Origin of the sequence: Leclercia adecarboxylata (assembly GCF_006171285.1) — a bacterium.
Taxonomy (GTDB): domain Bacteria; phylum Pseudomonadota; class Gammaproteobacteria; order Enterobacterales; family Enterobacteriaceae; genus Enterobacter; species Enterobacter barmai.
In genome coordinates, this window is record NZ_CP040888.1 from 115,344 (window position 1) to 173,014 (window position 57,671).

Here is a 57,671-nt window from a genome sequence, read left to right on the forward strand (position 1 = left end):
TGGCGGCATACGTGAAAGAAAACGATCTTCATTTAACTGAGTTTTACTTCTATGACGCTAACTGGTCATTTTGTGGTGAAGATGAAATTCAAGAAATAAAAGACATGGATGAATATAAGCATAGCGACAGCATAAAGCAGGAAGCGATGCTGCGGGAAGTAATGCCATCAGCACGTACGGAATGCCCGGTTATTAGGGTGATGAAAGATTCATTTCAGCTTTCAGCTCTACCACGCCATTGTGGTGATGACATGACTCTTAACACTCCTTTTATTCCGCTGTCTGAGTTGAAAACAAATAATACGGCATTTATTACGCCGCCAACCTATAACTAATAGCTGTGCCGGGTGATTAAATTACAATGGATTATTTTTATATATATTGACATTAAATCCGCGTGATTTTGATTTAATATAATTTCGCTAAATGGTTGCGCTGTAGTTATTTTAAAGTTCTAATAATATCAGTGATGCAGCATATACCGTGGTTCAGGAAAATATATGTTTATTGAAAAAAGCGACTCATTCCTTGAATTATCCTCAGAAGTTATTTTTCCTGAGGCGGCTAATGCTGCCATTTTGAAACATGATAAATGGGCGGATGTTTGGGAGACCCTGACAACCGATGCCGATCTGAACTATACCGATGAAAAGGAGACTGTGAGTCTTTCTTCTCTGGTCATGTCAGCCACATCTGCTATTTATCAGGCTATTACGGACGGCTGGACAATGTGCGTGGGATACAGTGGCGGCAAAGACTCCCATTCTCTTCTGCACCTGTTTCTGATGGCATTGATCAGGGCAGTACGTAACGGCACAAATATCAGCGAACATCATTTCATTCAGATGTCCGATACGCTGATCGAAAACCCTGAGATGCACTATCAGGCTTCACAGGTTCTCAACCAGCTCAGAATGTTCATTGCTGAACACCAGCTACCGGTCACAGTCCTTGTCGCCCGACCGTCTCTTACGCAGAGCTGGGTCGGCCGCATTCTGACTGGGCGCGGACTTCCGACCTGGACTAATTCTTCTACCCGACAGTGCTCAACCGACTACAAAATCGCGCCCCTGCGCCAGGCCAAAGCTCGTTACCTGAAAAACGCCCCGGCATCCGTTCGAAGCAGGGTATGCCTGATGCTGGGCTCCAGGGATGATGAAAGTGCCCGAAGGGCCGGAAATATCCTCAAAATGGGAGGGCAGGCGAGGAAAGTAACCCTGACTGAGCACGGTGGTGAACTCTATCCGGTAAAGGAGTGGCGCACTCAGGACATCTGGTCTTTTCTGATGGCCTGTGGTTCCGAATCACGCTTCCCTTTACCAAGCTTTATGCCGGATAACTTCAGCCTGGCAACGCTTTATAAAGACGCCACCGGGGAGTGTATCTGGTCGCCGGAGAAACCCACTCGAACATCAGCTTGTGGGGCTCGATATGGGTGCTCGCTTACTCTTGTTTTTATGTATTTAGAGTTAAACTCTACTTTTCTATTTTTAGAATTCAAGCTATTCATCGTAATTGAGAGATATCCTTTTAATGTTCAGCAAGCCTGTTAAAAGCACTTTATCTGAACCGCGTTTTGCCTAAATCCTGCTCAATATATACTCTCCCTGAGTTCTGAAATCCTCAAATTCCCCAATCTTAAAGCATTGATACATAGATGATGTCAGATAATGCGCAATCATCTCACCGCCAATATGGATCCGTTCCGGGTGTGGGTATGTCGCCTGTATAGCCCTTTGTTCATTCATCATTACAGGAATTGTCTGCAACAAATCCCCATCCAAGATTTGGCACTCAGGTTTTACTCCTGTTCCGTATTGTAATTGCTCTGATTCGAAATCATGGACTGAGCGATAGGCGAACGAAACGATATTTCCTGTTTCCTCGCAAATTGCGAACTGATAAACACTGGTTGTCACCGTTGAAGAAGAGGGAATTGCATGGTCATGCTTGTATTGTTTCCACAGCCTCCTTAGACAGGCCGATGTATGATAATTGAGATTTTGTATACCTGATACGACCATTCTGGTTGATGCTTCAAGCAACCAGGTGTTAGAAAATCCACCTGCCCCCGTTCCTGCTATGATGGTTCTTAGCTGGGGGATGTAACCTGCTTTGGAAACAAAAGATAACGGCTCCCCATTATCGGTGACGGCAAGGGTATCTGTTACAATCAGTGCTTGTGCTTCGTCTGTATAAAATATCAGTGATGACATATTTTCCTCATCCAGAAAAGACATTACATGAATCACAGAACAGGTCACTACAACCACGTGAAAGGGAGTCAGACCATTTTCCAGAGGTAAATATATTCTTGTGTTTGGACGCGTTGCGGTTCTCTGTAAAAAATATATAGCACAAACAAAAGTCCCCGCAGGGATAAATATAGTTATATGCGCTTTTTCTGCTGGCTTTTACAATTGAAAGTGACAGGTAAACGAAATGTGTTACAGGTTTCTTTTGCTTTTCGTTGGGTTCTGTATATGCGAATTTACCCTGTGTGTTATTTTTGCAATGGACTCAGGCTGTATTCAATCAATTAAGGTTTACTTCTGGCATTAAGATGTATCCGTTGCCTGTTTTTTAAGGGCACGGTTTGTGCCGGGAAATGAAAATCACATCTTAAGTTCTTCACTCAAAGGATTTGTGATGTTTATCACGTATGGTCCGGGTAACGTGTTGAGGTCAATGTATTGCATCGTGATGGTGTCGTTACATCTTTTACTTTCCTCCTGATTTGCATATTCACTCCCGGCAACCTGGTTGTTTGTTTTTTCTTCTTCCGGATTTATAGTGTAGGCATGAGGTGGCGTTTCAGGGCGACAGACTGTGAGGATAATCACTAACATTCATGCGCGTTATGGGCGTGTCAGCAAACTGGATGCAACAGAGCCGAAACTGAAATTTGAACCCGGATTTCTGTATGCTGAAATACCTTATATTAGCGGCATCCAGAATCGAAAACTGAGCCGATATGTACACTTTTATCTTATGGATAAAGCTATCCTGCAGGCCAGGGATTTAAAGCCTTTAGCCCGGGCATTTTTACGCTGGATAAGGTGGCTGGAGGATAACGGACTTGACCCTTTCACCCCGGGAACGTTGAAATACCAAAGCCCTACATATGGCTTCAGGGAGTATCTTCTGGGGGCCGTAAGGCAGGGGCGCATCGCCTCATCCACCGCGGCGGTGTACATCAGCGTTATCCGACGGTTTTACGTATTTCTGGGCAAGTGTGGTGAGCTGGCTGCCAGCTCATTTTTTACGTTGGTCGAAAAAGTCGTTGACGGGCGACGCAAGGTGATAAGTTCGGATCTTGCCATCAGGATAACCAGCACAACAAAAAGGACAATCAACCCACTGAATGATGCAGAGGTTCATATCCTGGGTGAGGCACTGAAATCTGAGTCCGGGTTGTTCAGTTTAATGATTGTGCTGATGAAAAATTGTGGGCTACGGCTGGATGAAATGCTGACCCTGCCGTCGTCACTCTTTACTGAAGAGTACCTTGCCAGTGTCCCTGTATCTGAGTTGACCATCAGGGGGCTTCATATTGGTCCGAGATGCGGAGTTCATACGAAGTTTGGGATGACGCGAGAACTCTTCATCACCAGACGATTGTACGAGCAGGTTCTGGATTATCTGGCGGATGAGGAGTATGAAAAGAAGATCCAAAAATGGCGTGCACGACAGGGTGGGGAAGGGCGGCACGAGCCTTTATTTTTAATGGCAAACGGGAAACGGATGTCTGAAAAAGCCTTTTACTCCCGCTGGTACAGTTTTCGCCATCGCCTGGCCCGGTCTGCTCCGGGAAATGTGTTCAGACATAAACCCCATGATTTGCGGGCAACGTTTGCGACCCATTTTTTACGCTCGGCACTGAGTTGCTATCCCGATCAGGCCGCAAATGCGCTGGGTACAGTAAAATACTGGATGGGCCATAAAAGCGAAAATACGACGATGAAATACATCGTCTTTCTTCAGCAAAACCAGATTTCTGATGCAGTCGCCGGGGTCATGGACGCATTGATTGACGGTGCTGCAGGTCGCGATGGAGCCATATATGAGCCGGAGTGAAACGCAGATAACGTGGATGGCCGAAAATGTGCTGTCATGGGAGACGGTCAGCGGACACATCACTCAGCGGGATCTGAACCGATATTATTTACTTGACGTTTATCTTCAGGCTCATTTTTCAGATTATGTGTTGCTCCCCGGATGGTTTAGTGAACATTCACATCTTGCCCGCCCTGAAAAACGCGATTTTATTGCCTCTCTGAAACGATTTCTTCTGTCTTACCGTCCCGCCGGAAGGTTAACCATTTTCCGTTATCTCAATATGTTTTTTATATGGCAGTCAGTCAATCAGTATGACTATGGCACGGCTGAAGGCGTTGAAATGTATATTAAACATCTCATGAACGATATTCGTCGGCGAAAAATTTCAGTCAGGATGGCAAGACACTACTTGTCCGTGGTCAACCGGTTTTTGCTTACGGGCGGGCAGATTCAGAGGCGGTATGAATATGAATTCTTACCGAAAGGAACGTATCAGCAGCAGGGAAGGGATAGCTATACCAGGAATGAACTTTCCGAGATCCTGAGGCAGTTGTCATCCATGAATGAGTTCCTTGCGGGATGTATCCGGGAGCATATCGCTAAATCGGAAAAAGGGGTGCGGCATTTCTCACCGTCTTTGCTGGCACCTGTTTATGAAGCGTATTTCCGGTATCCGGGAGAGAACGGGGTCAGCAGGGCAGAGATCATCATCAGGGACGTTCTGGAAAATTACTTTCTTACTTCTTTTTTTCTGTTCTGTTACCACACATGGGGAAACACCTCTCAGGTTCTGGGTCTGACGCGGGATGATATACATCTGGATGAAAAGGGTATCAGCACTGATTATGTTTATAAGGGGAGAGCGAATAAGTATATACGTCTGACGATAGGTAAATCGGAGTATGTGACCAAACGTGCGGGCTATTACTGGTTTCTGTCTTTTATCAGGCTCAGGGACGACATCGTTAACTATCTGGTTTCCGCAGATAACTTCCCTCCGGTACAGGCGCTGTTTCTGAGTGAGCCGCAGGTGAAATTCCGTAAGCTTTATTCTCTTAATCCCAGTCATCTGACTAAATTTTCTAACTCTGAGGGGGCGTGGGCCACGATGCGGCAGCTTAATCCCTCGCTTCCATCAATTACCGTTTCTGGCTTGCGCAAAACGTCTGAGCAGTATACGGACAGAACATTAAAGAATGGTCTGATTACGGCGGAAAAAGCACAGCATAACTGGGGCACTTACAGGCGGAATTATGCTGCAGGTAACCCACAGGGGGCGAAGGAAAACTTCAGTGCTGCACTTGATACGCTTATGAATCAGGGGATTGCGACACGTGCGTTATCCGAGCGGGTAAAAGTTGCTGATGAGCTGGGGATCGATCTGCGTGGAAGCGATGAGGGTGTGGATCTTTTATTGAATGGCCTGGGATGTCGATCGCAGGAGCCGCCTACAGATATTGAATTGCGCTTTATAAAAAAGCAAAAACGATTTGGCCGGACACCAAAGGCTTGTGCGGATTTTTCTCATTGTGTCGAATGTTCAAAAAGTTGCGTTGTGGAAACGCTGGAGTCTGTATGGCTCCTGCTGTCATTCAGGCATGCTATCGAGTATGGAAAACCGTTGTACATCGGTTCGGTCAATGCTGTGGAGCGTTATGAAACGTTACTCCTGAAGATTGATTTACGGCTTGGGCTGGTAGATGAGGCGACCCTGAAAAAAGCGCGCGTTAAACTTCAGCGAGAAGGTGTGGCTCCGGTATGGCAGATTTGAAGAAAAAAGAGGTAAGCCGTAGTCGAATGGCGGAGTTTCCTGCCGGAACGCCGCTTCGTTCAGGGGATGAGTTTCCGACTGAGGATATCATCTGTGAGGCACTAGAAAACAAAAGCTTTGAACGTCTGAATAACTGCCTGGTTATCGCCAGCTCAGATGAACATGATATGCGTTTTATCAATGAGGAGACGCTGAATATTTATTTCAGGGATGATGTCTGGACCAATCGCTATGTCAGAACCCATATTGGTGAAACGTTAAGAACCGTTAATTTTTCAGGCATACGGGATCCTGAACTGCGTCTTGAAGCCAAAATCATCTCAGCCAGCCTGCTCTGGATTGTCGGCAGGACCGCGAAGACGCAGTCACTGATCCGGAAATGTGCAAACATTGTGGCGGGAGCCCGTATTATTGAGTCTATGGGGTATCGCAGTCTGTTTCAGCTTCGTTTTCCGCTTGTCCGGAATGCTTTCATTGTAAAGATGAAGGAGGAGGATGAGCACGGCAGGAAGCGTTCTGAAAGAACATTACGTAATTACTTTATGGACCTGGCGGATATCTCGCTGACAGGTCATACCCGTCTTCGAAAATACGGTTACTTTCCTGATATTAGCTTCGACAGTTACAACAGTGTGGATGATTCAAACCAGACATATTGTATGCCTTTCAGTCTTATGATGTCTGTCTGGGAAGGGCTGATTACTGAACTGGATGCTGAAATCAGTGATTTCGATTTTGACGGGTTTTCCCGGCTGTGCGCTATCATAAACGGTTTTTATGATTCGCCTTACTATACGTCGATGCTGGAAGCCCGTAAAAGAGGGACAGCAAAAAGCATACCGGATTACCGGGCCGCGTATTACTACAATATTGTTGCCGGGGAAATTCGGGCGCTTTTCGCGACACTTGGCCCCGGGATGCAGGGCTGGTTCTCGGTACATAAAAATAAGCGCTGGAGATCTGATTTTATTGGCGTTGATCACATAAAGCTGAACACCTGGCATTTTGAGCTGACGTTAAAAGTCATGAATGTGATACAGGCCATGTCGGGGATGAGACACAGCGAAGTGCTTGGCGTGATGCACGGTTCACTGATTTATGATGGTGATATCCTGGGACTTCGTTCGGTGTTGCATAAGTTCGCCCCGGAAGGTGGAAGTCACGAAGACTGGGTTGTTTGTCGCTATGTGGAAAAGCCTTTTCAGCATTTACGCAGAATTAATCAAATCATGACAGGCCTGGACGGGAAGACGCTGGACAATGTTCCATTGTCTTTAAATATCAGGTCGTGGTTCTCGGAGCAAAAACTCTCTTTTATGGGGACGCAGCGCCAGACTGAGTGGGCAAAGAAATTTGTGAAAAGACACCATCTGTTCATCCGACGTGACCATATTGATGAGTTCAGGCTTTTAAATCCAAACATACGTGATGATGAACGCGTTGCGATGGAGATTCGGGAGGGGGCTTTCTGGCCATTGCGAACCCATCAGTTTCGCCGTTCACTTGCTGTACACCTCAGGCGTCTTGATCTGATTTCTACTAATGATCTTATCCGGCAGTTTAAGCACTTAATCAGAGGCATGACGGAGTGGTATATGTCCGGTGCACTCAACGCTTCGCATTTTAGCCGGGCGATCCCTCAGGCATTCGCTGCCGAGATTGAAAGGGTTGATACCGAACTCTCAGCTTCCAGGGCTGTTTCTTATCAGCATGAAGGCCTGCTTTATGGCGAAGGCGGGAAGTTACTGATGTCCCAGAGAGGTGGGCACTTACATCAGATGACGTTTCCTACACTGAAAAAAGCGATGAGCATGGCTAAACGAGGCGGGCAAAAACTGGTATCTCTTGGAAACGGTTTTTATTGCATGAATGGCCATGACTGCGAGTTTAAGGCGGTTGTTCAGTCAGCGTCCTGCAATCCGGGATGTGAGAACATGCTGGCCGGAGCTGATTCTGTTCCCGTGTGGAAACGCAGGATGGCTCATTATGACAACCTTCTGGAGATTGCCGTGCGAAATAATGCTCCTCAGGCTGACAGGGATTTTCTGATGCTTGAGAGAGATTTTTATGCAGATGCTGTCCGCTTTTTTGAAAAGGATGAATAGAGCATGACGAACGAACAGTCGGGGGTTAAAAAAACACAGGCAAGAGCAGAGCAGGCCCTGAGGGAACTGATGTTATCAGGGGAGCGTATCAGCCAGTATGCTGTGGAAAAACGAGCGGGGCTGGCAAACGGCACCCTGAATTATAACTGTCCTGAGTACAGGCAGGTCAGGGAGGCTATCCGCAGTCTGAAAAAAACGTGCCAGGGCACCGCGCCGGTTGATGAGCAGGGCATTGAGCAGCAGATCAAGCTGAAAGAAAAGTATCGCCGTCAGAGAAATGAGCTGAGGGAAGAAATCAAAAAGATGATGGCTGAAAATGTAGAGCTGTTACATAACCTTATACTTTTACAGCAGTATGTCAGGGAGCTTGAACGCAACACCGGGAGGGAGAAAGGGGACGTCATTCCGTTCTCGGGTGGTGTCAGGGACTGAGGCTATACTGAACGGAAGGACGCGAGGTGAATCGCCACGCGTTTAACAGACACCTCAGAGTCATTTAAGATGACTTAAAGAGAGGTGCCCATGAGCGGTAAGCGTTATCCTGAAGAGTTTAAAACTGAAGCAGTCAAACAGGTTGTTGATCGCGGTTATTCTGTTGCCAGCGTTGCAACACGTCTCGATATCACCACCCACAGCCTTTATGCCTGGATAAAGAAGTACGGTCCGGATTCTTCCACTAATAAAGAACAGTCAGATGCTCAGGCCGAGATCCGCCGTCTCCAGAAAGAGCTGAAACGGGTTACCGACGAACGGGACATATTAAAAAAAGCCGCGGCGTACTTCGCAAAGCTGTCCGACTGAGGTACGCCTTTATCCGTGACAACTCCTGTTGCTGGCCTGTTCGCCTGCTCTGTCGGGTGCTGGATGTTCATCCCAGTGGTTTTTACGCCTGGCTTCAGCAGCCGCATTCACAACGCCATCAGGCAGACCTGAGACTGACAGGACAGATTAAACAGTTCTGGCTGGAATCGGGATGCGTCTATGGTTATCGCAAAATCCATCTGGATCTGCGTGACAGCGGGCAACAGTGCGGAGTAAACAGAGTCTGGAGACTGATGAAACGTGTCGGAATAAAGGCTCAGGTCGGATACCGAAGCCCGCGGGCACGTAAAGGCGAGGCCAGTATCGTGTCACCCAACAGGCTCCAGCGACAGTTCAATCCGGATGCTCCTGATGAGCGTTGGGTAACGGACATAACCTACATCAGGACCCACGAAGGCTGGCTGTATCTTGCCGTTGTTGTTGATCTGTTCTCACGCAAAATTATCGGCTGGTCCATGCAATCCCGGATGACAAAGGACATTGTCCTGAACGCACTGCTGATGGCTGTATGGCGGCGTAATCCCGAAAAACAGGTGCTGGTTCATTCGGATCAGGGCAGTCAGTACACAAGCCATGAGTGGCAGTCGTTCCTGAAATCACACGGCCTGGAGGGTAGCATGAGCCGTCGCGGTAACTGCCATGATAATGCGGTTGCAGAAAGTTTTTTCCAGTTGTTGAAACGTGAACGGATAAAGAAAAAGATCTACGGAACGCGGGAAGAAGCCCGCAGTGATATTTTTGATTACTTCGAAATGTTTTATAACAGTAAGCGTCGGCATGGTTCTAGCGAACAGATGTCACCGACAGAATATGAAAACCAGTATTATCAACGGCTCGGAAGTGTCTAGATTATCCGTGGCGATTCACCCTGGCCAACCTGTTTCGGGTGGACCAAATGATACGTCAGTGGGAGAGATCTCAGTAAAAACCGGAAATAACGCCAGAAATGGTGGAAAAAATAGCCTAAATAGGCTGATTCGATGTGTTTGCGGGAAAAAAATCGGCCCAGATCCGCGAAATTTTAATCAGCGAGTCAGCTTGGGAAGAAATGACCTGCTTATTCGCACCTTCCTTAGTTAAGAAACATCCTAATCGTCCTTTCGCCGATCGCGAGATCTGTTATGGCAGCTAAACTCGATTGATACCCCAATCCGCCGGGCAGCATTTCCTTTCCGCACGCAAGAAGGAGAAGATCATGAAAGCAGTAATTTACAACGGTCCTTATGATGTAAAAGTAAAAGACGTACCGGATGCGAAAATTGTCCGCCCCACGGATGTACTCGTCCGCATCACCACCACCAACATTTGTGGGTCGGACTTGCACATGTATGAGGGCCGGACCAGCTTTGAACAGGGACGGATTCTGGGTCACGAAAACCTGGGTGAAGTGGTCGAAATTGGCTCAGGCGTTGAACGTATTAAGGTGGGCGACTATGTTTGTCTGCCGTTTAACGTGGGATGTGGTTTTTGCGAAAACTGTGAAAAAGGTCTGACCGGCTTTTGTCTCACTACCAATCCGGGTTCGGCAGGCGCAGCTTATGGTTTTGCTGAAATGGGTCCCTGGGAGGGGGGGCAGGCGGAACTGCTTCGGGTGCCATTTGCCGACTTTAACTGCCTTGTTCTTCCCCCTGATGCGGCAGAAAAAGAAGATGATTATGTGATGCTCTCTGACATTTTTCCTACCGGCTGGCATGCAACAGAACTTGCCGGATTGAAGCCTGGTGAAAGCGTGGCCATTTATGGCGCGGGGCCGGTCGGTTTGATGGCAGCTCATTCGGCGATCATTAAAGGTGCTTCACAGGTGTTTGTGGTTGATACGCACACAGACCGGTTGGCTCTGGCTGAAAAAATGGGGGCGACGGGCATCAATGCTACTGGCGATGAAGCTGTACAAAAAATTCTCGACCTGACGGATGGACGCGGTACGGATTGTGGCTGCGAATGTGTTGGCTATCAGTGCTGTAACAAACATGGCCATGAAGATAACTCTGTCACCATGAACAGTCTTGTTGCGTCGACGAAAGCAACCGGGGGAATTGGTGTGGTTGGCGTCTTTATTCCTCAGGATCCGGGGGCTGAATCGGAGCTTGCCAGAGAGGGTAAGATGCCATTTGATTTTGGGAGTTTCTGGTTTAAAGGACAGGCAATCCGTACCGGCCAGGCGAACGTTAAGGCCTATAACCGTCAGCTGTCTCGCCTCATCCATCACGATAAAGCCAGTCCGGGCAAAATAATTTCTCATCGTCTTTCGCTTGAAGAGGCTCCTGCCGGATATAAGCACTTCGATGAGCGGGATGAAGGATGGACGAAGGTTATCCTTAAGCCTTAAATAGAGTTATCCGGTATGAGAAAGCAAAAACCGGGAAAGAATGTATGACTTTTGACAGGGTGCAATAAAATATCCTGTCAGGGCGTTATTATTCATACTTTCAGCTGCCAGGTGATGCTGCCAACTTACTGATTTAGTGTATGATGGTGTTTTTGAGGTGCTCCAGTGGCTTCTGTTTCTATCAGCTGTCCCTCCTGTTCAGCTACTGACGGGGTGGTGCGTAACGGCAAAAGCACCGCCGGACATCAGCGCTATCTCTGCTCTCACTGCCGTAAAACATGGCAACTGCAGTTCACTTACACCGCTTCTCAACCCGGTACGCACCAGAAAATCATTGATATGGCCATGAATGGCGTTGGATGCCGGGCAACCGCCCGCATTATGGGCGTTGGCCTCAACACGATTTTACGTCACTTAAAAAACTCAGGCCGCAGTCGGTAACCTCGCGCATACAGCCGGGCAGTGACGTCATCGTCTGCGCGGAAATGGACGAACAGTGGGGATACGTCGGGGCTAAATCGCGCCAGCGCTGGCTGTTTTACGCGTATGACAGGCTCCGGAAGACGGTTTGCGCACGTATTCGGTGAACGCACTATGGCGACGCTGGGGCGTCTTATGAGCCTGCTGTCACCCTTTGACGTGGTGATATGGATGACGGATGGCTGGCCGCTGTATGAATCCCGCCTGAAGGGAAAGCTGCACGTAATCAGCAAGCGATATACGCAGCGAATTGAGCGGCATAACCTGAATCTGAGGCAGCACCTGGCACGGCTGGGACGGAAGTCGCTGTCGCTCACAAAATCGGTGGAGCTGCATGACAAAGTCATCGGGCATTATCTGAACATAAAACACTATCAATAAGTTGGAGTCATTACCCTTTTTTCAACTTCTGATGGATGCGAGTGATTGAACTCATACATTAATGTTTTCCCACGAAGTCTTTTTTCAGGTAAGCCTTCGCACATATCGGTAAATAGCTTGCCTGCTTTTATTTTTTCTGTCATCGACATGTTCATTTTTAACATTCCGTCCTGATAAGTTGGTCGGATAAGGCGCTCGCGCCGTATCCGACATTAATTTCTTAAGCGACTTCATTCACCTGGCGACGCAGCAGAGAAAGTGGGCCGGGGCCGCTAAGCGTGAACACGGAAATTAAGGTGAAGCCCAGCGCCACCAGACCCAGCACCAGGTAAGCGCCCTGGAAACCGATGCTTTCATACATATTGCCCGCCAGAATAGACATAAAAATCATCGCCAGTTGCTTAAAGAAGCAGAAACAGACCAGATAAATCGTCGCTGAAAAACGCACTTCAAACTGGCTGGTAATATATTTAAAGCAGCCCACCAGCAGGAACGGTACTTCAAACATATGCAGCGTTTTCAGAATAACCACTTCCAGTGCTGAGGTAGCGAACGATGAGCCAATAATACGTACTGACATAATAGTGCCAGCCAGCAGCAGGGCGTTTTTCCCACCGATGCGATTAATGATCAGTGGCGCAAAAAACATAATCGAGGCGTTAAGTAATTCGCCCATTGTCGTTACGTAGCCAAATACCCGCGTACCCTGTTCACCGGTAGCAAAGAACGAAGTAAAGAAATTAGCAAACTGTTGGTCAAAAACATCGTAGGTGCAGGAAACGCCAATAACATACAGTGACAAAAACCACAGTTTTGGCTGTCTGAACAGTTCCAGCGCCAGCTTAAGGCTAAATGCCGAATGGTTGGCACCTACCGCATTGGCAACCGTGGCAGAAGAGGGCGCATCCGTTTTGGCGAAAAAGAGTAAAACGGCGAGGATGAATGCACAGCCAGAACCCAGCCAGAAAACAAACTGATTATTGATGGTGAACATGATGCCGACAATCGAGGCACACAGCGCCCAGCCAACACAGCCAAACATCCGCGCGCGACCATATTCGAAATTACTGCGACGGCTGACTTTCTCGATAAATGCCTCTACTGCTGGCGCACCGGCGTTAAAACAAAAGCCTAGATAAATACCACCAACAATCGATCCTACTAAAATGTTGTATTGTAACAGTGGCCCGAAGATAAAAATAAAGAACGGCGCAAACATCACTAACATGCCGGTAATAATCCACAGCAGGTATTTGCGCAGCCCGAGTTTGTCAGAAAGCAGACCAAACAGCGGTTGGAATAATAGCGAGAACAGAGAAATAGCGGCAAAAATAATACCCGTATCACTTTTGCTGATATGGTTGATGTCATGTAGCCAAATCGGGAAAAACGGGAAGTAGGCTCCCATGATAAAAAAGTAAAAGAAAAAGAATAAACCGAACATCCAAAAGTTTGTGTTTTTTAAATAGTACATAATGGATTTCCTTACGCGAAATACGGGCAGACATGGCCTGCCCGGTTATTATTATTTTTGACACCAGAGCAACTGGTAATGGTAGCTACCGGCGCTAAGGTGGAATTCCGCCGACACTGACGGGCTCCAGGAGTCGTCGCCACCAATCCCCATATGGAAACCGTCGATATTCAGCCATGTGCCTTCTTCCGCGTGCAGCAGATGGCGATGGCTGGTTTCCATCAGTTGCTGTTGACTGTAGCGGCTGATGTTGAACTGGAAGTCGCCGCGCCACTGGTGTGGGCCATAATTCAATTCGCGCGTCCCGCAGCGCAGACCGTTTTCGCTCGGGAAGACGTACGGGGTATACATGTCTGACAATGGCAGATCCCAGCGGTCAAAACAGGCCGCAGTAAGGCGGTCGGGATAGTTTTCTTGCGGCCCTAATCCGAGCCAGTTTACCCGCTCTGCTACCTGCGCCAGCTGGCAGGTCAGGCCAATCCGCGCCGGATGTGGCGTATTGCTCGCCACTTCAACATCAACGGTAATCGCCATTTGACCACTTCCATCAATCCGGTAGGTTTTCCGGCTGATAAATAAGGTTTTCCCCTGATGCTGCCACGCGTGGACCGTGGTAATCAGCACCGCGTCGGCAAGCGTATCTGCCGTGCACTGCAACAACGCTGCTTCGGCCTGGTAATGGCCCGCCGCCTTCCAGCGTTCGACCCAGGCGTTAGGGTCAATGCGGGTCGCTTCACTTACGCCAATGTCGTTATCCAGCGGTGCGCGGGTGAACTGATCGCGCAGCGGCGTCAGCAGTTGTTTTTTATCGCCAATCCACATCTGTGAAAGAAAGCCTGACTGGCGGTTAAATTGCCAACGCTTATTATCCAGCTCGATGCAAAAATCCGTTTCGCTGGTGGTCAGTTGCGGGATGGCGTGGGGCGCGGAGGGGAGTGTCACGCTGAGGTTTTCCGCCAGACGCCACTGCTGCCAGGCGCTGATGTGTCCGGCTGCTGACCATGTGGTCGCGTTCGGTTGCACTACGTGAACCGTTAGCCAGAGTTGTCCGGCGCTCTCCGGCTGCGGTAGTTCAGGCAGTTCAATCAACTGTTTACCTTGTGGAGCGACATCCAGAGGCACTTCACCGCTTGCCAGCGGCTTGCCATCCAGCGCCACCATCCAGTGCAGGAGCTCGTTATCGCTATGACGGAACAGGTATTCGCTGGTCACTTCGATGGTTCGCCCGGATAAACTGAACTGGAAAAACTGCTGCTGGTGTTTTGCTTCCGTCAGCGCCGGATGCGGCGTGCGGTCTGCAAAGACCAGACCGTTCATGCAGAACTGGCGATCATTCGGCGTATCGCCAAAATCACCGCCGTAAGCCGACCACGGATTGCCATTTTCATCATATTTAATCAGCGACTGATCCACCCAGTCCCAGACGAAGCCGCCCTGTAAACGGGGGTACTGACGAAACGCCTGCCAGTATTTAGCGAAGCCGCCAAGACTGTTACCCATCGCGTGGGCGTATTCGCAAAGGATCAGCGGGCGCGTCTCTCCAGGCAACGAAAGCCATTTTTTGATGGACCATTTCGGCACAGCCGGGAAGGGCTGGTCTTCATCCACGCGCGCGTACATCGGGCAAATAATATCGGTTGCGAAGGTGTCGGCTCCGCCGCCTTCATACTGTACCGGGCGGGAAGGATCGACAGATTTGATCCAGCGATAGAGTGCGTCGTGATTAGCGCCGTGGCCTGATTCATTCCCCAGCGACCAGATGATCACACTCGGGTGATTACGATCGCGCTGCACCATTCGCGTTACGCGTTCGCTCATCGCGGGTAGCCAGCGCGGATCATCGGTCAGACGATTCATTGGCACCATGCCGTGGGTTTCAATGTTGGCTTCATCCACCACATACAGGCCGTAGTGGTCGCACAGCGTGTACCACAGCGGATGGTTCGGATAATGCGAACAGCGCACGGCGTTAAAGTTGTTCTGCTTCATCAGCAGGATATCCTGCACCATCGTCTGCTCATCCATGACCTGACCATGCAGAGGATGATGCTCGTGACGGTTAACGCCGCGAATCAGCAACGGCTTGCCGTTCAGCAGCAGCAGACCATTTTCAATCCGCACCTCGCGGAAACCGACATCGCAGGCTTCTGCTTCAATCAGCGTGCCGTCGGCGGTGTGCAGTTCAACCACCGCACGATAGAGATTCGGGATTTCGGCGCTCCACAGTTTCGGGTTTTCGACGTTCAGACGTAGGGTGACGTGATCGGCATAACCACCACGCTCATCGATAATTTCACCGCCGAAAGGCGCGGTGCCGCTGGCGACCTGCGTTTCACCCTGCCACAAAGAAACCGTCACCCGCAGCTCATCGCGCAGCTCGCCGTACATCTGAACGTCTGCCTCCAGTACAGCGCGGCTGAAATCATCATTAAAGTGAGTGGCTACATGGAAATCGCTGATTTGCGTGCTCGGTTTATGCAGCAACGAGACGTCACGGAAAATGCCGCTCATCCGCCACATATCCTGATCTTCCAGATAACTGCCGTCACTCCAGCGCAGCACCATCACCGCGAGGCGGTTTTCTCCGGCGTGTAAAAATGCGCTCAGGTCAAATTCAGACGGCAAACGACTGTCCTGTCCGTAACCGACCCAGCGCCCGTTGCACCACAAATGAAACGCCGAGTTAACACCATCAAAAATAATTCGCGTCTGGCCTTCCTGTAGCCAGCTTTCATCAACATTAAATGTGAGCGAGTAACAACCCGTCGGATTCTCCGTGGGAACATACGGCGGATTGACCGCAATGGGATAGGTCACGTTGGTGTAGATAGGCGCATCGTAACCGTGCATCTGCCAGTTTGAGGGGACGATGACAGTATCGGCGTCAGGAAGATCGCGCTCCAGCCAGCTTTCTGGTACCGCTTCTGGTGCCGGAAACCAGGCAAAGCGCCATTCACCATTCAGGCTGCGCGACTCTTGGGAAGGGCGATCGGTGCGAGCCTCTTCGCTATTACGCCAGCTGGCGAAAGGGGGATGTGCCGCAAGGCGATTAAGTTGGGTAACGCCAGGGTTTTCCCAGTCACGACGTTGTAATACGACGGCCAGTGAATCCGTAATCATTGTCATAGTTGTATCCTGCGTGAATTGTTATCCGCTCACATTTTCGCATAACATACGAGCCGGACACATAGAGTGTAAAGCTGGTGCCTAATGAGTGAGCTGACTCACATTAATTGCGTTGCGCTCACTGCCCGCTTTCAAGTCGGGAAACTTGTCGTGCCAGCTGCATTAAGGAATCTGCCAACGTGCGGGGAGAGGTGGTTTGCGTATTGGGCGCCAGGGTGGTTTTTCTTTTCACCAGTGAGACGGGCAACAGCTGATTGCTCTTCACCGCCTGGCCCTGAGAGAGTTTCAGCAAGCGGTCCACGCTGGTTTGCCCCAGCAGGCGAAAATCCTGTTTGATGGTGGTTAACGGCGGGATATAACACGAGCTGTCTTCGGTATCGTCGTATCCCACTACCGAGATATCCGCACCAACGCGCAACCCGGACTCGGTAATGGCGCGCATTGCGCCCAGCGCCATCTGATCGTTGGCAACCAGCATCGCAGTGGGAACGATGCCCTCATTTAGCATTTGCATGGTTTGTTGAAAACCGGACATGGCACTCCAGTCGCCTTCCCGTTCCGCTATCGGATGAATTTGATTGCGAGTGAGATATTTATGCCAGCCCGCCAGACGCAGACGCGCCGAGACAGAACTTAATGGGCCCGCTAACAGCGCGATTTGCTGGTGACCCAATGCGACCAGATGCTCCACGCCCAGTCGCGTACCGTCTTCATGGGAGAAAATAATACTGTTGATGGGAGTCTGGTCAGAGACATCAAGAAATAACGCCGGAACATTAGCGCAGGCAGCTTCCACAGCAATGGCATCCTGGTCATCCAGCGGATAGTTAATGATCAGCCCACTGACGCGTTGCGCGAGAAGATTGTGCACCGCCGCTTTACAGGCTTCGACGCCGCTTCGTTCTACCATCGACACCACCACGCTGGCACCCAGTTGATCGGCGCGAGATTTAATCGCCGCGACAATTTGCGACGGCGCGTGCAGGGCCAGACTGGAGGTAGCAACGCCAATCAGCAACGACTGTTTCCCCGCCAGTTGTTGTGCCACGCGGTTGGGAATGTAGTTCAGCTGCGCCATCGCCGCTTCCACCTTTTCCCGCGTTTTCGCAGAGACGTGGCTGGCCTGGTTCACCACGCGGGAAACGGTCTGATAAGAGACACCGGCATACTCTGCGACATCGTATAGCGTTACTGGTTTCACATTTACCACCCTGAATTGACTCTCTTCGGGTGCTATCATGCCATACCACGAAATGTTTTGCGCCATTCGGAGGGGGCACGCCGAAGTGAGATTCAAAATGCCGACGTCAGTTCACAGGTGGGTAATGATACCAACGTGTTGATTTCGTATTTTCACTGACACCAGGATCATCCTGATGTTACAAGGATTGAATGACTACAGATTAAAATAGTCATCAACAGGTTGACAGCATTACCGGGTTTTATTATCAACAATCGCTTTTAATACCCCACGGGTATCGTTCATCACTCTGGCGCGCGGAATTGCAGCTACAGGCAATGTCACCACCTGAATATCAGCACCACTCTCTCTGGCTTGTTCTTCTGTCATACCAACCCTGGACAGGGGCGGTGTCATAAATACGGAATAAGGCACATTTTTCCGATCATCAGTACTACGTTTGCCTTCACCCAGTAACTCATCACGTACAATGCGGTAATCATCCAGTGATATGTAAGTAAATTGCAGCCCGCCGGTAACATCTCCCATCGCCCAAATATTGTCTGCGGTGGTATGTAATCGCTTGTCAACGACAATTGCCCCGCGCTCGTTTACTGCGATACCGGCATTTTCTGGATGTAACGAAGCGGTAGCCGGTTGACGACCGGAAGCTATTAACAGTGCATCCACCGCCAGTTGGGCGTGCTCGCTATGCACTTGCACTTGATTTTCATGGTGACTGATTCGCTCCACATGGGCATTGAGGATAATATCGACGCCCTGATCGCGTAAAATCGTCGCGATATTATCAGCAATATCCCGATCTTCCCGAGGCAAAAACAGCGAAGCTGCCTCTAAAATGGTTACTTTGCTGCCAAAATTAGCGAACATAGAGGCGAACTCAACGCCAATATATCCGCCGCCCAAAATACCTAAATGCCCAGGCAATTCTTTTAGATTAAGTAATCCGGTGCTGTCATATACACCAGGCGTGGTGGTAATTCCAGGAATTGGCGGAACCACGGCTTGTGCACCGGTATTAATAAAAATTTTCTCGCCATGAATCTCCAAATTTCCCTCAGGCCGATGAACACGCAGGCTATGATTATTGATAAACTCCGCCTGGCCGTCGATCACGTCGATATTGGGCATATCCGCAAGATTATGAAAATTCTTATTACGTAAAAAATTAACCACTTCATTTTTACGCTGTATGGCACGGACAAAATCTGTGTGCTGCTGTGCGTCATGAACCAATGTTTTGGTTGGGATACAGCCGATATTAATACAGGTCCCGCCATACATTGCATTTGATTGTTCGATGAGAGCCACACGCCAACCTGCTTTTGCCAGCGTGACGGCTAATGTTTTTCCAGCCTTGCCAAAACCAATAATAACTGCCTGATATTTATTCATGATGATTTCCTGTCGAAACGCGTTCATTTGACATCATGACTATAGACGCAAAAGGTGATGCTGCCAACTTACTGATTTAGTGTATGATGGTGTTTTTGAGGTGCTCCAGTGGCTTCTGTTTGGCTTTGTTGAATAAATCGAACTTTTGCTGAGTTGAAGGATCAGATCACGCATCTTCCCGACAACGCAGACCGTTCCGTGGCAAAGCAAAAGTTCAAAATCACCAACTGGCCCACCTACAATAAAGCCCTCATCAACCGTGGCTCCATAACTTTCTGGCTGGATGATGAAGCTATTCAGGCCTGGTATGAGTCGGCAACGCCTTCATCACGGGGAAGACCTCAGCGCTATTCTGATCTCGCCATCACCACCGTTCTGGTCATTAAACGCGTGTTCAGGTTGACCCTGCGGGCTGCACAGGGTTTTATTGATTCCATTTTTACACTGATGAATGTTCCGTTGCGCTGCCCGGATTACACCAGTGTCAGCAAGCGCGCAAAGTCGGTTAATGTCAGTTTCAAAACGCCCACCCGGGGTGAAATCGCGCATCTGGTGATTGATTCCACCGGGCTGAAGGTCTTTGGTGAAGGCGAATGGAAAGTCAAAAAACATGGCCAGGAACGCCGCCGTATCTGGCGAAAGTTGCATCTGGCAGTTGACAGCAACACACATGAAATCATCTGTGCAGACCTGTCGCTGAACAATGTGACGGACTCAGAAGCCTTCCCGGGTCTTATCCGGCAGACTCACAGAAAAATCAGGGCAGCATCGGCAGACGGCGCTTACGACACCCGGCTCTGTCACGATGAACTGCGGCGTAAGAAAATCAGCGCGCTTATCCCGCCCCGAAAAGGCGCGGGTTACTGGCCCGGTGAATATGCAGACCGTAACCGTGCTGTTGCGAATCAGCGGCTGACCGGGAGTAATGCGCGGTGGAAATGGACAACAGATTATAACCGTCGCTCGATAGCGGAAACGGCGATGTACCGGGTAAAACAGCTGTTCGGAGGTTCACTGACACTGCGTGACTACGATGGTCAGGTTGCAGAGGCTATGGCCCTGGTACGAGCGCTGAACAAAATGACGAAAGCAGGTATGCCTGAAAGCGTGCGTATTGCCTGAAAACACAACCCGCTACGGGGGAGACTTACCCGAAATCTGATTTATTCAACAAAGCCGGGGAGAGCATGAAAATGATGGATATGAGCGGTCACGATCAGGCCGCAATGTCCCATGAAATGATGCAAAACGGCAATTCTGCTGCCCATCAGGACATGGCTGAAATGCATAAAAAAATGATGAAATCCAAACCTGAGAACACCCAAGAAACTGCTAAGCCATTTTCCGAAATGAACGAGCATGAGAAAGCCGCTGTTGTGCATGAGAAGGCGAATAATGGTCTATCTTCCGTTATTCATCAGCAGCAGGCTGAAAAGCATCGCAGCCAGATCACCCAGAATTAACCCGCAGCTCCACTTGTTAGACCCTCATTTGACGCCGAAGTCACTGGCTTACGCTCCCGTCCGGGAGCGTTTTTTTCCCATATATCAAACTTTAACTCTGAAGAGGTGGAAGTATCTGACCAACACTGTCACGTAACGCCAGATAACTACAAAAACACCTCAGGTGAACGTAAGCGTTAAGTGAGCGCCGTATTGACGGCTATTTATTGGTGAGATCTACGTTCCATGGCAGCAGTTCGGCCACTTTGTTGATGGGCCACTCCGGCAATACGCTCAGGATATGGCGAAGGTAACCCTCTGGATCGATACCGTTCAGCCTGCACGTTCCGATCAGACCATACAGCAGGGCACCACGTTCACCACCATGATCACTGCCGAAGAAGATGTAGTTTTTCTTGCCCAGACAGACCGCTCGTAGCGCGCGCTCAGCAGCGTTATTATCCGGCTCTGCCAGACCATCATCGCAGTAGTAACACAGGGCATCCCACTGGTTCAGTGCATAAGCGAACGCCTCGCCTAACCGGGATTTTTTCGACAGAGTGGCACTTTTCTCCACCAACCAGTCATGCAGGGATATCAGCAACGGTTAACTTCGGGACCGTCTGGCGGCCAGCCGCTGAGATGCCGGAAGGCCGCGTATTTCCTCTTCTATCGCGTATAACTCACTGATGCGCTTCAGAGCCTCCTCTGCTGTGGCCGTCCGGGTGCTGATATAGACGTCATGGATTTTGCGCCGCGCATGAGCCCAGCATGCCGCTTCTGTCAACGGCCACCTTCACGCTCTGCGCTGAACAACCTGTCGTACCCTGCGAAGGCATCTGCCTGCAGCACGCCATGATAGTGCCGAAGATGTTGCTGAGGGTGTTTCCCCTGTCGGTCCGGTGAGAAGGCGAACCATGCCGCTGGCGGATCTGATGAACCCGCGCTTCTGTTATCACGGACATATGTCCAGATACGCCCGGTTTTCGTCTTCTTTCTGCCCGGCGCCAGCACGGGCACCGGAGTGTCATCCGTATGCAGTTTGCGGCAGTCCATCACGTAGTGGTAGAGGGCTTCATCCAGCGGGGCCATTAACCGGCAGCACGCATCCACCCAGTTGGAGAGCAGCGCACGACTCAGATCCACACCCTGACGGGCAAAGATTTCGCACTGGCGATACAGCGGCAGGTGTTCACAGTATTTGGCCGTTAACACGCGGGCCAGCAGACCCGGCCCGGCGATGCCCCGGTCGATAGGACGTGAGGGCGCTGGCGCTTCAACGACGCAGTCGCATCGGGTACAGGCCTTTTTCACCCTGACCGTGCGGATCACTTTCAGGGCGCTGGAGACCAGCTCCAGTTGCTCCGCGCTGACTTCGCTGAGATAGGCCATATCACTACCGCAACCAGGACAGCTGGTTTCAGCTGGCTCCAGTCTGTTTATTTCGCGGGGAAGATGTTCCGGTAACGGGCGACGATGACGGGACTGGCGCAACTGACGCGGAACCTGCTGATCATTGTCCCGGCCGTTGTAACGATCGCTTTGCTGCTCCTGCTGTTTCAGCAGGGCTTCGGCTTCTTCGACCTGCCGGCGTAGCTTTTCTGAACGGGTACCGAACAGCATTCGGCGCAGTTTTTCTATCTGAGCCCGCAGATGTTCTATTTCACGCTCTTCGTTCTCTATTTTCTCTTCTGCGCGGGCCAGCGCTGAACGCAGGAACGACTCAGTCTCAGCAACGAGACTGAGCTGGCTGTCTTTCTGGCGAAGCGCGTCTTCCAGCGCAGCGATACGGGCGAGATAGTCCTGACTCATGACCCCATTTATAATGCGGTCATGCGCTTTTTACAACATCGTCAGTGAGTTAAGGCGTGCAGTTTTAGGTTTCCGCCAGTCCAGCTTATCGAGGAGCATGGCGAGTTGTGAGCGGGTGATGGCGATTTTGCCGTCGCGTACAGCAGGCCAGACGAACTGTCCCTCTTCCAGACGTTTGGTAAACAGACACAGACCGTCAGCATCAGCCCAGAGGATCCTCACGGTGTCACCTTTACGACCACGGAAGATAAACAGGTGGCCGGAGAACGGATTGTCATCAAGAACATGCTGGACCAGTTCGCCCAGACCATTGAAGGACTTACGCATATCGGTGACCCCGGCAACCAGCCAGATACGAGTGCCTGACGGTAAGGGTATCATCGGCTCCTCCCGCTCAGCTCGCGGATCAGCGTTTTCAGAAGTGCAGGTGATAAATCCCCGGACAGACGCAGGCTGGCACCGCCGACAGTCACCTCGCATGTCATGGCCTCGCGGCAGGCTGGAGCGGCGGGTTCATAGTGCGGCTCAGCATGGTGTGACAGGACCATATCAGGCAGGACAACGGGGATAACAGAGTCTTGCTCTCTGATTGACCGTTGTATTTCATCGGGCAGAAGATGTCTGTAACGCTGGCGCCAGGTAAACAGCAGATTGTCATTAATTCCATTATCCCGCGCCAACCGGGCAACACAGGCTCCAGGCTGATATGAAGTGGTTTACTGAATTTGGCCACCTGAACAGAGGTGATATGCTCACCTCAGAACAACACAGGTGTCATAATGAAAAAAAGAAATTTCAGCGCAGAGTTTAAACGCGAATCCGCTCAACTGGTCGTTGACCAGAACTACACCGTGGCAGATGCAGCCAGCGCTATGGATGTCGGCCTTTCCACAATGACGCGATGGGTGAAACAATTACGTGATGAACGGCAGGGCAAAACACCAAAAGCCTCCCCCATTACCCCGGAACAAATTGAAATCCGTGAGCTCAGGAAAAAGCTACAACGTATTGAAATGGAAAATGAAATATTAAAAAAGGCTACCGCGCTCTTGATGTCAGACTCCCTGAACAGTTCTCGATAATCGGGAAACTCAGGGCGCGTTATCCTGTGGCCACTCTCTGCCATGTGTTCGGGGTTCATCGCAGCAGCTACAAATACTGGAAAAACCGTCCTGAAAAGCCAGACGGCAGACGGGCTGTATTACGCAGTCAGGTACTTGAACTGCATGGCATCAGCCACGGCTCTGCCGGAGCAAGAAGCATCGCCACAATGGCAACCCAGAGAGGTTACCAGATGGGGCGCTGGCTTGCTGGCAGACTCATGAAAGAGCTGGGGCTGGTCAGTTGCCAGCAGCCGACTCACCGGTATAAGCGTGGCGGTCATGAGCACGTTGCTATCCCGAATCATCTTGAGCGACAGTTCGCCGTAACGGAACCAAATCAGGTGTGGTGCGGTGATGTGACCTATATCTGGACGGGTAAGCGCTGGGCGTACCTCGCCGTTGTTCTCGACCTGTTCGCAAGAAAACCAGTGGGCTGGGCCATGTCGTTCTCGCCGGACAGCAGGCTCACCATGAAAGCACTGGAAATGGCATGGGAAACCCGTGGTAAGCCCGTCGGGGTGATGTTCCACAGCGATAGTAATAATGCCGATGTCAGTCTTTACCACCACTTAGTTTGCCGTTTAACCAGATTGGTGTGATTACTGATGCAGTGAAGACCTTCCCGCATCCTGACTCACACAGCGATCGACCTTTTGTGTCCTGCCCTGGACCCGTCGGTTGCCGGAAGCGCCTTCATGCGAGGCATCTCCTCACCGATGCGCGTGACTCAAGAAGGGCCTGACGGCTTGTCTCGTTACTGTCCTGTCCAGGTTATCTGTCTGGAGATTCAACTCTGTTTCCTCACAGGAGCTCTGTCATGGTTGATAAAGTTACCGAAGCTGCCGTTGTGGGTGGCGTGGATACACATAAAGATTTGCACGTTGCCGCTGTCGTAGATCAGAACAATAAAGTCCTTGGGACTCAGTATTTCTCCACAACACGACAAGGTTACCGGCAGATGCTGGCATGGATGACCTCGTTTGGGACATTAAAGCGAATTGGTGTTGAGTGCACAGGTACCTATGGTTCCGGTTTGCTTCGTTATTTTCAGAACGCCGGGTTAGAAGTTCTTGAGGTGACTGCTCCAGACCGGATGGAGCGACGCAAACGGGGTAAAAGTGACACAATTGATGCTGAATGTGCCGCTCATGCAGCATTCTCAGGCATCAGGACAGTTACTCCCAAAACGCGTGATGGCATGATTGAGTCCCTGCGGGTATTAAAAACTTGCCGAAAAACAGCAATATCAGCCCGCAGAGTCGCTCTCCAGATTATCCATTCAAATATTATCTCTGCCCCGGATGAATTACGTGAACAGCTCAGAAATATGACGCGCATGCAGCTCATCAGGACCCTGGGTTCCTGGAGACCTGATGCCAGTGAATACCGCAATGTAACCAACGTTTATCGCATTTCATTAAAGTCCCTTGCCCGACGCTATCTCGAGTTACATGACGAAATCGCTGATCTGGATGTCATGATTGCGGCAATTGTCGACGAGTTGGCACCTGAGCTGATTAAACGTAATGCTATCGGATACGAAAGCGCTTCACAGTTGCTGATCACTGCCGGAGACAATCCTCAACGGTTAAGATCAGAATCAGGATTTGCGGCACTGTGTGGTGTCAGCCCGGTCCCCGTTTCTTCTGGAAAAACGAACCGTTACCGACTTAATCGTGGTGGAGATCGTGCTGCAAATAGTGCACTTCACATCATCGCCATCGGACGCTTACGAACTGACGCAAAAACAAAGGAATATGTCGCCAGGCGTGTAGCCGAAGGACATACAAAAATGGAAGCGATACGCTGTCTAAAGCGATATATCTCCCGCGAAGTTTACACGTTACTGCGCAATCAAAACAGGCGGATCAACAGTATCCCGATAACAGCTTGACTCTTAGAAGGGCGTCCAGGGCAGCCAGTACGGCAGTGACGACTGGCAGCGCTTCTACCGGGCCAATAACCTGGCGCCGAGCATGAGCCGGCGTGGCAACTGCTGGGATAATGCGGTGGCCGAATCGTTCTTCAGTTCGCTGAAAAAAGAACGGATCAGAAAACGCATATATAAAACAGGGATCTGGCCCGGGCGGATCTTCGATTACATTGAAGTCTTCTATAACCGGTCCCGGCGCCACAGCCACCTCGGCGGCGTCAGTCCGGAGGCCTTCGAACAGGCCTCGTCGTGAGGACAGGATTTGTCTACAGGCGTGGGGTCAGTCCAAACTATAGGGCAGGATCGTCTACCGGGGCGGGGTCAGTCCATCAACGGCTCGGAAGTGTCTAGATTATCCGTGGCTATTCACCGGGGCAAACAGGCCGATCAGGAACGACATAAGAAAGTTCTGTATTACCGACAGGTCAAGAAACTGAGCATAAGAGAAACTGCTGAAGCCACCAGTTACAGTACATCTCAGGTCTGCAGGGTTCAGGCCCTGTTCAGGCCTGAAAATTAAGCACATTTTCTGAGGCTGGAAATCAACTCATGCTGACAGCCTGAGCCTGTTGGCATGGTAAGCAATGTGCTCACCAATAAAGCTGGAAATGAAATAATAGCTGTGGTCGTATCCAGTATGATATCGGAACGACGCATTGAGGTTCATCTCATTGCATACTCTCTCAAGGATTTTGGTGCGCAGTTGCTCTTCATAAAAGGCGTCACTCAGCCCCTGATCAATGAAGATTTCTGGTAATTTTTCACCCTGTAAAATGAGGCTGACTGGATCGTAGGCTTCCCACGTTTTTCTGTTTTCACCCAGGTAAGCGCTAAATGCCTGTTGCCCCCATGGCACCTGAGAAGGCGATACTATCGGGGAAAATGCTGATACGCTCACATATTCACCAGGATTTCGCAGAGCCAGCACCAGAGCACCCAGCCCTCCCATAGAATGACCGGATATAGATTTTCTTGCCGTTGCAGGAAAATGATTCATGACGACATCCGGAAGCTCTCTGAGAATATAGTCATACATCCTGTAATGAACATTCCACGGCTGTTCCGTCGCGTTCAGATAAAAACCGGCCCCCTGGCCAAGATCGTAACTGTCGGCATCCGGGACATTATTACCCCGGGGACTGGTATCCGGGACAACAACGATGACGTTATGCCGGGCTGCATAATGCTGCATACCTGATTTGGTGATGAAATTCTGCTCAGTACAGGTCAGGCCCGACAACCAGTATAGTACCGGCAGTTTTTCTGTTACTGCTTTGGGAGGAAGATACACACCGAAATTCATTTCACAATTAAGGGATTGTGAATAATGCCGGTACACGTTTTGCCAGCCGCCAGAGCTGGCATGCTGCTCAATGAGTTCCATCAGCCGTTATCTCATGGTTATTTCCCCTGACCGAAGCCAGGGGAAGTATCTTTAAATCCGGACGTCAGATAAACGTATACGCCGTGATTTTGTTACCCGCCGGATCCCGCAGGTAGGCAGCATAGGCCCCGGGAAGGTGACCACGCGGGCCAGGTTGACCTTCATCAGCTCCACCGGCGGCAAGGCCGGCAGCATGGAAAGCATCAACCTCTTCCGGGGTGGCAGCAGCGAAGCCGACAGTCACCCCGTTAGCGGAAGGTGCTTCACCGTTGCCCGGACGGGCAATGATAAATGCCGGCTTTTCGCGGCCATAGAGTACCCAGCCGTTGCCAAACGGGCCGAGGTTATTGATACCAAGCGTGCCCAGGACGACATCGTAAAATGCGGAGGATTTCTCGACATCGGCTGCGCCAATGAACACATGAGAAAAGATGCCGTCACCAGAAATTACCGGAGTTGTCATTTTCCACTTCCTTCAGTTTGAGTTGATTAAAATTCTGATGGGATCAGTAATGAATCACTGTCCGGATAGATTTGCCTTCATGCATAAGCTCGAAGGCGTCATTGATTTCATCCAGTGTCATCGTATGGGTTACAAATGGCTCAAGGTCAATATCCCCCTTCATGGCATCCTCGACCATACCGGGGAGCTGAGTGCGGCCTTTTACTCCGCCAAACGCGGAACCTTTCCATACGCGCCCGGTGACCAGCTGGAAAGGACGGGTGGAAATCTCCTGTCCGGCCCCTGCGACACCAATGACAACGGACTGCCCCCACCCACGGTGAGCACTTTCCAGCGCTGCACGCATGACGTTAACGTTACCGATACATTCAAAGGTATGGTCAATACCCCACTTGTTGATATCCAGCAGAACATCTTTAATCGGTTTGTCATAATCATTCGGGTTAATGCAGTCAGTGGCCCCGAACTGACGGGCCAGGTCAAATTTTGTCGGATTAGTATCGATAGCGATAATACGTCCCGCTTTTGCCTGACGGGCCCCCTGTACCGCAGCCAGACCAATTGCCCCCAGACCAAAAATGGCAACTGAATCGCCCGGCTGCACTTTAGCCGTGTTATGGACGGCGCCAATACCGGTAGTCACGCCACAACCCAACAGGCAGACGTGTTCATGGTTCGCCTCCGGGTTAATTTTTGCCAGAGAAACCTCGGCCACAACGGTGTATTCACTGAATGTGGAACATCCCATGTAGTGGTAAAGAGGCTGACCGTTGTATGAAAAGCGAGTGGTCCCGTCAGGCATCAGTCCTTTGCCCTGAGTCTCGCGAACCGATACACAGAGGTTCGTTTTACCGGACTGGCAGAATTCACACTCCCCGCATTCAGCGGTGTAGAGCGGAATAACATGGTCACCCGGCTTCACACTGGTGACGCCTTCACCAACTTCAACGACGATACCGGCTCCCTCGTGGCCGAGAACCACCGGGAAAACGCCCTCAGGGTCATTCCCTGAGAGGGTAAAGGCATCGGTATGGCAGACACCTGTGTGGGTGTTTTTAATCAGCACCTCGCCTTTTTTAGGCGGAGCAACATCAATTTCAACAATCTCCAGGGGCTTCCCTGGTGCAAATGCAACAGCGGCACGTGATTTCATACGTAATATATCCTCAATGTAATAATGGCCTCACCTATTTAAGATAGGCACGAACCAGCTCAATCGTATCGTCAACTGATTTACTGACTTCATGACTGTAGCTGTCATTCTGGTCAAAGGTTTCCCGTATGTGGCTCTCCAGCACCTCTGCCATCAGTCCGTTAGCGGCGCCCCGGACGGCGGCGATTTGCTGGAGAACGGAACGGCATTCAGCGCCACTTTCAAGTGCTCTTTCCAGAGCATCAATCTGACCCCGGATACGGCGAACCCGGGTTAGGACCTTTTTTTTCTCTTCAGGAGTACTGGGCATTGCTTACCTCACTGCTCTGTATTTCTTATACTATAGGGGAGTATTACATTAAGATCAACACATACCCCACTATAGTATAATAAATATATCAGAGCACCGGTAATGACTCCAACTTACTGATAGTGTTTTATGTTCAGATAATGCCCGATGACTTTGTCATGCAGCTCCACCGATTTTGAGAAAGACAGTGACTTCCTGCCCAGCCTTGCCAGATGCTGCCTCAGATTCAGGTTATGCCGCTCAATGCGCTGCGTATATCGCTTGCTGATAACGTGCAGTTCTCCCTTCAGGCGTGATTCATAAAGCGGCCAGCCATCCGTCATCCATACCACGACCTCAAAGGCCGACAGCAGGCCCAGAAGACGCTCCAGCGTGACCAACGTGCGTTCACCGAATACGTGCGCCACAACCGTCCTCCGTATCCTGTCATACGCGTAAAACAACCAGCGCTGGCGTGATTTAGCGCCGACGTAACCCCACTGTTCGTCCATTTCCGCGCAAACAATAACGTCACTGCCCGGTTGTATGCGTGAGTTTACCGACTGCGGCCTGAGTTTTTTAAGTGTCGTAAAATCGTGTTGAGGCCAACGCCCATAATGCGTGCACTGGCGCGACATCCGACGCCATTCATGGCCATATCAATAATTTTCTGGTGTGTACCGGGCTGAGAGGCGATGTAAGTGAACTGTAGCTGCCATGTTTTACGGCAGTGAGAGCAGAGATAGCGCTGATGTCCGGCAGTACTTTTACCGTTACGCACCACGCCTTCAGTAGCTGAACAGGAGGGACAGCTGATAGAAACAGAAGCCACTGGAGCACCTCAAAAACACCATCATACACTAAATCAGTAAGTTGGCACCCTTACCCTGTATAGGTACTCTCTGTTTTTCGTGGCCTGCCTCGCCCACGAATTTCGCCAGTCATGACTTTGCTCCTGCATTTTATTAACGGAAAAGAATAAGTGATTTGTAAGCGTTAAGTGAGCGCCGTATTGACGGCTATTTATTGGTGAGATCTACGTTCCATGGCAGCAGTTCGGCCACTTTGTTGATGGGCCACTCCGGCAATACGCTCAGGATATGGCGAAGGTAACCCTCTGGATCGATACCGTTCAGCCTGCACGTTCCGATCAGACCATACAGCAGGGCACCACGTTCACCACCATGATCACTGCCGAAGAAGATGTAGTTTTTCTTGCCCAGACAGACCGCTCGTAGCGCTCGCTCAGCAGCGTTATTATCCGGCTCTGCCAGACCATCATCGCAGTAGTAACACAGGGCATCCCACTGGTTCAGTGCATAAGCGAACGCCTCGCCTAACCGGGATTTTTTCGACAGAGTGGCACTTTTCTCCACCAACCAGTCATGCAGGGATATCAGCAACGGTTTACTTCGGGACCGTCTGGCGGCCAGCCGCTGAGATGCCGGAAGGCCGCGTATTTCCTCTTCTATCGCGTATAACTCACTGATGCGCTTCAGAGCCTCCTCTGCTGTGGCCGTCCGGGTGCTGATATAGACGTCATGGATTTTGCGCCGCGCATGAGCCCAGCATGCCGCTTCTGTCAACGGCCACCTTCACGCTCTGCGCTGAACAACCTGTCGTACCCTGCGAAGGCATCTGCCTGCAGCACGCCATGATAGTGCCGAAGATGTTGCTGAGGGTGTTTCCCCTGTCGGTCCGGTGAGAAGGCGAACCATGCCGCTGGCGGATCTGATGAACCCGCGCTTCTGTTATCACGGACATATGTCCAGATACGCCCGGTTTTCGTCTTCTTTCTGCCCGGCGCCAGCACGGGCACCGGAGTGTCATCCGTATGCAGTTTGCGGCAGTCCATCACGTAGTGGTAGAGGGCTTCATCCAGCGGGGCCATTAACCGGCAGCACGCATCCACCCAGTTGGAGAGCAGCGCACGACTCAGATCCACACCCTGACGGGCAAAGATTTCGCACTGGCGATACAGCGGCAGGTGTTCACAGTATTTGGCCGTTAACACGCGGGCCAGCAGACCCGGCCCGGCGATGCCCCGGTCGATAGGACGTGAGGGCGCTGGCGCTTCAACGACGCAGTCGCATCGGGTACAGGCCTTTTTCACTCTGACCGTGCGGATCACTTTCAGGGCGCTGGAGACCAGCTCCAGTTGCTCCGCGCTGACTTCGCTGAGATAGGCCATATCACTACCGCAACCAGGACAGCTGGTTTCAGCTGGCTCCAGTCTGTTTATTTCGCGGGGAAGATGTTCCGGTAACGGGCGACGATGACGGGACTGGCGCAACTGACGCGGAACCTGCTGATCATTGTCCCGGCCGTTGTAACGATCGCTTTGCTGCTCCTGCTGTTTCAGCAGGGCTTCGGCTTCTTCGACCTGCCGGCGTAGCTTTTCTGAACGGGTACCGAACAGCATTCGGCGCAGTTTTTCTATCTGAGCCCGCAGATGTTCTATTTCACGCTCTTCGTTCTCTATTTTCTCTTCTGCGCGGGCCAGCGCCGAACGCAGGAACGACTCAGTCTCAGCAACGAGACTGAGCTGGCTGTCTTTCTGGCGAAGCGCGTCTTCCAGCGCAGCGATACGGGCGAGATAGTCCTGACTCATGACCCCATTTATAATGCGGTCATGCGCTTTTTACAACATCGTCAGTGAGTTAAGGCGTGCAGTTTTAGGTTGCCGCCAGTCCAGCTTATCGAGGAGCATGGCGAGTTGTGAGCGGGTGATGGCGATTTTGCCGTCGCGTACAGCAGGCCAGACGAACTGTCCCTCTTCCAGACGTTTGGTAAACAGACACAGACCGTCAGCATCAGCCCAGAGGATCCTCACGGTGTCACCTTTACGACCACGGAAGATAAACAGGTGGCCGGAGAACGGATTGTCATCAAGAACATGCTGGACCAGTTCGCCCAGACCATTGAAGGACTTACGCATATCGGTGACCCCGGCAACCAGCCAGATACGAGTGCCTGACGGTAAGGGTATCATCGGCTCCTCCCGCTCAGCTCGCGGATCAGCGTTTTCAGAAGTGCAGGTGATAAATCCCCGGACAGACGCAGGCTGGCACCGCCGACAGTCACCTCGCATGTCATGGCCTCGCGGCAGGCTGGAGCGGCGGATTCATAGTGCGGCTCAGCATGGTGTGACAGGACCATATCAGGCAAGACAACGGGGATAACAGAGTCTTGCTCTCTGATTGACCGTTGTATTTCATCGGGCAGAAGATGTCTGTAACGCTGGCGCCAGGTAAACAGCAGATTGTCATTAATTCCATTATCCCGCGCCAACCGGGCAACACAGGCTCCAGGCTGATATGACTTTTCGACGAGAGCCAGCTTAAAGTCCATTGAGTAGGACGCCCGCGCCCTGCGGGGCTGAAGAGTGTTTGACATTGATAGAGTCCATTAACGTTAATAAGAGGACTCTATCATCGTCAATCGTTAGTAATCGCAACAGGCGGCAGTGGCTTGACGCTTACAGTGATTTTGCGCGGAGGCTTCAATCAGTTTATCCCCGGCGGTGACGAGGTGGCCACCTATGCCGACTGGACAGGGGACTGACTATTGCCATAACGCCATCGCAGGTTGCTTCAGTAAACCTGCTAATCCCGTACAATGGCGAATTCGCTATATCCGCTTCTCGCACTTAGCTGCCATAAATCGGCCAGGCAATCACAGGTCATTTCTGTCTCGCAAAGAAGGTGCCGTTTCTGCTTTGCGTTGACACCCCTAAATATTAGAATTAAAAGGAGAGAGTTACTGGAAAAAGGCAGCGGAGGCAGTGACAATCGTGGCTTGAAGCCACTACTCGATGGATGCGGACATGTAGTTGGCGTCATTCGACAAAACTAGCAAACTTCTAATAGTCACCATTTCTCCCGTCTGGCGGGAGTGCTGTCAAATGCCCCCCTCATCTCTGTGTGGGAAATGAAGGGTGAAGGGGAAATAGATGACAGCGTTATTTCTACGCCCAGAATACTGAATACCTTGTACAGACGATCAATACTGGCGCTAGCAGGGTTTGCTTCCAGGCGGGCATAGGTTTGCTGCGTTACGCCAAGCCTCTCAGACACATCTTTTTGCGTGAAGCCCTTGATTTTGCGAAACCCGATTAGCACAGGTCTGAGCTGGTTCAGCGTTTTTATCGGGAACTGATTATTCATAAGTGACCTGCCTCGCAGACTGAGTAGGGAGTACCGCCCTGTAATACAGCAGGTAAGGTGTATTTTGTGTTATACAGACTATAGGCTGTAAAACCTTTATTGAAAAGATGCTGATGTTCCAGGGGCATGCCGAGCATGGACGATTTTCTGCGGGGCGGTATTTCGCTACGGGGGAGATTGCGTTCGGGCAATGTACCGGTGTAAAAAACGTCAATTTTTCAAAACCGCTGTTATCGGGATAAGCTGAAAACTCCGAAGGCAGACACAGCCACGAATAATGTCAGACTTAAGCTCTGTAGCTGTCTTCTTTTGCCTGTAAATAACGTCTAGTTTGACTCTGATGAAGGCTGTACCAGGCAGAGAACATGTCACTCTCGGGGCCGGATGATAAAATGTGTTCAACTGGCTGGGCAGGGTAATAGCGAAGAACGTTCTCTGAAATTCGATTCAGCTCAGCGTAACGTGCGCTGTAGGTATGTATAATCCATTGCATCAATTTTGCATCCGTATTATTCGCAGATTACACACAAGAAGCTTAACAATGGCTGAAAGAGTGAGCAGGGATATGTAACAAAAACAAGGGCTTCAAGATGAACTGGATAAAACCGGAGCAGAGCAAGCCCTGTTCCGGTTTGTCAGGCTTTGGAATTTCTTCCAGGCCCCTGCAGCTAGTCACAACAAACACATTAATGTTTTCATTGCTTCAATTCAATATTATTGTGTGAAAGGGATTCCATCGAAATCGGCTTATGCATGCTTAAAACTAAACTGCCCCGGCTGCAGTCATTTGGTTGCTGTGGGCTCTGTACTGTGTCTAATAGTGAAAGAATCTTACGTTATAACGAAGGAAATTGCTGAATGACTCTACGATTGCAGACGGAATCACCCGCTGACCAGGATATGTTTAGAGGCAGCAGTCATGAAAAAGTTGCAGAGAATGTGGCTCAGATCATCAGGACACCTGATGTCAATATTATTGGTCTGGAAGGTGAGCTGGGTTCAGGTAAGTCAACAATATTGAAGTTCCTGCAGAAAAAGCTTAAAGATGATTTTACGTTCATTAACTTTGATGCAGAACGTTACCATCATGGCTCAACTAAAAAAGCGCTTATCGATGTCATCCACCACGGGGTCAGCCTACAATGTCCGGGCTCCCGGGATGTGTTGGATAAGTATAAAAATCTGGCTCTGGGTAACATCGTTGAATACGACAAGAGGGTCAGCAGCAGGCTAAGCTGGTTGACCGTCGTTTTTATTTTACTGTCATTGCTTTCCGTGCAGATGCTTCGTTATGTGCTAACAGACCTTAATCAATATTTTACTAACAAGGAGTCATTATTAGGGTGGCTTTTTTATGTTGAGGTGGCCGCGTTTCTTTCTCCTGCCATTATGGTCGCAGGACTGGCATGCCTGCAGAACATGGAATGGTACAGAAAGAAAGGGTATTCGAGTATTGGTGATTTGTTCAAACGCAACAGTACTGACAGGATTGAAGAGACTTGGCTAGTTAATAAGGAGGTCGGAGCTATTGAGCTGGCTGAAGCTCTGCAGGGATTTACCTCCAAAGAGGTCATTTCCCATGGAGATCGCTTCATCCTTATCATTGATAATCTGGACCGAATCAGTGCAGACAAAGTGAAAGAGCTCTGGAGTGATATGGAGCTTATTGCCGGAGCCACTCATGAACACTTCAGGATAGTGGTGCCCTATTCGGCAAGACAGGTTTCAGCCTCACTTTCTGTGGCGGGTTTCAGCGGGCGTGAGTTTATTGCAAAGCGGATTCCTGTAAGTTTTCAGGTTCCTCCTCTTATTTCGGCAGGATGGCAGGAAGCGTTAAGGCAGTACTGGAAAGAAACAGTAAATGAGGATGCAGGGATAGCGTGCCGGGAAGCAACGGTGTTGCTTGAGCGCTGGAAACCCTCTGAGTATCCTCGTATCACACCGCGATTAATGAAGAAGTTTGTTAATGATATTCATATTCTGAACCTTACCGTTCCTGCAACAGAAGATCATCGCCATATTCTTATTGCTCTCTACTTACTGGTGGTCAGATACGGGGAGCGAGATATTAAAGTATTACTTCGCGATCCCAAAGCTAGTCAGACCGAACCCGGTATTGCTCCGGATGATTTTGACGAGATGCTCTCGCTAACTTATCAACAAATATCCCGAATTTTTAATAACGATACAGAAAGATGGAGCGAATTTCTGATGAGCATCCACTATCAGTCCACGGTGGAGCTTGCCAGGAGCGAGTTGCTTGATACGCCTCTTAAAGACGCGATTGGTGCTATAAATATCCCACGGCTTGAAGAACTGACGGCCTTGTGGGGTTTCGCTGAAGCATGGCAGCGAGTGGCACCACATATTCAGATGCGAGACTGGCTGGTTTCTTATAGCCGGATGGATGAGAAGTGTCAGGCTCTCGCCGAACCGCAACTCAAAGTCGCAGTGCAAATGCTGAATCAGAGTTATGCTGTTTCACTCAGAGAAAAGAATGATGAAGGTTTCGTATTGAGTCTGCAGAAACTGATGGCTGACGGGCGGATAAGCCTAGAGCCTTTCGTCGAAAGGCAAATATCGTTTATTGTGAGTAAACTTGATGAAATTCAGGATTCAGAAAAATTGGAGGCTGAATCCACGAAGACGTTGCTGCAGGAAGCTGATTCATACTCTGTTCTGGCCGGTGAATCACTACTGAATAAAATGGAGAATTTTGTAGATGGCGTATTTTATGTGGAATACCTTGTCAATAATGAAGAGACCTTGTCAAACCTGAAAATTGGCACACTAGATATCGGAAATCACGGTCGGGAGGAGATGTTACGCTATGGAGCTGAGCAACCTCAGATAGACCTTTTTAATCCGGGAATTATCCGGCATATCAATATTGCATCGAAGGCGGTACAGAACGTAATTGGAAAGAATGATGGTACAGGTGGGGCTCAGGTTAGCTCTGCAATAATGACGCTTAAAAATCGTCAGGTTGTTGAGGACGTTATCCATTTCAGAAAAATTGTTCTGAGCCCGGACTGGAATAATAATGTTTTAAATCAATATTATCTTAATAATACGGCGACGAGGAATCTCTTCCCTGCGGAATTTGCTGCACAGGCTGTTGCTCACATGGTGCTCCATGGTAACTATGCCGGTATCGAGTCGTACAGTGAACATATTGGTGAGGAACGGTTTGACCTGGCTTTGGCTGCATATCTTCGTTATCTACGTACTGCCGAGAGTATCTTTATAGCACTTAAGGATAAAATGTTCTGCCGTACATCAAAAATGCTGTTGGCAGGATTGTTGATTTAGGTCTTCTGGTGAATATACCTGTCCTGAGCTTTGTTAAAGGTCAGTATGACGTCATCAAAGAAGCTACAAATGCAACCTCTCTTTTAATATTTGTGCGAGAGCGTCAAAAAGCACTGTCAGAGAAAATAATTGAGTCTGATGTGAATGCTATGGGTCCAGTATTTCTCCATGACGTATATCAGTCAGGTGAGCAGTTTGATATTTTGAAGAAAAAGCTGAACGCCCTGGCATGTGGAGTATTTAGTTCTTCTGAAAGGCTTATTGAGTGTTTTACGGTTCTTCCTGTGAACATGCGCTTTATCCTTGAACAAATGCAACTTCAGGGGCAGCATATCCGGATGGAAGGTAGTGTGGGTATCTTTGCATCATGGTTCCGTGATGCAGAGCCAGACGTTGTCACAAATGCCGAGAACATTCATTTTCTGTGGTCTTGCCTCGACGATACCCAGAGAGAGACTGTACTTGATGAGTTGCACGATGTCTTACTTGAAAGACATATTCGTATTGACAGCCGTATTGCGATTATTACCCGTTTTCATAATGAGTTGTCGTTTATTGAACCTGAGAAGGCCGTTGAACGCAGGGCTATTGCGGCGCTGTTTAGCGCTTCTGTTGATAATGTATTATTGTCTCAATGGCTTGACCGTCAGACGTTTTCATTTTCATCATGGTCTCCGGAGGACGCCCGTACGGCAACGAGTTGTATAATGAATAACTCGGAGATTTTTCCTCTCATCTGCAGGAATTCACAGTATATTAAAAACAGAATGTTACCAGAGAAAGCGGACGTTACAGAAGATAGTGATACGTTTCCGGACTGAGTTCGTTCTTTAAATCCTATACCTGAAGACCACAGCGGTGGTCTTTGGGAGTTTTTTTATTGCCTGATATACATTAAGCATGTTATATCTTGCTAAGAAATAATCATTCAGGGATTAATCATAACTACTGAAGTTATGTTGTGTTCTTTTCTTTTAAAAATAAATTATTCAGATTTATTTTCTATTGATTTAATGAGGTAGGGAATGACAGAAAGTGCTTTGCTTTTGCGAGAGGCATTTAATGAATCGGTTAACTATATGACATGGTCTTTTTATTCACTGATAACTGCTTACGTTTCGATGGCTTTTTATGATAGAGTTGAGGTTAAGACCCGAATAAATAATTATCTGAATAAGTTACTTTTCGTGATTGCTATGTCCGTTTTTATCCCAAATATGTACTTTGTTTCAATGGTGTTCAGTCAGAAGTTAGGCACCGCAGCTGGCGTTGCGTCATTCATTATTGGGCTACTTTTCATGATGTTAAACTCGGCACCTGTAATTACTGGTATCGTACAGCAGCGCAAAGATTGAGTTTTATGAGTATAGTCAGTTGGGTTTTCATCTGTTTTATCAGACTTAGAAAAATGAAATCTTTCAATTCATTGATTTTAAACGCAAAAAAATTTCTAAATGATCAGAATTATAGGGTGTTCATTTTGCACAGCAGTAGGGGTTGACCATTCAATGGAAACGCTCCTTCGAACTGACCCGGAGAAATACGGTTATCAGGCTGGCCTGAGTCGTCTTCAGCGATTTCTTTCTAAGATCCAGTACGACTGGAGCCTGCGGGATTATATCGGTCGTAAAGTGTTCGAAGGCGGATATGTGCGTCTTCAACCCAATATCTTTTCTTCGTCCCTGACTGAACGTCTTTTTCATGCCTGTTGCAGCCTTGATTATGTTGAAGCAAGACGTGCGGCAGAGCATCGCAGAAAGCTACTTTCCGGCGAGGTTGACGATACGGCTTATAACCGTCGTATGGCTGAGCCACAATTTCGGCTTGTACAGGAAGCAAACGTGATCCACGTTGATTTCCTCTGGTCGTTGCACTGTTTCAACCCTCGCCCGTTTCGGGCAATTGAGATCTATCGCAGGGTCTGGGAAGAGGCCGATCTGGACCTTCTTGAGGATGAGCCTGACATGCAGCCTGTGCCCCGTACACCAATGCCAGCTCCACTCTGGATGAAACTGCCCGGAGGCCGGTTCGGTACAGCTTATGATGGACTGACTGATACGTTGCCGCTGATGACCTATTTTGACGGGCAGGCTGACCCCAGGGCTTCACGTAGCCTAAAGACCGGAGAGAGCAGTTCTGTCGTCGTGGCATTCGAGGAAGAGGATGAGCTGACTGTTGAAGAAGATACGGCGTCCTGGATTATCTGGCATGAATACGACGGGTTACGCCAGCGCATCGCTGACGGTGAGTTTACTCCAACGACTGCTGCTCAGTATCTTCTTCGTTATGGCGCGGTCCGAATTTCAAAAGGCAAGGGCGCTGTCTATCATCGTCTCGCACAACGGGGACAAACCTTTTCCCGCCTGGGGATAGGCGACAGAGTGTCGCTTCCAGAGCTGGTTGCCAGTCGGCGTTTTAAAATACTCAGTGATTCTGCATACCGTCAGGTTGTAGCCCGGAAATTGCGTGGACAGATAAAAAAGTTCAGATTCTGGGCATGCGTAGCTGCCTGTGTTCAGTTGCACGTACACAACAAGACGGCACTCGGAGAAAGAATTTTAACGTTACTCGAAGGTGAGAGGGAACAGCAACAAGGTGCGATCCAGGCGAAGCTGAAGGCGGGAATGATGGATGCAGTTCTAACTCTGTGTAACCAGCGACTCCGGGTGAAAGAAAATACTAACCAGCCAGAGGAGTTCCGCTATTACCGTGCCGTAAGAGCTCGTTTCATGCGCCATTTATCTGAATGCCTTAAGCCAGAAAATGGCGGCGTTATCCGTGACGTTATCTGGGAACTGAGGGTGCTGAGCAGTGCTCACGGTACGACCAAAACAGGTTTTTACTATGTCGATAGCAATCGCCCGACAGCGAAAGGACTGTTAAACCGCCTTCTGATGAGGATGGTCAAGCAGGTCGTATAAGCGTCTGAAACGCGAAACACACGAAAATGGAGGGGTTATACAAAAAAAACTTAGCTTTGATCGTGATGTAATGTGGACATCATGTCCAAGCGTTGCTGCATCCAGAAAAGTAACTTTAATCCTGTTGATACAGCCCTTGCATTACCTGTTTACGCATAGCGTGGAAACGTTCTAATTAAACCAGACGAATATAAATTTAAATTAATTCACTCACCCCCGGAATCGGGGAACTAAACAAAAGGATCATCAATGCAAAATCAAAATACACCCGCTCAGGAAAAACACACCGTATACCTTTTTAATGCCGAACATGCTGACAAGACAGCCGCCAAGCAAGCCGGGAAACTCTTCACGCTGGACATTGAACACCCAATGACCCTCAACGATCTCTCGCTGCTGTGTGAGTCGGTCGCGGACGCTGTGGGAGCACCTGGCGGAATTAAATATGAAATCACAACAGAGCCTAATGGGGTTCAGGAGGAATACTGAATCAGTGTGGTGTGAGTCCATTTTAATTTGACGTTTCATGAGTTCTATCGAGAGGCTGAAGTATGACTTTGAAAATGGAAAGTTCCCGGACTTCCAAGCCTGAGGGGCCATTTGTATTAATCACTTTTGAGGGGGACGAATTTCTTTTTGATGACAGACATAATGTCGTCAAGATAAATGGCAGGCCTAAAAAAATGGATGTAAAGCGAAATTATTTTGAGTCCGATCTGGGAGAAGGGAAAGCGAAATACTGGACTTTAAATATCGAAGAGGCTCATCGGTTCAATTCGATTGATGAAGCGACAGAACAACTTTGTAAACTGAGTCGCCCTCATCTGATCAAAATTCGCAAAGTTGAGGGGGTATCTGAATGACCAAAGAGATGTTTTTACGCATTTTAAATGAGGCACAGGCTCGTGTGGATAACGATTCGCTTCCGCTTGATGTTCGTATCCGGTCACGCACCACGGTAAATGATTGCGTCATCCGGGCAGATAAAGAGGGGTGGCCTATTGAGTATAAACAGAAGGTCTGGGTAGATGCAGTCAGTGGCTGTTATCTTTAGCGGTTACTTAAGCCAGTTCCTGTGCCCGTGAGCTTAGTAAAGGCGGAAAATGATATGGTCAAGGTGATAAATATCAACGGGAATTTAGTTGAATTACCTGAGCCCTCAGCAAAGTTATCCAAAGCTGAATCACCTGATGGTAGGTTCTCAAAACCTAAAAATAAGATCTCTAAAATACAGCGAGCTGAGCTGCGAATGAAATTTGGGGGGCGTTGTGCCTATTGTGGTTGCAAGCTTCCTGAAAAAGGGTGGCATGCCGATCATGTTGAGCCTGTTCGACGCGACTTTGAACTGGTGAGAGCCCCTGTCGGCAGCGGCGTAACTCATGTTGCCCGAAGTACGGGTAAGGTTATGCACCCTGAACTGCATGCTATAGAAAACTTATTTCCATCATGCGCCCCCTGCAACCTTTTTAAAGGAGCTTTTAGTGTTGAAGGAATGAGAAAAGAAATTACCAAACAGGTTGAACGGGCTCGCGCATATAGCGTGAATTTCCGTACCGCAGAACGTTTTGGGTTGCTTCATATTGTAGAAAAACCGGTCGTCTTCTGGTTTGAGCAGTATAACGAACAGAAACAAAACGAATAATTTCTGTGAAACATAAAAGAAGTTAATCAGCAGTGGTTTACTAATTAAAGAGTGATTTAAATATTTTGATGCTGCTGAGGAGCTGCCTGGTATATCCTTCAAAGGGCTTTGTTGAATAAATCAGATTTCGGGTAAGTCTCCCCCGTAGCGGGTTGTGTTTTCAGGCAATACGCACGCTTTCAGGCATACCTGCTTTCGTCATTTTGTTCAGCGCTCGTACCAGGGCCATAGCCTCCGCAACCTGACCATCGTAGTCACGCAGCGTCAGTGAACCCCCGAACAGCTGTTTTACCCGGTACATCGCCGTTTCCGCTATCGAGCGACGGTTGTAATCTGTTGTCCATTTCCACCGCGCATTACTCCCGGTCATTCGCTGATTAGCCACTGCACGGTTACGGTCTGCATATTCACCGGGCCAGTAACCCGCACCTTTTCGGGGAGGGATAAGCGCGCTGATTTTCTTACGCCGCAGTTCATCGTGACATAGCCGGGTATCGTAAGCGCCATCGGCGGCGGCTGACCTGATTTTCCGGTGGGTTTGCCGGATTAACCCGGGGAAGGCCTCTGAGTCCGTAACATTGTTCAGCGACAGGTCAGCGCAGATGATTTCATGTGTTTTACTGTCAACGGCGAGATGCAGCTTACGCCAGATACGGCGGCGTTCCGCCATGCTTTTGACTTTCCACTCGCCTTCACCGAAGACCTTCAGCCCGGTGGAATCAATTACCAGGTGTGCGATTTCACCCCGGGTGGACGTTTTGAAACTGACATTAACCGACTTTGCCCGCCTGCTGACACAGCTGTAATCCGGGCAGCGTAGCGGAACGTTCATCAGAGAAAAAATGGAATCAATAAAGCCCTGCGCAGCGCGCAGGGTCAGCCTGAATACGCGTTTAATGACCAGCACAGTCGTGATGGCAAGGTCAGAATAGCGCTGAGGTCTGCCTCGTGAAGAAGGTGTTGCTGACTCATACCAGGCCTGAATAGCTTCATCATCCAGCCAGAAAGTTATGGAGCCACGGTTGATGAGGGCTTTATTGTAGGTGGGCCAGTTGGTGATTTTGAACTTTTGCTTTGCCACGGAACGGTCTGCGTTGTCGGGAAGATGCGTGATCTGATCCTTCAACTCAGCAAAAGTTCGATTTATTCAACAAAGCCCCTTCAAAGGAGAAAATGATGTATCTGCATCTTGTGCCCCGTATTCTTCACCATATGAAAAACAAGTGTACTCTCGTGTCAGTTTCTGTACCTGAATTGTCACTTGAGCTTAAAGCTGATTCGCTGGTGGCAATGAAACCTTATCCCAACAAGTCCTACCACGTTGTCATGTTGAAGGGGCGACGTGCATTAAATGGCTTTCTGGTAAAAAGCCCACGGACTTTAACTGAGTTCACAATGATAACAATCTGGGAAATTGAAGGCTTTGGAAAAATTAGTCATACCGTAAAAACGCTCGTTCAGGACAAAGACTATGACTTGGTCTCCCATGATGTCCTTTTGGCACATGCATACCATCAGAGGGAGGAAGAATTGGGGTACCGTGTACATCCATCCTATGACAGTCTAGCTCCCGTCGATTTTGAACCAACAATGCAGTCAAGGTACATAAAGGAATCCGATCTTTCCCACGACGTATGGGAAACCTATTCATGGGGGGAATTGCTGCGTTCGCGTGAAGAGACATTTCTGGCGATGACCATGTCATCTGCTCGTTTAAGCCATCCAGCATTCATCAGAGGAAACCGACTTCCTCAAACTGACCAGGCCATCATTATCAGTTCGTAACGACCTTTTATTCTTTTTGATGCCAGGCGAGTCTCCTTTTGCCTGGCCACTTTGATTTATTGCCTGGGAGTAACCTATGGATGAGCAAGATATTCTCCGCGTTATAAACGGCCGTGAGATTGATGCTTCTGACCTCCTGGAAGAAGCTATGCCGAACGCAGCCCGACGCTTTTATCGTTTAACTAACAGCATGAACAAATTGCTTTAGGAGGTCAGGGAGCACTTTCCTGACGCGATGTATTACTCTGCCAGCGGAACGGTAAGCCTGCTGTTGGGGAGCAGCCACGACAACAATGACCATCCGGTTAGAGAAATGGTCGCTGTAAGGTCACCAGATCTAAACATTGAAGGCGGTGATTGGTAGGTCAAGCAGGGGATCTATGTGCACTTCATGTCCTAACTTCATCCAGTGCTGAATTCAGTGCACAGACAGTAGGGGACTTCTCCTTTAATCAGAATGGCAAAGGGTTACGTGAGGATCAGATTCTATTTTTTTGCCTCGAAAACGGATAAACCCAGGTTTTGGCGCTTTAACCGAAAAATCAGCAGAACGGTAAATGATAGGCTGTCATGGATAACCATTTTGAGGCAAAAATGAACGTTTCAACTGACAGCAGCAACATATCGATAGCAGAACTCAAAGAAGAATTTATACCCGGTCTTCTGCTTAATGCTGGGGCAATAAGCCATTACGGCGACTCGGGTTTATCTTCGAAGGCTATGGATAAGTATTCAAATCTTCTGGAGAAAGACGCAGTTACCGCTTTATCAGGAGCCTTGAACCGTATCGTAAGTGCCTTAGCGGAGGCAGATCCACGTTCTATCAGTAGCAATCCATCCTGGTTTTCCCGCTTTACGGGCAAACACCTTGAAAAGCGCGTTCGTTACCAACACGCACGTGAGAAGGTGGAAAATCTTATTAATGAGGGGAACGGATATCTGACACATGTGAATGAGACGCTACTGGCTTTAGAAGAGCTGCTTGAAACATATGTGTCAGAAATCAAACGCCTTAAAATTTTTATCCAGGCAGGCCATGAGTTCCTTAGGGATTCTACCGAAGAAAAAAATAGTGACGATCTAAGCCTTGTCTTCGATAAACCGAGGGAAAGATTTGCCAGACGTTTAGCTAACCTGGCAACACTGCTTGCGTCTCATGAAATGGCCGCCATGCAGATGGAAATCACTCGCGGGACTTGTATAGATATTGCTGACCGCTTTAACGAAACTATAAAAGTCCTGGTTCCAGTATGGCGGCAACACACACTTTCGCTGTTATCAGTAAATAACACTGACCCTACGATTGTTAGAAAAGCTAATCAGGCCCACGAGGCTCTTCTAAAAAGCCTGCGACAAAATTTAGAGGGATTCCAAAAATGATTAATAATTTGACCACCAAAACTGAGGTTGTTGCTTTTACTTTGACTTCCGCTGAACTGGAAAAGTTCGGGCTGAATGAGCAAGATGAACAAGAGATTAAAGCCGTCGCGGAATGCATTAATGCCGATGATCCAGGAACAGTTTATCGTTTTGGCCGGGCAATGGGGGAAAACACTGCTAATTATGCGGATAGCCTGCTTGAGCAAATTCGCAATAAAGATTTAGACGAAGCCGGGAGCAAATTAACTGAAATTATCAACCTTGCAAGAAATGTAAACATCTCGAACTTAACTGAAAGTCGTTCAAATCTGCCAGTTATTGGCCCTTTGTTGGATAAAATCCGCACCCGTGGGAAGAATTTCGCCGCACAGTTTGAATCAACTCGTGAACAAATCGATGCTCTGGTTTCAGAGGTTTCAGTTACACAGAATAGCCTCGGTTCTAATAATATTTCGCTCCAGCAAATGTTTGATGAAGTCGTTAAAGAACACCACTTAACAGGTGTACATATTGCTGCCGGTAAATTAAGGCTGGGAGAATTACAATTAAAAGCAGAAAATCTCAGAGCTAATGTTGGTAACAATCCTGCTAAGTTCCAGGAAGTATCTGATCTGGATACGCTAATTGCTAATTTAGAAAAACGTATTGGCGATTTAGTTGTTTCTCAGCAGTCTGCTATGCAAGTATTGCCAATGGTACGGATTATACAGGCAAATAACCAAAGTCTTATCGACAAGTTTCATAGCGTCAAAGAGGTTACTGTCCCTAATTTCAAGCGTCAGTTTCTGTTAGCCATTTCTCTAAATGGACAGCGTAACGCTGTAAATCTTGCCAATGATATCGATAATGCCAACAATGAGTTACTCCGTAGTAATGCAAAATTACTGCATCGCAATGCAGTAGAAACTATGAAAGCAAACCAACGGCTGGTTATTGATATAAGCACCCTTAAAGAGGTGCAGGATACGCTTATCCAGACGGTTGGCGATGTTGTTAAAATCCAGAGAGAAGGGGCTATTAAGCTCAGGGAAACAGAAAAACAGGTTCTTGCCATGCGTGAGAATTTGCGCACCCGACTGACACAAAAAGGGGTAGATCATGGTGCGTAACCTTAAGAGTAGTGACGATTTTTCCCGTGAACTGTCATTTCTTTTTCACCGGTCTATAAAGATTAGAAATTCAGGTTTCGCGATATTTGGTGCGGGCCTGCTGATAATGATTTTTGGTCTTTGCTTGTGGTTGCTGTCATTACACCTCTCACCTTCAGTTCTGGACTTTGATATTGATGTGCCCTTGTCATTCTTCAATTCATCTGAAGGTGAAGATAAGTTAGTGGTTTCGGATTTTGGCGATGCATTTGGAGGCTTCCTAACTACATATTCTAAGTTGCTATTAGGGATTATGGGGCTATTAGTAGTTTCTTCAACTGCCTTTAAAATTTTAAAGGGGGAGGAAATAGGTGAGATATTCCCGATGCTTCTAATTGCTGGCGCTTTTCTTATCGGCTTGTCAGTTTTTACATCTGCTTTAGGTTCGGAAGAGACTGATGCCACTTCAGCTTCGACTGTAAAGGTTATCAAGAAATATGTAAAACATGAAAAATACGATAAACTTGTCGCATATTTAAATGATAGTAATTGGCCCTCAGGCGAAGAGGTATCTGTAAACTATTTAAAGGCGCAACTACATATAAAACTCGGCAAGCCAGATGTGAAGTTAACACAGAATGTTGTTAGGGCGTATATGTCTGGTGTATTACAGTCAAATATTCCCGTGAAAGTTCGTTATGCATTGGAAAAGACAGCTTTAGATAAATCCGTCTCACCACTTGCGATTCGTTATGAGCAAAAACGTATGTCTAAATCACATACCTTTTCAAAAGCGTCGGTTAATTGTCTTAAAGTAGGTAGTCCCGTCGCATTCGTTGGCGTTTTGTTCGCTCTTCTTGGTATAAAAATCAGGCGGCGAGTCAGATTCTTAGAATCAAATTGAATGAAAGCCCGGTACGCTGGGCTTTTTTATTCAGTAACTTTTATCAAATATGTAGTAATTTACCGGAATCTGCTTCTCCAGCTTGTTAGCTGAAAAGCTTACTCAAGTATAATAATCTACTTCTGATTATGTTTTTTATGGTTTTATTTTTACACAACTTATTAAGGATACATGATGTGTAACTTTACTCCTGTTCAAATTATTGCTGATTATATACTGAGGTTTCTTAAAAATAATACTGATGCCAAGCTTTATGAGGCAATGCAGCGTCTTGAAAAGAAAATTGGTCAGTTTGTCGCTGATGGGGTTGATGAACATCAATTACGCTCTTCATTAAGCAAAGTCTGTCGATCTCGTTCCAGGGCGGCTCTTAAAGAGGAGTGTGAACAACTCATTCCATAAAAAGAACATCATACGGGAAAGTTACTTTAACGGTGAATGGCTCGCTTCTGGCGGTTTAAGTTGACGGCCATTCCTACCATAGCCATCATAAAGTATGATTAGCATTCGAGTGTGGCACTACTAATTTTAATGGGCTACGCATTCAGTCTCCACCTCTCTAACTATAAAGGTTCTTTTCATGTCCAATAGCTTCGATAAGCCGCAAACGCTCCCGGTACATAATTCTGATGCCGAACCCTTTTTTCCGAAAAACCTTGGTCCATTTATCGAGCAGGTATCCGGAAGGGATCTGGCAATGCTCACAGAATCAGAGAAGGAAAAACTTGCGCACCTGATCAGAACTGGGCGTAAATATGGAGTTTCTGTCGCTATCGTTCCTGATATAGATTCTGCTGAGCTTCATGAATTACTGTCTAATGCCGATTCCATTGAAAGGCAGTTTTCCATCTATGAACGCATCCAGACGAAGATTGCGTTCACGCGGTGTCAGGAAGCATAAACAAAGTGAGAAATACAACTACGTGGTATGACGTAGAACATATTGAAATCACCACAGGCGAGCGAGGCGGCAGGATATGGGTGCTGAAGCTCTCCTGTGGCCATACAGTATTTCGCCGAATACCTCCTATACGTCTTCATAACCTCACAGCTTTTTCTCTGCGGGAGCCCCCAGAAAAATGTCGGTGCTCTCTTTGCAATTCAAGTCCATAATAAAGCCTTTTTAAAGGCCACAAACTGCATATCACTGGATAAATCATCCTCTACAGCGTTCATTCTTAAACGCAAAATTTATATTTCATTCATTCTATTTTAAAAGCGTTATAAAAGACGGAATCCTATTTAGTCTGTTTGATGCTTAAATCATCTTCAGTGCCTTTTATCTTTTACCCAGCGACTTTAACATTAACCTGAGCAGAAAACTTGTTTTCAAACTAAGTTCGAAAACTTTCTGCTCAGGTTATTAGCCGGGTAAGCCACTTTGTTATATTTGTTTCATGTTAACAGAGGAGGCGATATGCAAATTGAAAAGGTGATGTCATTACTTGAAGTGCTTTCAAGCTGGCTTGAAGATAACATCAATATGGATTCTGAAATTATCTTTGATAATGACGAAGATAATACCAACTCAGAAATTCTGTATCCTGCTGTAGAAAAGGCTAATGCCGTTTTGCGCAAAATGGCATCTTTATCTTCAGATTCTGTTCATGCAATTCGACAGCGCTTGCAGCTTGCCGTAGAAGGCAAAGCTGAATTGTCCCTCAAGGATGTGGGAGAGCTTCTGCTGGCAACAAAGTATCTGATGTTGTCCACTGAAGAGGGAGAGTAAGCCTGTGACCACTCTCGTATTTGAAATGGCAGATATCAATAAACTGATCGAAGAAATTCGCACCGCAAAAACGTTTTCGGTCACCCCAGATCAGATCTATGACCCGGCATGCTATCCGGGGGGAGCCCTCCTTAACGCTGAGGGACAGACTGAAGAAGAGGCGCGTAAAGCTGGTAGGGTTTTCTTTCCCTCATCCTCAAAAATTGCCAGCACACATCTGGTGCCAAAAGTGCTTCTCGCGCACAGTCATGGTGTATACCTGATCACTAATGCTGAGCTTGAGGGCTCTCCCGCATCCCGCGATACTGTGGCTTACGCCCAGGGGATGAATCCAAAACTGGATGAGGACTGGGATTACGCTTGTGATGCCGCTTTGGGTGGGTCTGATTGTAGCTATACCATTCCCGTTGAGTGGCTGGAGTTAGCGGTAGAGCAGGGTTTTCAGGAGTTTCGACTTCGAATGAGTGAAACCAATATCAAACTTGTCAGCAAATAGTATGTCCTTGCTGTATCCAGTCAAACATTGTCCGCCAGTCGAGCTGCTGGCGGATTGTTTTATATAAGGCCGGGAAGGTATGTCAGGTTTAAGCAGTTCCGCCCAGAAGCTTACAAGGGCGCAGATTTACGTGTTAAGACGGATGGCATCCGGCACGATCTATGATATCTCTGGCAATTTCAGACGGGCCAGAGAACGGCGTACGTTTATGGGGAATCCTGATGATGTGACGTGCAGGAGCTCTCCGGTCCTGTTCCGGCTGGGCCTCGTGGAGTTATGCCAGCCAGTAAGGCATCTGGAGCCAGGTTTATACTATCGGCTCAAGTTGAGCTCCTCAGGGCATGAAGCTCTTAAGGCGAACGCACACCTCTAACATTTGAGATAGTTCGTTCGCAGCCAGGAAAGTAACTTTCATCTCAAGTGTGACCCTTACTACCTCATTTATGAGTAAAACCCCCCTCTGATATGTCGAAAATGCTCATTTATACGAAAATAGTTTCTCTTCAGGTGTGATGTAATTACTGAGAATTCTCCCTGAATGGAAGGCAACCGATGAAAATGTTTTTTACCCCTTATGTTCGTATCGTTTTCTATTTTTGCGCATTGATTTTTATTGTTTACAGTTTCAGTGATTTTTTCCAGGGCGTCCCTGACAGCACCTTCTTCAGTGCGGTCATCACGCTACTTGTTATCGGAACCATTGTTGCCCGGCATCTGGATCGCAAAAAATCTCTCAAATATACTTCACAGATTTAAGTTTCCACTCAGGCCACTCTCGGGTGGCTTTTATAATTTAATAAGGACCGGTTCATGCATAACCACGAAATTCAGACCATTGCTATATTTAGTGCCCAGTATAAAAACATCGAAGATGCTGAAAATGCAGGTGCTTTATATTCAGTAGATATTGAATATCCGATGACACTAAATGATTTATCGCGGCTTTGCGACTCTATTGCCGAAGCAGTAGGTGTGCCTGGCGGCGTCAAATACCAGTTCGTGTCCCAGCCGGAAGCGCATGAAACCAGCTTCTGATAACCAGTAACCAAACTGCCTAAAAGCAGGTGCAAAGCCATGAAACAAACAAAGTCTTCTATGTCACGTATTGTGCAGCTGTACGACGGGAGCCGATACGGAAACTGCGAGCAGGCTGATAACGAAGGAGAGCTTTTTACGGTGGTGTTGAATAAGCCTTCGCAGATCGATGACATCCGTAAAATCGTAGACACAACCGCCGAAGTACTTGGCAAAGCTTTGCCAGTACTCCTCTTTTAAAGCTTACATCCGTGAAGGATAATTACGGTCTTACTACTTTCAGTTTTTCATTCCAGTGCCGTCCATTTTAATTTATCGATTTTAAGCGGTCGGCGCTATTTCATTGTTTCTTTTCCGACTGTAATTCCTTATATATAGGAATATTTCAAAGAATTTATCTCAGGTTATTTGTGGCGTGGTGCCAGTTGTTATAATGATTCCACATAATCTGGAGAGTCAATCATGATCACATCTCTAATGAATTTCCGCGATTTAACCGGAGAGGCAGTCATCCAGGCGCGGCAATGCGTTATTAATGCTGAGATCGAAGCGGCCCGGGAAAAGGTAATTCATGCTCGTTCGTTATTCAAAGCGGGTATACATAATGTTGTAAACGGTAGTTCTGGCATTAAGGCTGCGGCAGCACATTTTCTGGTGATAAAACGTTTACAGACTGACACTCGGTATCTGGACGCGGTTATCACTGATAACCTTTGCATGTTTTCTCCTGAGGGTTATCTGTATCTGTTTATGCAACAACGTTATTTCCTATAAAACAATGGGTTAGGTAAGTATCTTTCCATTAAAAACATTAAAAAGGTGACTTGATGAAACCATTTGGACTTGCCGGAAAACCCCGGCCCGAACCTTGCGGCTGCTGCTGGTATACCCGTGAGGACTGCCCTTACGTCAGCGCAAAACAGATCTATCGCCGCAGGCAGCGCAAGGCAGAACGCCAGCGTCAGCGCAGCACCATTGTGATGGCCGTTTCTGAATTTCGCTGACCTCTTCTGGAAATATCATTTTTTCTCCAGAAGAATTTTAAAATAAAGGGAAATCTTTTCACGGGTATCTGATGTTTATTGTTTATGGTAAATTGCGCCACATTAATTGTTTGTGGCGCAGTTCGTGATGGCTTAAGGATATAATATGAAAATCAGCCAGCTGGAATCCGGGATGCAGGTTTGGTCTGTAACCCGTACCAAAATGGGAAATACCACCATTTCAACGGTCATTGTCCACCCCGTTGTCATTATTGAAATTCATGATAACCATGTGATTGCTCGCTGGAACGGCAATGCACCACGTCGGTTTGGAGAAACGGCTATCAGGGGCTGGAAGAAGGAGAAGCCACTGCTTGTCCGTGAGCCTTTCGGAAATGTTCGTCTGGCCACCCGGGCTGAAAAAACCGCTATGCAGGAAAAAGAGTAATACCCCCTTTTAGCACCCACAATTTCACCGTCCATCTGCCTTTAACCTTGCCTGTTATTAACGGAATCCTTTCTGACTGGGCGGATCCCACGCATAACCTGAACTGTTGGCTAACCGTCTTACAGCCAAATTCCCTCCTTTATCTGGCAGGAGTGCGTCCGTGAGCTCTGTATGATCTACGTGTTTGTTAAGTAGAGCACATAACAGGAGTGGGGTATGACTGAATTAAATAAAAGCCCGTCCGGTTTTTCCGGAGCTGATGTCAGTAAAGAACAGGCTGCCATAAGGGCACTTGTAGAAAGAGTAGTGACCAACTATCGCAGCCGGACAGCACCTGATCGGGTTCAAAAGGCTTCGGTAGCGTTTAATGGGGGATTAATCCTGACCCTGATGCTGGCCTTGACGCTATTGGGCTACCTTGTGGCGGAATTGCTCAGGGGGTATGTTGCGGATAGTTCACCCTATGTGCCCGGTCTAAGTTATTCGCAATTTTCGATGCTTATGGTCGTTGAGCTGTGTCTATGCTTTCTTGCATGGTTTTTGGTTGTCACAGGGGACTATCCCCGGCCGTGGATATTTCAGGTAGTCCCGATGGAGCAGTACTGGTTCTTTGACGAAGTGGATGACGACGATCTTGCCCGGCTTTCCTGTAACCCTTACATCAAGCGCTGGCTACTTGATGAAATGTCCGGTATTCATCGACTGACCTACACGAGGCTGCATGATCGACTGGAGCGCATCTGTAATATTGCATCCCATCTCGAATACAGCCGTATTCAGGCACATAAGATTTCCCTAATCAACGGAAGCAGTGCCTCCTGATCCTACCATTGCATCCGGAAATTAAACGGGCAGGAACTGCACTGTATGTTCCGACCCAGCAGCTGCCCGTTACCCTTTTCTTTAGTATAAAATGACTTTCGCCGACAACCGGAAGTGAATCATGTCAAATAAATGAAAAATCAGTAATTTATGTAGGCGGGGTGTTTGGCTGATCAGGGCAGGGTGGTATAATAACGCTGGTGCTGGAGGCTTTTGCCCCAGCCAGCGGTAACACTGTTTGACTGTGGTAAAAGCAGAAAGCCCCGAGTAATTTTTCAATTAACCCGAGGCCCCTGTATGCTAGTCACATTCAGAGTAGCCTCTTGCCTGCTTAAATGCAAGGAGAAGAAGGCCATGAAAATGCCGAACCAACCCATTGTTTTGTGCATATTAATAGTTTGTTTAACGCTGTTGATATTCACCTGGCTCACACGAAACTCGCTTTGCGAGTTGCGGATGAAAGACGGAACAAGGGAGGTATCTGCTATCCTGGCCTACGAATCCGGTGTGCGACAAGAAGTCGTGAAATTATATACATAGAATCTCATGGCGTAAGCCATATTCATCATTGTCCCAACCAATCTGGAAGAGGGACTCGTTATTCAGCTAACGGTAGCCTAAGGATAGTGCGTCACTGGTAACGGTGAGGTATGAAGCATCCCTACAATGTAGTCATGTCATCGACATCGGGTGTCCCCGCGAGGGTAAACCTGGATTCTACCAGCAACAGGTGGATGAGACGCTAGGCTGGGCGGTAAGATCAACATATGTGAATTGCTGATAAACATCGTGACGTAGAAGGAGCCAAAGTTGCTGTCAGGCTCAGACCAAAAGGTGCGTGGCCGGATACTCTCTTACTGGATGAGATATCGCTGACAATAAGGCCACCGGTGAATAGGCAAGATCTACCCCGCCCGTGTGATGTTTATGGAACTTGGTAAGCCCGTATTCCTGCCCTAGAGGCAAACGAACTGCAAAGTGAGTTGTTGGGGGTGCGGGTAAAGGAAGATGGAGAAAGCGAAGGCCGCTCTGTAATGGAGTGGATAGGGGTTCGAAATTTGCCTCAACACGAAAGTGGGCAGACTTCCATCAGGTCTTTAATCGCGAGAAAACAGGTAAAGCATCCCTAAGGAGGAAAGCAAGTTGAATGCAGCTGACATCAGTGCATCTGCGTCCTCCCACCCGATACACTGGCATTCCATAGACTGGAAAACCAATCATCAACAGGTGAGGAAGCTACAGGTCCGTATCGCGAAGGCTGCAAGGAGTCAACAATGGCGCAAGGTGAAATACTTGCAGCGCATGTTGACTCGATCCTTCTCAGCAAAAACTATTGCCGTACGAAGGGTTACTGAGAATGCAGGGAAAAGTACTCCCGGCGTTGATGGAGATATTTGGAACACTCCCGAGAAGAAGTGGAATGCTCTGGGTAAAATGAAGCGGAGCGGGTATAACCCGAGGCCTCTTCGTCGAATACTCATCCCTAAATCTGACGGCACTCGTCGCCCTCTGGGGATACCAACTATGCAGGATCGTGCAATGCAGGCACTATACCTGTTAGCGTTGGAACCTGCATCCGAGTCAGTAGCGGACTACAATAGCTACGGTTTTCGCCCTATGCGCTCAACGGCGGATGCGATAGAAGCCTTGTTTATTAACCTGGCGAAAAAGCATTCGGCGAAATGGGTGCTCGAAGGCGATATCAAAGGCTGCTTCGATAACATCAGCCACGACTGGTTGCTTGCCAACATTCCGTTGGATAAACAGGTGCTCAAGAAATGGCTGAAAGCGGGATTTATAGAAAATAATCTATTTAACTCAACGAATTCAGGCACACCGCAGGGGTCGCCAATATCCCCGGTGCTGGCTAATATGGCGCTCGATGGGCTGGAAAGAAGACTCCGGGAAGCATTTGGGGGATATTCTAACCACCACAGGAAGAAGTACAAAATCAACGTCGTGCGATATGCGGATGACTTCGTGGTCACTGGCATTTCATCTGAACTGCTAAATGAGAAAGTAAAACCGATTATTGAGGCCTTTATGGCGGAACGCGGGCTTTCCTTATCCCCGAAGAAAACGCTTATCACCCATATAGACAATGGATTTGACTTTCTCGGACAGAACATCAGGAAATATGATGGAAAATTTCTTATAAAACCATCAGCTAAAAACCTGAAAAATGTCCTAAGAAAGATAAAGGAAATCGTTAAAGACAACTTAGCGGCGACAGCAGAGATGTTAATTATAAAACTTAACCCGGTTATTAAGGGATGGGCTAATTATCATCAGCATATCATCGCAAAAGTAGCCTACGGTTACGTAGATTATCGTATCTGGCAGTTGCTCTGGTACTGGTGCAAGCGGAGACATCCCAAACGAAGCAAGTACTGGATCAAAGAGAAATACTTCAAGCGTATTGGTGCGCGTGAATGGTCCTTCTCCGCCGTAGGGCATGAAGGAAAAACATTCTCATTGGTCAGAGCCGCGGATACTGCAATAAAGCGCCATGTAAAAATCAGGGGAAACGCAAATCCGTATTTACCAGAAGATGAGGAATACTTTGAAGGGAGACTTCAAAAGATCTGGAGCCTCCAGGCAAAGGGCAGACGTAGCCTTAACATCATTTGGAGAAAACAAAAAATGCGATGTCCATCGTGCCATGAGTTGATCACGCAGGAAACAGGATGGCATTTGCATCATATCCATCCTAGACACAAGGGAGGATCTAACGAATTGGCGAACCTGATATTACTCCATCCGAATTGCCATCGACAGATTCACAGTTTTGTCGCCGGTTCTGAAACAAAGAACTTACTAAAGGCTTGAGCGGTATGCGGGGAAACTCGCACGTACCGTTCTTAGGGGGCGGATTTATAGCAATATAGGTCTGCTACCCGACAAGTAGCTGACAAAGAGGGGGGCAACCCCCTCTTTTCGGGGTGTGGATTAGTATGCCATCGGCACCTTTTGAAAGGGTTTCTCCAGTCGGGGAAACCCTTTTTTCCTCCCGTCTTGTGGCATATAGCCTTTTGTATAAATCAAGAACCAGACCCAAAGAGTCCCACTTCACGCAAACCGTTCAAAAGCCTTAGCGTAATCCAGTCGGGAAAAATTTCACCGGTGCTCGTCCGGGCACGTACCGGAAACAATGGACTTCTCACTGGTCGGTAGCTCATAGAACGTAGCCATTGCGGTCAGTCCTTATTCTGTACCCAGTAGAGTTTTATGGCCGTCTGGCAAATCGTTCAAACATTGTCATTTCTGTTCTCGCTGCATCCGGTCAAATGATACGGTGAATTCAGCTCATGGGCATTCGCATCGCAGTCTACGAAGGCACCAGAAGTTTGAGGATGTTACGCAAAGAACAGTTATCAGGTTTGCTGGTGGGCGTAATGCCTACCTCTACTTTACTTCATAGGGATTCTTCTGCGGGGAAGCAAGAATTGACTCAACGTTGTCCGGTCGTACCAGATTTGTCGCGGAAAGCGCCTTTTTGTGAGGGGGGCCGCAGCGCTAAACCTTTTCCTGGAACGACATGAAGGACAGCAGAGCGTCCGCCCTGGAGGACAGCTCAATACAGTCTCCACGCTGCGGTTCTATCTCTTCGTCAATGGTTTCATTGTACCAAATACGCAGCCGCCATCCCTTCGCAGGGAAAGCGCTCTGCATCGCCAGGACCATCCCCTCCGGCGACAGCAGTTCTCGACAGAGGTAGCAGGCCCCGATCCGGGTTGAATCCCGCAGCCACATTACGGGATACTCTTTAACCAGTTGGTCATACACGCATTCTGCCATATGAAAGTAATTTTCGTCAGCCCTGCAAAAATCACACATTCGATTTCCTTAAATGGTGTTCATCGAGATAATTCAGAAAGTTGATTCGCCAAACTACGGGGCATTTCTTTAATGGCGGAGCTTTACATCACTATTTCTGTCATTTTCAAATCCGCCGGATACAGCAATAATTGCACCGAACAGCGGTTTGAACTGCAATGCATCCGTAGGGTATGCGACAATAATAAGGCTCTTCCCGTACTCTTAAAAATGGAAGAGTTTAAAACCCATACTGCTGGGATGAGCGAAGCACGGTACATTATGCCAGCGTATAAGGGCCGTCATAACTTGTTTTTTTCTAGAACACGGCGAAGTTTTCTTACCTGGGAAGCTGTGGAAAGCGTACCGGTTCGGGGATGGCATGCGCTTGCCTTTTCACCTGGTTTGAGTACATAGGCTAATGCCAGCTCGTTCAGAGCCGCCTCAGCTTTCAACAGGGCCTCAATGGCCGTGTTCAGGTATACAGTTCGGCTCTCATGGTTCATCAGGATTTTCCTCACAAGGGTAAAAATGACAGGCGATACCTGCCGTTTACCCTTTGTCTCCGTTAAGAATGGCATCACGGCAGGCTTCCCAGATTACCTGGGCATTAGCATCACACTCCACGAACCCGCCGCACTGATCGTATATCACCTGGTATACCTCAGGGGGAATCTTCCCAGGCGCAACCGGAGTTGAGCGTTTGCCTTTATGAATCTCATCTGCGGTATCACAGACAGCGTCGAGATGCCGCGACATCCACTCAGATAATTTCAGACCCTCTCGATTTGCCTGTTTTACATAGCGAACCTTTCTGGAAACCGTAGATCGCATCTGAATCTGTGTCACAGCTGGCACATCTTCTTTCATGGCATTCTGTAATGCAGCTTTGGGCTTTTTCATGTTCATGGTTGCTTTAAATTATTCTGGAGTTCGTCTGATATAAATGCTGACGTGATCTGTCAGCGTCGCTTAAATAGTTTATCGCCTTCCGCCAGTTCGCCGTTGAGCTGTTCAATCACGCTCCAGATGAGCCGATCATCCGGCGTTGAGCCTGCACACTCTTTCACGACCGCCACGGGTCTAAATTCTTCAGGGTCTGCCTGCCCGGAGGTGAAGAGCCTGCTCTCAATCCAGTGGGCCCCCTCTGTGCAGCAGTGGCAACTGGTTTCAGGTGGTTCATCCAGACCGTCCACTCCACAGGCTGAGCAGGTGAACAGTTTGCGAGACCCACCAGCCAGTGGCGTATCGCAAGCTGCTGGAAGTGCGCCAGCATTGCGCCAGTACAGCACATGATTTGAATCGTAGCAGTGTCCATGAAGCAGAAGCGAAACGCCGCAACTGCGAGTTTCAATGGCTTTGCCTGTGCCAAGGTATTGCCCGATCTCGTCCCATACGTCCACTAAGGTGTCAGGCAGCGGACGCGTAACAGGGAACTTAGCGCAGTCGTCCGGGGTGCCTTTAATGCAGCAGAGGGCCGAATACGCAAGCTCCTGCATTTCGTAGGAGTACTGACCACATACCACGCGTTCCAGTTTGTCGATTAGTTGTTCTTTATTCATCATACTCAGCCTTATTAAACAAATTCATTACGCCACTGGCACCATCTGGCCGGAGCAGACTGCGGCCCGGTAGTAGAGCCGCAGGGGGTGTCGCTGGACTAACAGGTGCTCAGTGAGTCCCGCACTTCCTCATGACTGGTCATTTTCAGAAGAAGCTTTCCAGGGCAGCGTGGTTCCGCCTGTGAACGGGTGACGTCTTCGTTGATTGCCTGGATATGAGCAGATTCAACGGTCCGACGCTGTACGACATGGTTGCTCAGGTTGAATTCGCACTGGAGCCTTCTGGCATCAGAATCCGCGTTCATTGCAATACGTTCATCAAAGCGGCGGTTCATTCGCAGAGCCTCTTCGTGAGCTGCATCAACAAGGGTGCGTCTGGTGACATAGTCGTTACCAGCAAAAAACGATAGCTGAGCGTGTTCCGAAGAGTAGTCGGAGCTTCCCTTACAACGGGCAATCGCGGCTTCAGAGTGCAGGATTAATGAACTCAACCGTGAACAGACGTCATTGATGGTGCCGGTTTTCAGACAGTCGTGGATAAGTGTCCAGGCGGAAATGCTCAGCGGGCGGCTGGTGATCACATAGGGATTGTAATGATCAACCGTTACGATAGTACGCAGTGAATGAAGCGATTCGGACTGCGTACGTAAGTCACGGCGAACAGTACATGCCACCGAGGCAACATCTTTACATTCTTTGTCGGACATCGAGTCCAGTACGCGGATCTCCACCTCTGCCGCCTTTGAGGCGATATGCGCACTAATCTCACCCTTAAGACGTTTGTAGTCAGCCTTGAAGCTTCCCACGCTGTCAATATCGATCCAGTAACCACAGCTGTAACCAGCATTACCAAACTCGTC

The 57,671-nt window shown here is 48.6% G+C and carries 55 protein-coding genes and 12 pseudogenes (2 of these 67 cut by a window edge); 43 read left to right on the plus strand and 24 right to left on the minus strand.

The genetic code is table 11. The annotated features are described in order from the left end of the window. Positions 1–335, plus strand: the 3' portion of a protein-coding gene (locus FHN83_RS00565; RefSeq protein ID WP_000182312.1) for a hypothetical protein. Its footprint begins 115 nt before the window's first position; 335 of the gene's 450 nt are visible here — the last part of the coding sequence; its start codon lies beyond the left edge, outside the window; it ends in the stop codon at positions 333–335. A 165-nt stretch (positions 336–500) separates the two neighbouring features. Then, positions 501–1,553, plus strand: a complete 1,053-nt coding sequence (locus tag FHN83_RS00570) for a phosphoadenosine phosphosulfate reductase family protein (RefSeq protein WP_012477420.1) — start codon at positions 501–503, stop codon at positions 1,551–1,553. Positions 1,554–1,580: 27 nt separating this feature from the next. Here the strand turns inward: FHN83_RS00570 and FHN83_RS00575 are convergent, their stop codons facing one another. Then, positions 1,581–2,216 carry a hypothetical protein gene (locus FHN83_RS00575; protein ID WP_012477419.1) on the minus strand — a complete coding sequence of 212 codons (636 nt, stop codon included), beginning with the start codon at positions 2,214–2,216 and terminating at the stop codon, positions 1,581–1,583. A 613-nt stretch (positions 2,217–2,829) separates the two neighbouring features. Here FHN83_RS00575 and FHN83_RS00580 point away from each other — a divergent pair. The 9 genes and pseudogenes from FHN83_RS00580 to FHN83_RS28900 all read left to right on the plus strand — a co-directional run bounded on the left by FHN83_RS00580 (position 2,830) and on the right by FHN83_RS28900 (position 11,947). Next, positions 2,830–4,077 carry a tyrosine-type recombinase/integrase gene (locus FHN83_RS00580; protein WP_139563066.1) on the plus strand — a complete coding sequence of 416 codons (1,248 nt, stop codon included), beginning with the start codon at positions 2,830–2,832 and terminating at the stop codon, positions 4,075–4,077. Beyond that, on the plus strand, positions 4,064–5,830 hold the full coding sequence (locus FHN83_RS00585; RefSeq protein ID WP_007897920.1) for a hypothetical protein: 1,767 nt from the start codon (positions 4,064–4,066) through the stop codon (positions 5,828–5,830). The genes FHN83_RS00580 and FHN83_RS00585 overlap by 14 nt, the downstream gene beginning before the upstream one ends. Continuing rightward, positions 5,818–7,935, plus strand: coding sequence for a hypothetical protein (locus FHN83_RS00590; protein WP_017384059.1), 2,118 nt, complete (start codon positions 5,818–5,820; stop codon positions 7,933–7,935). Before FHN83_RS00585 ends, FHN83_RS00590 begins: the two co-directional genes overlap by 13 nt. A 3-nt stretch (positions 7,936–7,938) precedes the next feature. Beyond that, entirely contained in the window at positions 7,939–8,367 is a 429-nt protein-coding gene (locus tag FHN83_RS00595; protein ID WP_017384060.1) for a hypothetical protein, read from the plus strand. Between the two features lie 90 nt (positions 8,368–8,457). Beyond that, positions 8,458–9,605 (plus strand): IS3 family transposase gene (locus tag FHN83_RS00600; RefSeq protein ID WP_088728459.1). Its coding sequence is split into 2 segments (ribosomal slippage): positions 8,458–8,695 and positions 8,695–9,605, totalling 1,149 coding nucleotides; the frame shifts between segments, so codons are not numbered across the junction. A gap of 14 nt (positions 9,606–9,619) precedes the next feature. Continuing rightward, positions 9,620–9,682, plus strand: a pseudogene (locus tag FHN83_RS28890) (hypothetical protein); the annotation flags it as partial. Between the two features lie 270 nt (positions 9,683–9,952). Next, positions 9,953–11,086 (plus strand): glutathione-independent formaldehyde dehydrogenase, encoded by a 1,134-nt coding sequence (locus FHN83_RS00605; protein WP_017384068.1) that lies wholly within the window; start codon positions 9,953–9,955, stop codon positions 11,084–11,086. Between the two features lie 165 nt (positions 11,087–11,251). Next, positions 11,252–11,527 carry an IS1-like element transposase gene (locus FHN83_RS28895; protein ID WP_000179213.1) on the plus strand — a complete coding sequence of 92 codons (276 nt, stop codon included), beginning with the start codon at positions 11,252–11,254 and terminating at the stop codon, positions 11,525–11,527. Between the two features lie 44 nt (positions 11,528–11,571). After that, positions 11,572–11,947, plus strand: a pseudogene (locus tag FHN83_RS28900) (IS1 family transposase). 14 nt (positions 11,948–11,961) lie between these two features. Here FHN83_RS28900 and FHN83_RS00615 read toward each other — a convergent pair. The 5 genes and pseudogenes from FHN83_RS00615 to rclA all read right to left on the minus strand — a co-directional run. Continuing rightward, a pseudogene (locus FHN83_RS00615) lies at positions 11,962–12,102 on the minus strand (maltose acetyltransferase domain-containing protein); the annotation flags it as partial. A 65-nt stretch (positions 12,103–12,167) separates the two neighbouring features. Then, the gene (gene lacY / locus FHN83_RS00620) at positions 12,168–13,421 is read right to left on the minus strand and encodes a lactose permease (protein WP_003846917.1); all 1,254 of its coding nucleotides are present in this window, start codon (positions 13,419–13,421) and stop codon (positions 12,168–12,170) included. A gap of 51 nt (positions 13,422–13,472) precedes the next feature. After that, positions 13,473–16,547, minus strand: coding sequence for a beta-galactosidase (lacZ, locus tag FHN83_RS00625; RefSeq protein ID WP_007894989.1), 3,075 nt, complete (start codon positions 16,545–16,547; stop codon positions 13,473–13,475). Positions 16,548–16,665: 118 nt separating this feature from the next. Beyond that, positions 16,666–17,748 carry a DNA-binding transcriptional repressor LacI gene (lacI, locus tag FHN83_RS00630; protein WP_007851507.1) on the minus strand — a complete coding sequence of 361 codons (1,083 nt, stop codon included), beginning with the start codon at positions 17,746–17,748 and terminating at the stop codon, positions 16,666–16,668. A gap of 234 nt (positions 17,749–17,982) precedes the next feature. Next, positions 17,983–19,143 (minus strand): annotated as a pseudogene (gene rclA, locus FHN83_RS00635) (reactive chlorine resistance oxidoreductase RclA); the annotation flags it as partial. A gap of 153 nt (positions 19,144–19,296) precedes the next feature. Between rclA and FHN83_RS00640 the strand changes: the two are divergent. Both FHN83_RS00640 and FHN83_RS00645 read left to right on the plus strand, forming a co-directional pair. Continuing rightward, positions 19,297–20,265: an IS5-like element IS903B family transposase gene (locus FHN83_RS00640; RefSeq protein WP_022649395.1), complete on the plus strand. Its 969-nt coding sequence runs from the start codon at positions 19,297–19,299 to the stop codon at positions 20,263–20,265. A 56-nt stretch (positions 20,266–20,321) separates the two neighbouring features. Then, positions 20,322–20,606 (plus strand): annotated as a pseudogene (locus FHN83_RS00645) (copper-binding protein); the annotation flags it as partial. A 199-nt stretch (positions 20,607–20,805) separates the two neighbouring features. On the opposite strand, the pseudogene tnpC (FHN83_RS00650) reads toward FHN83_RS00645, so the two are convergent. The 3 genes and pseudogenes from tnpC (FHN83_RS00650) to FHN83_RS28905 all read right to left on the minus strand — a co-directional run. Continuing rightward, positions 20,806–22,397 (minus strand): annotated as a pseudogene (tnpC, locus tag FHN83_RS00650) (IS66 family transposase). 30 nt (positions 22,398–22,427) lie between these two features. Continuing rightward, entirely contained in the window at positions 22,428–22,778 is a 351-nt protein-coding gene (gene tnpB / locus FHN83_RS00655) for an IS66 family insertion sequence element accessory protein TnpB (protein ID WP_016151369.1), read from the minus strand. After that, positions 22,775–23,095 (minus strand): annotated as a pseudogene (locus FHN83_RS28905) (IS66 family insertion sequence element accessory protein TnpB); the annotation flags it as partial. The pseudogene FHN83_RS28905 and the gene tnpB (FHN83_RS00655), both read right to left, overlap by 4 nt. A gap of 81 nt (positions 23,096–23,176) precedes the next feature. Between FHN83_RS28905 and FHN83_RS00665 the strand changes: the two are divergent. The 4 genes and pseudogenes from FHN83_RS00665 to FHN83_RS00685 form a co-directional block, all read left to right on the plus strand. Continuing rightward, positions 23,177–24,045: pseudogene (locus FHN83_RS00665) on the plus strand (IS3 family transposase); the annotation flags it as partial. 272 nt (positions 24,046–24,317) lie between these two features. Then, positions 24,318–25,394, plus strand: a complete 1,077-nt coding sequence (locus FHN83_RS00675; RefSeq protein ID WP_000227969.1) for an IS110 family transposase — start codon at positions 24,318–24,320, stop codon at positions 25,392–25,394. Between the two features lie 16 nt (positions 25,395–25,410). After that, positions 25,411–25,686: pseudogene (locus FHN83_RS00680) on the plus strand (IS3 family transposase); the annotation flags it as partial. Between the two features lie 114 nt (positions 25,687–25,800). Next, positions 25,801–25,953, plus strand: a pseudogene (locus FHN83_RS00685) (resolvase); the annotation flags it as partial. Between the two features lie 27 nt (positions 25,954–25,980). Here FHN83_RS00685 and fghA read toward each other — a convergent pair. The 9 genes and pseudogenes from fghA to FHN83_RS00730 form a co-directional block, all read right to left on the minus strand. Next, positions 25,981–26,817, minus strand: coding sequence for an S-formylglutathione hydrolase (gene fghA / locus FHN83_RS00690; RefSeq protein WP_012561110.1), 837 nt, complete (start codon positions 26,815–26,817; stop codon positions 25,981–25,983). Positions 26,818–26,881: 64 nt separating this feature from the next. Beyond that, positions 26,882–27,280, minus strand: coding sequence for a VOC family protein (locus FHN83_RS00695; protein WP_012561111.1), 399 nt, complete (start codon positions 27,278–27,280; stop codon positions 26,882–26,884). Between the two features lie 43 nt (positions 27,281–27,323). Then, complete coding sequence (gene frmA, locus FHN83_RS00700) at positions 27,324–28,433, minus strand: S-(hydroxymethyl)glutathione dehydrogenase (RefSeq protein ID WP_017384070.1); 1,110 nt, start codon at positions 28,431–28,433, stop codon at positions 27,324–27,326. Between the two features lie 34 nt (positions 28,434–28,467). Beyond that, complete coding sequence (gene frmR / locus FHN83_RS00705) at positions 28,468–28,743, minus strand: formaldehyde-responsive transcriptional repressor FrmR (protein WP_017384071.1); 276 nt, start codon at positions 28,741–28,743, stop codon at positions 28,468–28,470. A 113-nt stretch (positions 28,744–28,856) separates the two neighbouring features. Then, positions 28,857–29,554 (minus strand): IS1 family transposase gene (locus tag FHN83_RS00710; RefSeq protein WP_223479951.1). Its coding sequence is split into 2 segments (ribosomal slippage): positions 28,857–29,305 and positions 29,305–29,554, totalling 699 coding nucleotides; the frame shifts between segments, so codons are not numbered across the junction. Positions 29,555–29,741: 187 nt separating this feature from the next. Beyond that, a pseudogene (gene tnpC / locus FHN83_RS00715) lies at positions 29,742–31,333 on the minus strand (IS66 family transposase). Between the two features lie 30 nt (positions 31,334–31,363). Next, complete coding sequence (gene tnpB, locus FHN83_RS00720) at positions 31,364–31,714, minus strand: IS66 family insertion sequence element accessory protein TnpB (RefSeq protein WP_021567584.1); 351 nt, start codon at positions 31,712–31,714, stop codon at positions 31,364–31,366. Continuing rightward, the gene (gene tnpA / locus FHN83_RS00725; RefSeq protein ID WP_048242260.1) at positions 31,711–32,118 is read right to left on the minus strand and encodes an IS66-like element accessory protein TnpA; all 408 of its coding nucleotides are present in this window, start codon (positions 32,116–32,118) and stop codon (positions 31,711–31,713) included. Before tnpA ends, tnpB (FHN83_RS00720) begins: the two co-directional genes overlap by 4 nt. A gap of 473 nt (positions 32,119–32,591) precedes the next feature. Then, positions 32,592–32,888: a helix-turn-helix transcriptional regulator gene (locus FHN83_RS00730; RefSeq protein ID WP_017384073.1), complete on the minus strand. Its 297-nt coding sequence runs from the start codon at positions 32,886–32,888 to the stop codon at positions 32,592–32,594. A gap of 858 nt (positions 32,889–33,746) precedes the next feature. On the opposite strand from FHN83_RS00730, the gene FHN83_RS00735 reads away from it, so the two are divergent. From FHN83_RS00735 to FHN83_RS00770, 8 genes are all read left to right on the plus strand, one after another. Then, positions 33,747–36,200 (plus strand): P-loop NTPase fold protein, encoded by a 2,454-nt coding sequence (locus FHN83_RS00735; protein ID WP_139563067.1) that lies wholly within the window; start codon positions 33,747–33,749, stop codon positions 36,198–36,200. A gap of 8 nt (positions 36,201–36,208) precedes the next feature. Then, positions 36,209–37,021: a hypothetical protein gene (locus tag FHN83_RS00740; protein WP_045892447.1), complete on the plus strand. Its 813-nt coding sequence runs from the start codon at positions 36,209–36,211 to the stop codon at positions 37,019–37,021. A gap of 204 nt (positions 37,022–37,225) precedes the next feature. Beyond that, positions 37,226–37,555, plus strand: a complete 330-nt coding sequence (locus tag FHN83_RS00745; RefSeq protein WP_000140246.1) for a hypothetical protein — start codon at positions 37,226–37,228, stop codon at positions 37,553–37,555. A gap of 153 nt (positions 37,556–37,708) precedes the next feature. Continuing rightward, positions 37,709–39,121: a hypothetical protein gene (locus FHN83_RS00750; RefSeq protein WP_022646499.1), complete on the plus strand. Its 1,413-nt coding sequence runs from the start codon at positions 37,709–37,711 to the stop codon at positions 39,119–39,121. A 249-nt stretch (positions 39,122–39,370) separates the two neighbouring features. Beyond that, complete coding sequence (locus tag FHN83_RS00755; protein ID WP_001180999.1) at positions 39,371–39,610, plus strand: hypothetical protein; 240 nt, start codon at positions 39,371–39,373, stop codon at positions 39,608–39,610. A 62-nt stretch (positions 39,611–39,672) separates the two neighbouring features. Next, positions 39,673–39,984 (plus strand): hypothetical protein, encoded by a 312-nt coding sequence (locus FHN83_RS00760; RefSeq protein ID WP_000172888.1) that lies wholly within the window; start codon positions 39,673–39,675, stop codon positions 39,982–39,984. After that, a complete protein-coding gene (locus tag FHN83_RS00765; protein ID WP_000159617.1) occupies positions 39,981–40,175 on the plus strand; it encodes a hypothetical protein in 195 nt (64 codons plus the stop codon). The genes FHN83_RS00760 and FHN83_RS00765 overlap by 4 nt, the downstream gene beginning before the upstream one ends. Positions 40,176–40,229: 54 nt before the next feature. Further along, entirely contained in the window at positions 40,230–40,763 is a 534-nt protein-coding gene (locus FHN83_RS00770) for an HNH endonuclease (RefSeq protein WP_000241452.1), read from the plus strand. A 160-nt stretch (positions 40,764–40,923) separates the two neighbouring features. On the opposite strand, the gene FHN83_RS00775 is transcribed toward FHN83_RS00770, so the two are convergent. After that, positions 40,924–41,889, minus strand: coding sequence for an IS5 family transposase (locus FHN83_RS00775; protein WP_176556463.1), 966 nt, complete (start codon positions 41,887–41,889; stop codon positions 40,924–40,926). Positions 41,890–41,939: 50 nt separating this feature from the next. Here FHN83_RS00775 and FHN83_RS00785 point away from each other — a divergent pair, with 50 nt between their 5' ends. The 18 genes and pseudogenes from FHN83_RS00785 to ltrA all read left to right on the plus strand — a co-directional run bounded on the left by FHN83_RS00785 (position 41,940) and on the right by ltrA (position 54,262). Further along, on the plus strand, positions 41,940–42,548 hold the full coding sequence (locus FHN83_RS00785) for a DUF6012 family protein (RefSeq protein WP_000280723.1): 609 nt from the start codon (positions 41,940–41,942) through the stop codon (positions 42,546–42,548). A 570-nt stretch (positions 42,549–43,118) separates the two neighbouring features. Next, positions 43,119–43,928: a toxic anion resistance protein gene (locus tag FHN83_RS00795; protein ID WP_094935606.1), complete on the plus strand. Its 810-nt coding sequence runs from the start codon at positions 43,119–43,121 to the stop codon at positions 43,926–43,928. Further along, positions 43,925–45,037: a toxic anion resistance protein gene (locus FHN83_RS00800; RefSeq protein WP_000609386.1), complete on the plus strand. Its 1,113-nt coding sequence runs from the start codon at positions 43,925–43,927 to the stop codon at positions 45,035–45,037. Before FHN83_RS00795 ends, FHN83_RS00800 begins: the two co-directional genes overlap by 4 nt. Next, positions 45,027–45,920, plus strand: coding sequence for a hypothetical protein (locus FHN83_RS00805; RefSeq protein WP_000252081.1), 894 nt, complete (start codon positions 45,027–45,029; stop codon positions 45,918–45,920). Before FHN83_RS00800 ends, FHN83_RS00805 begins: the two co-directional genes overlap by 11 nt. A 174-nt stretch (positions 45,921–46,094) precedes the next feature. Next, positions 46,095–46,322, plus strand: coding sequence for a hypothetical protein (locus FHN83_RS00810; protein ID WP_000336109.1), 228 nt, complete (start codon positions 46,095–46,097; stop codon positions 46,320–46,322). 178 nt (positions 46,323–46,500) lie between these two features. Then, positions 46,501–46,821, plus strand: coding sequence for a hypothetical protein (locus FHN83_RS00815; RefSeq protein ID WP_139563068.1), 321 nt, complete (start codon positions 46,501–46,503; stop codon positions 46,819–46,821). Positions 46,822–47,337: 516 nt separating this feature from the next. Further along, a complete protein-coding gene (locus FHN83_RS00820) occupies positions 47,338–47,649 on the plus strand; it encodes a DUF957 domain-containing protein (RefSeq protein ID WP_001165367.1) in 312 nt (103 codons plus the stop codon). A gap of 4 nt (positions 47,650–47,653) precedes the next feature. Next, complete coding sequence (locus tag FHN83_RS00825; protein WP_001371932.1) at positions 47,654–48,145, plus strand: DUF3085 domain-containing protein; 492 nt, start codon at positions 47,654–47,656, stop codon at positions 48,143–48,145. 552 nt (positions 48,146–48,697) lie between these two features. Continuing rightward, a complete protein-coding gene (locus tag FHN83_RS00835) occupies positions 48,698–48,901 on the plus strand; it encodes a hypothetical protein (protein WP_000781547.1) in 204 nt (67 codons plus the stop codon). Positions 48,902–48,955: 54 nt separating this feature from the next. Further along, complete coding sequence (locus FHN83_RS00840) at positions 48,956–49,180, plus strand: hypothetical protein (protein WP_000551490.1); 225 nt, start codon at positions 48,956–48,958, stop codon at positions 49,178–49,180. Between the two features lie 39 nt (positions 49,181–49,219). After that, positions 49,220–49,420 (plus strand): hypothetical protein, encoded by a 201-nt coding sequence (locus tag FHN83_RS00845; protein ID WP_000814953.1) that lies wholly within the window; start codon positions 49,220–49,222, stop codon positions 49,418–49,420. 222 nt (positions 49,421–49,642) lie between these two features. Beyond that, complete coding sequence (locus tag FHN83_RS00850) at positions 49,643–49,954, plus strand: hypothetical protein (protein WP_000633161.1); 312 nt, start codon at positions 49,643–49,645, stop codon at positions 49,952–49,954. Positions 49,955–50,007: 53 nt separating this feature from the next. Then, positions 50,008–50,184 (plus strand): hypothetical protein, encoded by a 177-nt coding sequence (locus FHN83_RS28095; RefSeq protein ID WP_000802040.1) that lies wholly within the window; start codon positions 50,008–50,010, stop codon positions 50,182–50,184. A 145-nt stretch (positions 50,185–50,329) separates the two neighbouring features. Further along, a complete protein-coding gene (locus FHN83_RS00855) occupies positions 50,330–50,611 on the plus strand; it encodes a hypothetical protein (RefSeq protein WP_000703842.1) in 282 nt (93 codons plus the stop codon). A gap of 216 nt (positions 50,612–50,827) precedes the next feature. Then, on the plus strand, positions 50,828–51,433 hold the full coding sequence (locus FHN83_RS00860) for a hypothetical protein (protein ID WP_000137794.1): 606 nt from the start codon (positions 50,828–50,830) through the stop codon (positions 51,431–51,433). A 335-nt stretch (positions 51,434–51,768) separates the two neighbouring features. Beyond that, positions 51,769–51,879: pseudogene (locus tag FHN83_RS28445) on the plus strand (DUF5431 family protein); the annotation flags it as partial. Then, entirely contained in the window at positions 51,827–51,973 is a 147-nt protein-coding gene (locus tag FHN83_RS00865; protein WP_227648728.1) for a type I toxin-antitoxin system Hok family toxin, read from the plus strand. The pseudogene FHN83_RS28445 and the gene FHN83_RS00865, both read left to right, overlap by 53 nt. A 603-nt stretch (positions 51,974–52,576) precedes the next feature. Then, a complete protein-coding gene (gene ltrA, locus FHN83_RS00870) occupies positions 52,577–54,262 on the plus strand; it encodes a group II intron reverse transcriptase/maturase (protein ID WP_109873927.1) in 1,686 nt (561 codons plus the stop codon). Positions 54,263–54,949: 687 nt separating this feature from the next. On the opposite strand, the gene FHN83_RS28450 is transcribed toward ltrA, so the two are convergent. The 5 genes from FHN83_RS28450 to FHN83_RS00895 form a co-directional block, all read right to left on the minus strand. Beyond that, positions 54,950–55,270, minus strand: coding sequence for a hypothetical protein (locus FHN83_RS28450; RefSeq protein ID WP_000332796.1), 321 nt, complete (start codon positions 55,268–55,270; stop codon positions 54,950–54,952). Positions 55,271–55,551: 281 nt separating this feature from the next. Beyond that, the gene (locus FHN83_RS00880) at positions 55,552–55,755 is read right to left on the minus strand and encodes a hypothetical protein (protein WP_001015183.1); all 204 of its coding nucleotides are present in this window, start codon (positions 55,753–55,755) and stop codon (positions 55,552–55,554) included. Positions 55,756–55,801: 46 nt separating this feature from the next. Beyond that, positions 55,802–56,152 (minus strand): hypothetical protein, encoded by a 351-nt coding sequence (locus FHN83_RS00885; protein WP_000743059.1) that lies wholly within the window; start codon positions 56,150–56,152, stop codon positions 55,802–55,804. Between the two features lie 59 nt (positions 56,153–56,211). Beyond that, positions 56,212–56,814 (minus strand): hypothetical protein, encoded by a 603-nt coding sequence (locus tag FHN83_RS00890; RefSeq protein WP_001371889.1) that lies wholly within the window; start codon positions 56,812–56,814, stop codon positions 56,212–56,214. Positions 56,815–56,909: 95 nt separating this feature from the next. Next, positions 56,910–57,671: the 3' portion of a DUF5417 domain-containing protein gene (locus FHN83_RS00895; protein WP_000778029.1), read on the minus strand. Its footprint extends 183 nt past the window's final position; the window shows 762 of its 945 coding nt (coding positions 184–945); its start codon lies off the right edge, out of view; the stop codon is at positions 56,910–56,912.

Excerpts from the sequence above, each read along its gene's own strand:
- FHN83_RS00570 (WP_012477420.1), top strand. The coding sequence starts at position 501 with ATGTTTATTGAAAAAAGCGACTCATTCCTTGAATTATCCTCAGAAGTT.
- FHN83_RS00575 (WP_012477419.1), bottom strand. The coding sequence starts at position 2,216 with ATGTCATCACTGATATTTTATACAGACGAAGCACAAGCACTGATTGTA.
- FHN83_RS00585 (WP_007897920.1), top strand. The coding sequence starts at position 4,064 with ATGAGCCGGAGTGAAACGCAGATAACGTGGATGGCCGAAAATGTGCTG.
- FHN83_RS00590 (WP_017384059.1), top strand. The coding sequence starts at position 5,818 with ATGGCAGATTTGAAGAAAAAAGAGGTAAGCCGTAGTCGAATGGCGGAG.
- FHN83_RS00595 (WP_017384060.1), top strand. The coding sequence starts at position 7,939 with ATGACGAACGAACAGTCGGGGGTTAAAAAAACACAGGCAAGAGCAGAG.
- FHN83_RS00605 (WP_017384068.1), top strand. The coding sequence starts at position 9,953 with ATGAAAGCAGTAATTTACAACGGTCCTTATGATGTAAAAGTAAAAGAC.
- lacY (WP_003846917.1), bottom strand. The coding sequence starts at position 13,421 with ATGTACTATTTAAAAAACACAAACTTTTGGATGTTCGGTTTATTCTTT.
- lacZ (WP_007894989.1), bottom strand. The coding sequence starts at position 16,547 with ATGACAATGATTACGGATTCACTGGCCGTCGTATTACAACGTCGTGAC.
- tnpB (WP_016151369.1), bottom strand. The coding sequence starts at position 22,778 with ATGATACCCTTACCGTCAGGCACTCGTATCTGGCTGGTTGCCGGGGTC.
- FHN83_RS00675 (WP_000227969.1), top strand. The coding sequence starts at position 24,318 with ATGGTTGATAAAGTTACCGAAGCTGCCGTTGTGGGTGGCGTGGATACA.
- fghA (WP_012561110.1), bottom strand. The coding sequence starts at position 26,817 with ATGGAACTCATTGAGCAGCATGCCAGCTCTGGCGGCTGGCAAAACGTG.
- FHN83_RS00695 (WP_012561111.1), bottom strand. The coding sequence starts at position 27,280 with ATGACAACTCCGGTAATTTCTGGTGACGGCATCTTTTCTCATGTGTTC.
- frmA (WP_017384070.1), bottom strand. The coding sequence starts at position 28,433 with ATGAAATCACGTGCCGCTGTTGCATTTGCACCAGGGAAGCCCCTGGAG.
- frmR (WP_017384071.1), bottom strand. The coding sequence starts at position 28,743 with ATGCCCAGTACTCCTGAAGAGAAAAAAAAGGTCCTAACCCGGGTTCGC.
- tnpB (WP_021567584.1), bottom strand. The coding sequence starts at position 31,714 with ATGATACCCTTACCGTCAGGCACTCGTATCTGGCTGGTTGCCGGGGTC.
- tnpA (WP_048242260.1), bottom strand. The coding sequence starts at position 32,118 with ATGTCAAACACTCTTCAGCCCCGCAGGGCGCGGGCGTCCTACTCAATG.
- FHN83_RS00730 (WP_017384073.1), bottom strand. The coding sequence starts at position 32,888 with ATGAATAATCAGTTCCCGATAAAAACGCTGAACCAGCTCAGACCTGTG.
- FHN83_RS00735 (WP_139563067.1), top strand. The coding sequence starts at position 33,747 with ATGACTCTACGATTGCAGACGGAATCACCCGCTGACCAGGATATGTTT.
- FHN83_RS00745 (WP_000140246.1), top strand. The coding sequence starts at position 37,226 with ATGACAGAAAGTGCTTTGCTTTTGCGAGAGGCATTTAATGAATCGGTT.
- FHN83_RS00750 (WP_022646499.1), top strand. The coding sequence starts at position 37,709 with ATGGAAACGCTCCTTCGAACTGACCCGGAGAAATACGGTTATCAGGCT.
- FHN83_RS00755 (WP_001180999.1), top strand. The coding sequence starts at position 39,371 with ATGCAAAATCAAAATACACCCGCTCAGGAAAAACACACCGTATACCTT.
- FHN83_RS00760 (WP_000172888.1), top strand. The coding sequence starts at position 39,673 with ATGACTTTGAAAATGGAAAGTTCCCGGACTTCCAAGCCTGAGGGGCCA.
- FHN83_RS00765 (WP_000159617.1), top strand. The coding sequence starts at position 39,981 with ATGACCAAAGAGATGTTTTTACGCATTTTAAATGAGGCACAGGCTCGT.
- FHN83_RS00770 (WP_000241452.1), top strand. The coding sequence starts at position 40,230 with ATGGTCAAGGTGATAAATATCAACGGGAATTTAGTTGAATTACCTGAG.
- FHN83_RS00785 (WP_000280723.1), top strand. The coding sequence starts at position 41,940 with ATGTATCTGCATCTTGTGCCCCGTATTCTTCACCATATGAAAAACAAG.
- FHN83_RS00795 (WP_094935606.1), top strand. The coding sequence starts at position 43,119 with ATGGATAACCATTTTGAGGCAAAAATGAACGTTTCAACTGACAGCAGC.
- FHN83_RS00800 (WP_000609386.1), top strand. The coding sequence starts at position 43,925 with ATGATTAATAATTTGACCACCAAAACTGAGGTTGTTGCTTTTACTTTG.
- FHN83_RS00805 (WP_000252081.1), top strand. The coding sequence starts at position 45,027 with ATGGTGCGTAACCTTAAGAGTAGTGACGATTTTTCCCGTGAACTGTCA.
- FHN83_RS00810 (WP_000336109.1), top strand. The coding sequence starts at position 46,095 with ATGTGTAACTTTACTCCTGTTCAAATTATTGCTGATTATATACTGAGG.
- FHN83_RS00815 (WP_139563068.1), top strand. The coding sequence starts at position 46,501 with ATGTCCAATAGCTTCGATAAGCCGCAAACGCTCCCGGTACATAATTCT.
- FHN83_RS00820 (WP_001165367.1), top strand. The coding sequence starts at position 47,338 with ATGCAAATTGAAAAGGTGATGTCATTACTTGAAGTGCTTTCAAGCTGG.
- FHN83_RS00835 (WP_000781547.1), top strand. The coding sequence starts at position 48,698 with ATGAAAATGTTTTTTACCCCTTATGTTCGTATCGTTTTCTATTTTTGC.
- FHN83_RS00840 (WP_000551490.1), top strand. The coding sequence starts at position 48,956 with ATGCATAACCACGAAATTCAGACCATTGCTATATTTAGTGCCCAGTAT.
- FHN83_RS00845 (WP_000814953.1), top strand. The coding sequence starts at position 49,220 with ATGAAACAAACAAAGTCTTCTATGTCACGTATTGTGCAGCTGTACGAC.
- FHN83_RS00850 (WP_000633161.1), top strand. The coding sequence starts at position 49,643 with ATGATCACATCTCTAATGAATTTCCGCGATTTAACCGGAGAGGCAGTC.
- FHN83_RS28095 (WP_000802040.1), top strand. The coding sequence starts at position 50,008 with ATGAAACCATTTGGACTTGCCGGAAAACCCCGGCCCGAACCTTGCGGC.
- FHN83_RS00855 (WP_000703842.1), top strand. The coding sequence starts at position 50,330 with ATGAAAATCAGCCAGCTGGAATCCGGGATGCAGGTTTGGTCTGTAACC.
- FHN83_RS00860 (WP_000137794.1), top strand. The coding sequence starts at position 50,828 with ATGACTGAATTAAATAAAAGCCCGTCCGGTTTTTCCGGAGCTGATGTC.
- FHN83_RS28450 (WP_000332796.1), bottom strand. The coding sequence starts at position 55,270 with ATGTGTGATTTTTGCAGGGCTGACGAAAATTACTTTCATATGGCAGAA.
- FHN83_RS00880 (WP_001015183.1), bottom strand. The coding sequence starts at position 55,755 with ATGAACCATGAGAGCCGAACTGTATACCTGAACACGGCCATTGAGGCC.
- FHN83_RS00885 (WP_000743059.1), bottom strand. The coding sequence starts at position 56,152 with ATGAAAAAGCCCAAAGCTGCATTACAGAATGCCATGAAAGAAGATGTG.
- FHN83_RS00890 (WP_001371889.1), bottom strand. The coding sequence starts at position 56,814 with ATGATGAATAAAGAACAACTAATCGACAAACTGGAACGCGTGGTATGT.